41 protein-coding genes, 1 other RNA gene and 1 pseudogene (1 of these 43 running past the window's edge) are annotated in these 57,671 nt (G+C 64.2%); 23 read left to right on the forward strand and 20 right to left on the reverse strand.

The genetic code is table 11. The features are described 5' to 3' along the window. Positions 1-331: 331 nt before the first annotated feature. A complete protein-coding gene (locus AC2CGW_RS14640; protein ID WP_186666771.1) occupies positions 332-1,210 on the forward strand; it encodes a DUF2242 domain-containing protein in 879 nt (292 codons plus the stop codon). Between the two features lie 238 nt (positions 1,211-1,448). On the opposite strand, the gene AC2CGW_RS14645 is transcribed toward AC2CGW_RS14640, so the two are convergent. Together AC2CGW_RS14645 and AC2CGW_RS14650 are read right to left on the reverse strand one after the other, a co-directional pair. Then, entirely contained in the window at positions 1,449-2,489 is a 1,041-nt protein-coding gene (locus AC2CGW_RS14645) for an AraC family transcriptional regulator (RefSeq protein WP_426353088.1), read from the reverse strand. A 4-nt stretch (positions 2,490-2,493) separates the two neighbouring features. Then, the gene (locus AC2CGW_RS14650) at positions 2,494-3,612 is read right to left on the reverse strand and encodes a nitrilase-related carbon-nitrogen hydrolase (RefSeq protein ID WP_484574222.1); all 1,119 of its coding nucleotides are present in this window, start codon (positions 3,610-3,612) and stop codon (positions 2,494-2,496) included. A 186-nt stretch (positions 3,613-3,798) separates the two neighbouring features. On the opposite strand from AC2CGW_RS14650, the gene AC2CGW_RS14655 reads away from it, so the two are divergent. From AC2CGW_RS14655 to AC2CGW_RS14665, 3 genes are all read left to right on the forward strand, one after another. After that, a complete protein-coding gene (locus AC2CGW_RS14655) occupies positions 3,799-5,835 on the forward strand; it encodes an oxidoreductase (protein WP_411384085.1) in 2,037 nt (678 codons plus the stop codon). A gap of 69 nt (positions 5,836-5,904) precedes the next feature. Next, entirely contained in the window at positions 5,905-9,846 is a 3,942-nt protein-coding gene (locus tag AC2CGW_RS14660) for a dermonecrotic toxin domain-containing protein (protein ID WP_484574223.1), read from the forward strand. Positions 9,847-9,880: 34 nt separating this feature from the next. Continuing rightward, on the forward strand, positions 9,881-10,780 hold the full coding sequence (locus tag AC2CGW_RS14665; RefSeq protein WP_186667003.1) for a 1-aminocyclopropane-1-carboxylate deaminase/D-cysteine desulfhydrase: 900 nt from the start codon (positions 9,881-9,883) through the stop codon (positions 10,778-10,780). On the opposite strand, the gene AC2CGW_RS14670 is transcribed toward AC2CGW_RS14665, so the two are convergent. Together AC2CGW_RS14670 and AC2CGW_RS14675 are read right to left on the reverse strand one after the other, a co-directional pair. Then, the gene (locus AC2CGW_RS14670) at positions 10,771-11,316 is read right to left on the reverse strand and encodes a cytochrome b (protein WP_186707911.1); all 546 of its coding nucleotides are present in this window, start codon (positions 11,314-11,316) and stop codon (positions 10,771-10,773) included. The genes AC2CGW_RS14665 and AC2CGW_RS14670 overlap by 10 nt on opposite strands. A 151-nt stretch (positions 11,317-11,467) precedes the next feature. Further along, entirely contained in the window at positions 11,468-12,502 is a 1,035-nt protein-coding gene (locus AC2CGW_RS14675; protein ID WP_484574224.1) for a DUF1853 family protein, read from the reverse strand. Between AC2CGW_RS14675 and AC2CGW_RS14680 the strand changes: the two genes are divergently transcribed. The 11 genes from AC2CGW_RS14680 (at position 12,501) to AC2CGW_RS14730 (ending at position 24,477) form a co-directional block, all read left to right on the forward strand. Continuing rightward, positions 12,501-13,391, forward strand: a complete 891-nt coding sequence (locus tag AC2CGW_RS14680; protein WP_054893119.1) for an NAD(+) kinase — start codon at positions 12,501-12,503, stop codon at positions 13,389-13,391. The two genes, AC2CGW_RS14675 and AC2CGW_RS14680, sit on opposite strands and share 2 nt — an antisense overlap. Further along, on the forward strand, positions 13,391-14,362 hold the full coding sequence (locus tag AC2CGW_RS14685; protein ID WP_186666765.1) for a metallophosphoesterase: 972 nt from the start codon (positions 13,391-13,393) through the stop codon (positions 14,360-14,362). Before AC2CGW_RS14680 ends, AC2CGW_RS14685 begins: the two co-directional genes overlap by 1 nt. Continuing rightward, on the forward strand, positions 14,359-15,237 hold the full coding sequence (locus AC2CGW_RS14690; RefSeq protein WP_186707909.1) for a rhomboid family intramembrane serine protease: 879 nt from the start codon (positions 14,359-14,361) through the stop codon (positions 15,235-15,237). Before AC2CGW_RS14685 ends, AC2CGW_RS14690 begins: the two co-directional genes overlap by 4 nt. Positions 15,238-15,251: 14 nt before the next feature. Continuing rightward, the gene (locus AC2CGW_RS14695; RefSeq protein WP_065861159.1) at positions 15,252-15,512 is read left to right on the forward strand and encodes a YeaC family protein; all 261 of its coding nucleotides are present in this window, start codon (positions 15,252-15,254) and stop codon (positions 15,510-15,512) included. Further along, positions 15,509-16,339 (forward strand): DUF2797 domain-containing protein, encoded by an 831-nt coding sequence (locus tag AC2CGW_RS14700; RefSeq protein WP_186666763.1) that lies wholly within the window; start codon positions 15,509-15,511, stop codon positions 16,337-16,339. Before AC2CGW_RS14695 ends, AC2CGW_RS14700 begins: the two co-directional genes overlap by 4 nt. Before the next feature lie 13 nt (positions 16,340-16,352). After that, positions 16,353-19,013 (forward strand): aminopeptidase N, encoded by a 2,661-nt coding sequence (pepN, locus tag AC2CGW_RS14705; protein ID WP_484574225.1) that lies wholly within the window; start codon positions 16,353-16,355, stop codon positions 19,011-19,013. Positions 19,014-19,247: 234 nt separating this feature from the next. Continuing rightward, positions 19,248-20,270: a YCF48-related protein gene (locus tag AC2CGW_RS14710; protein ID WP_288375325.1), complete on the forward strand. Its 1,023-nt coding sequence runs from the start codon at positions 19,248-19,250 to the stop codon at positions 20,268-20,270. Positions 20,271-20,290: 20 nt separating this feature from the next. Then, positions 20,291-22,663: an efflux RND transporter permease subunit gene (locus AC2CGW_RS14715; protein WP_484574307.1), complete on the forward strand. Its 2,373-nt coding sequence runs from the start codon at positions 20,291-20,293 to the stop codon at positions 22,661-22,663. A 126-nt stretch (positions 22,664-22,789) separates the two neighbouring features. Further along, the gene (locus AC2CGW_RS14720; RefSeq protein ID WP_186666759.1) at positions 22,790-23,080 is read left to right on the forward strand and encodes a DUF5629 family protein; all 291 of its coding nucleotides are present in this window, start codon (positions 22,790-22,792) and stop codon (positions 23,078-23,080) included. Next, on the forward strand, positions 23,046-24,176 hold the full coding sequence (locus tag AC2CGW_RS14725) for a lactonase family protein (RefSeq protein WP_484574226.1): 1,131 nt from the start codon (positions 23,046-23,048) through the stop codon (positions 24,174-24,176). Before AC2CGW_RS14720 ends, AC2CGW_RS14725 begins: the two co-directional genes overlap by 35 nt. A 121-nt stretch (positions 24,177-24,297) precedes the next feature. Continuing rightward, a complete protein-coding gene (locus tag AC2CGW_RS14730) occupies positions 24,298-24,477 on the forward strand; it encodes a hypothetical protein (RefSeq protein WP_288375321.1) in 180 nt (59 codons plus the stop codon). Between the two features lie 126 nt (positions 24,478-24,603). Here AC2CGW_RS14730 and AC2CGW_RS14735 read toward each other — a convergent pair. The 12 genes and pseudogenes from AC2CGW_RS14735 to AC2CGW_RS14790 all read right to left on the reverse strand — a co-directional run. Next, a pseudogene (locus tag AC2CGW_RS14735) lies at positions 24,604-24,744 on the reverse strand (glutathione S-transferase family protein); the annotation flags it as partial. Between the two features lie 45 nt (positions 24,745-24,789). Then, positions 24,790-25,527, reverse strand: a complete 738-nt coding sequence (locus tag AC2CGW_RS14740; protein ID WP_186666756.1) for a ribonuclease T2 family protein — start codon at positions 25,525-25,527, stop codon at positions 24,790-24,792. 203 nt (positions 25,528-25,730) lie between these two features. Continuing rightward, the gene (locus AC2CGW_RS14745; protein ID WP_484574227.1) at positions 25,731-26,324 is read right to left on the reverse strand and encodes a glutathione S-transferase; all 594 of its coding nucleotides are present in this window, start codon (positions 26,322-26,324) and stop codon (positions 25,731-25,733) included. Further along, the gene (locus AC2CGW_RS14750) at positions 26,321-29,965 is read right to left on the reverse strand and encodes an AAA family ATPase (RefSeq protein WP_484574228.1); all 3,645 of its coding nucleotides are present in this window, start codon (positions 29,963-29,965) and stop codon (positions 26,321-26,323) included. Before AC2CGW_RS14750 ends, AC2CGW_RS14745 begins: the two co-directional genes overlap by 4 nt. Next, positions 29,962-31,197, reverse strand: a complete 1,236-nt coding sequence (locus tag AC2CGW_RS14755) for an exonuclease SbcCD subunit D C-terminal domain-containing protein (protein WP_186707896.1) — start codon at positions 31,195-31,197, stop codon at positions 29,962-29,964. The genes AC2CGW_RS14750 and AC2CGW_RS14755 overlap by 4 nt, the downstream gene beginning before the upstream one ends. 446 nt (positions 31,198-31,643) lie before the next feature. Beyond that, on the reverse strand, positions 31,644-33,269 hold the full coding sequence (locus tag AC2CGW_RS14760; RefSeq protein WP_484574229.1) for a BatD family protein: 1,626 nt from the start codon (positions 33,267-33,269) through the stop codon (positions 31,644-31,646). Beyond that, the gene (locus AC2CGW_RS14765) at positions 33,266-34,990 is read right to left on the reverse strand and encodes a VWA domain-containing protein (protein ID WP_484574230.1); all 1,725 of its coding nucleotides are present in this window, start codon (positions 34,988-34,990) and stop codon (positions 33,266-33,268) included. The genes AC2CGW_RS14760 and AC2CGW_RS14765 overlap by 4 nt, the downstream gene beginning before the upstream one ends. Next, the gene (locus tag AC2CGW_RS14770; protein ID WP_186666750.1) at positions 34,987-36,063 is read right to left on the reverse strand and encodes a vWA domain-containing protein; all 1,077 of its coding nucleotides are present in this window, start codon (positions 36,061-36,063) and stop codon (positions 34,987-34,989) included. Before AC2CGW_RS14770 ends, AC2CGW_RS14765 begins: the two co-directional genes overlap by 4 nt. Continuing rightward, positions 36,056-36,550, reverse strand: coding sequence for a DUF4381 domain-containing protein (locus AC2CGW_RS14775; protein WP_063543917.1), 495 nt, complete (start codon positions 36,548-36,550; stop codon positions 36,056-36,058). Before AC2CGW_RS14775 ends, AC2CGW_RS14770 begins: the two co-directional genes overlap by 8 nt. After that, positions 36,547-37,488 carry a DUF58 domain-containing protein gene (locus AC2CGW_RS14780; protein WP_186666749.1) on the reverse strand — a complete coding sequence of 314 codons (942 nt, stop codon included), beginning with the start codon at positions 37,486-37,488 and terminating at the stop codon, positions 36,547-36,549. Before AC2CGW_RS14780 ends, AC2CGW_RS14775 begins: the two co-directional genes overlap by 4 nt. A 5-nt stretch (positions 37,489-37,493) precedes the next feature. Then, positions 37,494-38,453, reverse strand: a complete 960-nt coding sequence (locus tag AC2CGW_RS14785; protein WP_186666748.1) for an AAA family ATPase — start codon at positions 38,451-38,453, stop codon at positions 37,494-37,496. Positions 38,454-38,612: 159 nt separating this feature from the next. Beyond that, positions 38,613-39,848, reverse strand: coding sequence for an NCS2 family permease (locus tag AC2CGW_RS14790; RefSeq protein WP_371105597.1), 1,236 nt, complete (start codon positions 39,846-39,848; stop codon positions 38,613-38,615). A gap of 467 nt (positions 39,849-40,315) precedes the next feature. Between AC2CGW_RS14790 and AC2CGW_RS14795 the strand changes: the two genes are divergently transcribed. Then, the gene (locus AC2CGW_RS14795) at positions 40,316-41,071 is read left to right on the forward strand and encodes a GntR family transcriptional regulator (protein WP_186707889.1); all 756 of its coding nucleotides are present in this window, start codon (positions 40,316-40,318) and stop codon (positions 41,069-41,071) included. A gap of 201 nt (positions 41,072-41,272) precedes the next feature. Here the strand turns inward: AC2CGW_RS14795 and guaD are convergent, their stop codons facing one another. The 4 genes from guaD to xdhA all read right to left on the reverse strand — a co-directional run bounded on the left by guaD (position 41,273) and on the right by xdhA (position 47,397). Then, the gene (gene guaD, locus AC2CGW_RS14800) at positions 41,273-42,577 is read right to left on the reverse strand and encodes a guanine deaminase (RefSeq protein ID WP_484574231.1); all 1,305 of its coding nucleotides are present in this window, start codon (positions 42,575-42,577) and stop codon (positions 41,273-41,275) included. Between the two features lie 10 nt (positions 42,578-42,587). Continuing rightward, positions 42,588-43,433 (reverse strand): xanthine dehydrogenase accessory protein XdhC, encoded by an 846-nt coding sequence (gene xdhC / locus AC2CGW_RS14805; protein ID WP_288375310.1) that lies wholly within the window; start codon positions 43,431-43,433, stop codon positions 42,588-42,590. Positions 43,434-43,550: 117 nt separating this feature from the next. Beyond that, the gene (gene xdhB / locus AC2CGW_RS14810) at positions 43,551-45,950 is read right to left on the reverse strand and encodes a xanthine dehydrogenase molybdopterin binding subunit (protein ID WP_484574232.1); all 2,400 of its coding nucleotides are present in this window, start codon (positions 45,948-45,950) and stop codon (positions 43,551-43,553) included. Then, a complete protein-coding gene (gene xdhA / locus AC2CGW_RS14815; protein WP_186711742.1) occupies positions 45,943-47,397 on the reverse strand; it encodes a xanthine dehydrogenase small subunit in 1,455 nt (484 codons plus the stop codon). Before xdhA ends, xdhB begins: the two co-directional genes overlap by 8 nt. Positions 47,398-47,665: 268 nt before the next feature. Between xdhA and AC2CGW_RS14820 the strand changes: the two genes are divergently transcribed. From AC2CGW_RS14820 to AC2CGW_RS14850, 7 genes are all read left to right on the forward strand, one after another. After that, entirely contained in the window at positions 47,666-48,325 is a 660-nt protein-coding gene (locus AC2CGW_RS14820) for a GntR family transcriptional regulator (protein ID WP_186711743.1), read from the forward strand. Positions 48,326-48,328: 3 nt separating this feature from the next. Beyond that, positions 48,329-51,817 (forward strand): chromosome segregation protein SMC, encoded by a 3,489-nt coding sequence (gene smc, locus AC2CGW_RS14825; RefSeq protein WP_426351866.1) that lies wholly within the window; start codon positions 48,329-48,331, stop codon positions 51,815-51,817. Positions 51,818-52,021: 204 nt separating this feature from the next. Further along, complete coding sequence (gene zipA, locus AC2CGW_RS14830) at positions 52,022-52,906, forward strand: cell division protein ZipA (protein WP_054893632.1); 885 nt, start codon at positions 52,022-52,024, stop codon at positions 52,904-52,906. Positions 52,907-53,153: 247 nt separating this feature from the next. After that, a complete protein-coding gene (gene ligA / locus AC2CGW_RS14835) occupies positions 53,154-55,484 on the forward strand; it encodes an NAD-dependent DNA ligase LigA (protein WP_186719788.1) in 2,331 nt (776 codons plus the stop codon). Positions 55,485-55,721: 237 nt separating this feature from the next. Beyond that, an RNA gene (gene ffs / locus AC2CGW_RS14840) (signal recognition particle sRNA small type) lies at positions 55,722-55,818 on the forward strand. 487 nt (positions 55,819-56,305) lie between these two features. Continuing rightward, a complete protein-coding gene (locus AC2CGW_RS14845) occupies positions 56,306-57,352 on the forward strand; it encodes an N-acetylmuramidase family protein (RefSeq protein WP_186709316.1) in 1,047 nt (348 codons plus the stop codon). 1 nt (position 57,353) lies between these two features. Then, positions 57,354-57,671, forward strand: partial view of an SH3 domain-containing protein gene (locus tag AC2CGW_RS14850; protein ID WP_484574233.1) — the 5' portion only. Its footprint extends 303 nt past the window's final position; 318 of the gene's 621 nt are visible here — the first part of the coding sequence; the start codon lies at positions 57,354-57,356; its stop codon lies beyond the right edge, outside the window.

Consider the following 57,671-nt stretch of genomic DNA (forward strand, 5'->3'; position numbering starts at 1 on the left):
GCGGTAGTTCAGTCGGTTAGAATACCGGCCTGTCACGCCGGGGGTCGCGGGTTCGAGTCCCGTCCGCTGCGCCATATCCGCTTCGAGGTCACTGAACACCTCGATGCACAAAGAAAGCGACCTTCGGGTCGCTTTTTTTGTTTCTGTGGCCTGGTGAATGGCTAGTGCCCGCCTTTATATCAATCGCCAGTGCTGTTAGAAATCGGCGTGGAGCTGACAGGGTCAGTTTGAACATTTACCTGATGCTGACAGACTCTTCACCGACCAGCGGTTTCAGCGACCCAGCGATGTGTTGCACAATAGGCACCATTCGTTCTTCCCGGAATTGACAATGTCCAGATCTACCGTCTCAGTAGCGCTCGGGCTGGCCCTGGTGCTGGCGGGTGTTTCCGGCTGTTCCTCGAAAAAGGCAGCGATCTACGAACACGAGAACTTCGACGACTCGGGGACGTTCTCGCGCAGTTTCCAGGTCAGCGATGCCGGATCGTGCGAAGCCGCGCGCCGGGCATTGTTGAGCCAGGGCTATATCATCACCAGCAGTGACGCGAGCCAGGTGGCCGGCAACAAGAGCTTCCAGCAGAACGCCGAGAACCACCTGCAGATCAGCTTCAACATCACCTGTGCTCCCGACAGCAGCGACGATCAGCGCTCGACGATCTTTGCCAACGCCTTGCAGGATCGCTACACCCTGAAAAAATCCAATACCTCGGCCAGCCTCGGAGTGGGCATCCTCGGCTCGGTGTCGATGCCGATCGGCTCCACCGACGACTCCATGGTCAAGGTGGCCAGCGAAACCGTGACTTCGCCGCAGTTCTACGAGCGTTATTTCTCCCTGGTCGAAAGCTACCTGCCAAAGCCGAAGAAGCAGAAGAAGGCCACCCCTCAAGTGGAGCCGCCCAAGCCTGAAAAACCGGCGCAGGAGTTGGGCTTGCCCGAGCCTGCAGCATTGGCCCCGGCCGTTCAGCCAGCGGCGGTACCGGTGTCTGGCAGCGCGCCACAGGTCGAGCCGGCAGCGCCGGTGACTCCTTCGGAGCAAGCGCCATCGCCGACCGCTGCAGCACCAGCCGCACCAGCCGCCAGCGAGGCGCCAGCGGCGCCTGTGGTCGACGATAGCCAGGGCTCGCAGCCTATCGCGCCGCCGGTCGAAGCTGCGCCGATCCAGGTGCAGCAAGCAGCACCGACCAGCGAGCCGGCCCCCTCGTCACTCTAGGTAAATGCTTCATCCGCTGTTACACAAGAGCTGCTGTTAACGACTCGAACGCCTGCTACGTTTATTCCTCATGGGGATGTCATGATTCCTTCATCCGGCCCGCATAGCTTGATGGCCAGACCCGTGAAAAAATGAATGCAAGAGGACGCAGGCCAATGGACGATTATCAGGAAGAGCTTCTCGAATTCCAGGCATATGAACTGGACACTCCGGAGCCGGCAGAAGACGCCACCGAGCTCTAGCCCACTTGCCGCTGATGGCGGCGAAACTCCCCCGGTGTCAGCCTCGTCCAGCGCTTGAATGCGCGCTGGAAGGCTTCGGCTGATGCAAACCCCAGCAGATAGGCGATCTCACCGAAGGCCAGCTCCGTGTCACGGATGTAGGTTTCGGCGAGGTCGCGTCGGGTGTCGTTGAGCAGGCCGCGAAAGCTCGAGCCTTCCTCGGCCAGCTTGCGACGCAATGTCCAGGTGGGCAGTTGCAGATGGTGTGACACCTCCTCCAGATCAGGTTCCCGTCCGCCGTTGAGCAACGGGCCGAGCAGATGAGTGATGCGCTCGCCCAGGCTGCGGACACGCGTGCGCTGTGCCAGCTCCGCTTCGCACAGCTGCAGCAGGTGCTGCCAGGTGCTAGGGCAGTGGTGTGGGTTACCCAGCGCGAGTGCGGCCTGGCCGAGGCGTAGCTGGTTGCTGGCAGCGCCGAACTGCACGGGCGTGCTGCACAACCGTTGATACAGGGCACTGTAGGCGGGTGCTTCGAACTCGATCTCCATGCGTTCTGCCAGCACCGGCGTGCCGGCCAGCCCCGACAACTGTGCCAGCCAGCCGGCCAGCAACGAGTCGACCACGAAGCGGTTGTAGGTGTTGTACGGGCTGATCGAGTAAAAGCGCAGCCAGGCTCCTTGGGCGTCTTCGATGAAGGCCGAGCTGCCACGATAGTTGGCAGCGTACAGCGGCTCGAAGCGCAGCAGAGTACGCGCAGCCTCCCGCACGTTCGGGGCCTGTGCTGCCGTCACGCCCGCCAGGCCGGCCTGGGCTAGGCGGCTCAGGCGTCCCATGCGCAGCCCCAGCGCGGGCTCGGCGCTGAGCTCGATGGCTGCGTGCCCCAGGTGCATGTAGCGGGGAATCGACAGGCGGGCACAGGCTTCATTCACGCGCGCGGCATCCAACCCATAACGTTGCAACAGCGGCGTCGGGTCATGACCCAGTTCCTGCAGGGCTTCGGTCAGCGGCTGGACGAAACCTACCGAGAGGTCACCCAGGCGCACGCGTGGCTGGCGCATGCCCTTACAGCCACAGGTTAAGCAGGCGGGCGCCCTGGCTGGGATCGCCAGCCAGTTGTGCGCCCGCCTGGTTGACAAAGCCTTGGCCGTCGCTGCCCAGCTCCCAGAACTGGCCGCGCAGGAAGACACTGATGCTTGGCAGCTTGGGGTTGGCGGCAAGGATCAGTTGACGCCAGGCCGCCTCCTCGCTGACTTCGCCTTTGCTCAACGGCAACTGGTTGGCCGCCTGTTGGTGGCGGTTGCCACGCCAGGGTGCCTGCCAACTTCCCTTGCCACTGAGAAACACCGGATTGGCGATCAGTTGCACCGACTGGCGAGCCAACAGCTCATGGTTGCGCGGATACCAGCTGTCGCTGCCCACCAGCACACCCAGGCGTCCGGCCGGGGTCTGCACGACCTGCAGCGGCTGGGCCTGGCCATCCTCGATGAAGCGACGGACCTCGCTGTCGGCGTATTGCTGCAACTGTGGCTGGCCAAGTGGTGTGCCATCGCTGGCGAACACCAGGCTGCTGTTGAACAGCGGTCCTTTGCCGACATGCAACTGACCCTTTTCGACATAGGGCGCCGGCAGCACGATGGAGCCGGCCACCAGGGTGACACCGAACTCGCGGGCCAGGCCGCCAAACAGCTGCTGGTAGTCGGCGGCCATCTGCCGCGCCTTCATGCGCAGGTGCGCGTCGGAACGGCGGTCATCGCCAGTGGCCGCTAGCATGGCCAGGCCGTAGCGCACGGGATTGCTCAGTTCCAGCCACTGCCAGGCTTCACGGAACTGGGTGACCTGGTACAGCTCCTTTTTCTCGCCGCGGGCCCAGAGCCAGGTGCCGATATGCTCGGGCAGCACCACCACCGTTCGCGGGTTGACCAAGCCTTGGGCGCGGGCCTGTTCCAGATAGGCCGAGAGCTTGCGGTGCAGGCGCTCGAGGTTCTGGTAGTCGCTGGGGTAGAGCAGCGGCTCGATGCCCAGCAGGTTGCCGTGTTCGCCGGGAACGCCCTGGTTGAGCGCCAGTTGGATGCGCAAATCGGATAGGTAATGACCTTCCGGGCGCTGCTGGGTCCAGAAGCCATAGCTGAACAGGGCGGCGATCATCACCAGCGCCAGGGCGCTTGCCAGGAGTTTGCGCATGAAACGGTACGGCATCTTTAGGCCAAGGGTGTCCTAGGGTAGTCCCGCTGTGCAGCAGGATCAATAAGTTGTCAGTTTCGATCATTGAGCCGGTTCAAACGCCTGTTTAATGTCGACGGCAGACAAACGACGGGGCCCGTGTGAGGTACCCGCATTCCGTGATCACGCCTCATCTGGAGTCCCTCCATGGCTGCCGAACGCTACCCACACCTGCTGGCCCCGCTCGACCTGGGCTTCACCACCCTGCGTAACCGCACCCTGATGGGCTCCATGCACACCGGGCTCGAAGAGCGCCCGGGGGGCTTCGAGCGGATGGCCGCCTACTTCGCCGAACGTGCCCGTGGCGGTGTCGGCCTGATGGTGACCGGCGGTATTGCACCGAACGACGAGGGTGGCGTGTACTCGGGCGCGGCCAAGCTCAGCACCGAGGAAGAAGCCGACAAGCATCGGATCGTCACCGAGGCGGTGCACGCGGCGGGAGGCAAGATCTGCCTGCAGATCCTGCATGCCGGTCGTTACGCCTACAGCCCGCGGCAGGTGGCGCCCAGTGCCATCCAGGCACCGATCAACCCGTTCAAGCCCAAGGAACTGGACGAGGCGGGTATCGAGAAGCAGATCGACGACTTCGTCAACTGTTCGGTACTGGCCCAGCGTGCCGGCTATGACGGCGTCGAGATCATGGGTTCGGAAGGCTATTTCATCAACCAGTTCCTCGCCGCGCACACCAACCACCGGACTGACCGCTGGGGCGGCAGCTACGAGAACCGCATGCGTCTTGCAGTAGAGATCGTCGGGCGCGTACGCAAAGCGGTGGGCCGCGAGTTCATCATCATCTTCCGCCTGTCGATGCTCGACCTGGTCGAAGGTGGCAGCAACTGGGCGGAGATCGTGCAGTTGGCCAAGGCCATCGAGCAGGCGGGCGCCACCCTGATCAACACCGGCATCGGCTGGCACGAGGCGCGTATCCCGACCATCGCCACCAAGGTGCCGCGCGCGGCGTTCAGCAAGGTCACCGCCAAGCTGCGCGGCGCAGTGCAGATTCCGCTGATCACCACCAACCGCATCAACACGCCCGAAGTGGCCGAAGCGGTGCTGGCCGAAGGCGATGCCGACATGGTGTCGATGGCTCGGCCTTTCCTTGCCGACCCTGACTTCGTCAACAAGGCCGCCGAGGGCCGCGCGGACGAGATCAACACCTGCATCGGCTGCAACCAGGCCTGCCTCGACCACACCTTCGGCGGCAAGTTGACCAGTTGCCTGGTCAACCCGCGTGCCTGCCACGAGACCGAGCTCAACTACCTGCCGGTACGTGCGGTGAAACGCATCGCCGTGGTCGGCGCAGGGCCTGCTGGCCTCGCCGCGGCGACGGTCGCCGCCGAGCGTGGGCACGAGGTGACCCTGTTCGATGCCAGCGCCGAGATCGGCGGGCAGTTCAACGTGGCCAAGCGCGTGCCCGGCAAGGAAGAGTTCTTCGAGACCCTGCGCTATTTCGCCAACAAAGTGAAGAGCAGCGGCGTGACGTTGCGCCTGAACACCCGTGTCGGTGTCGACGACCTGACGGCGGGCGGATTCGACGAGATCATCCTGGCGACCGGCATCACCCCGCGTACGCCGACCATCCCCGGCGTCGAGCATGCCAAGGTGCTGAGCTACCTCGACGTGCTGCTCGAGCGCAAGCCAGTAGGGGAGCGAGTTGCCGTGATCGGTGCCGGAGGTATCGGTTTCGACGTCAGTGAGTACCTGGTGCACAAGGGTGTTGCGACCAGCCAGGATCGTGCGGCGTTCTGGAAGGAGTGGGGTATCGATACCCACCTTGAAGCCCGCGGCGGTATCGCGGGGGTCAAGCCTGAGCCCCATGCCCCGGCACGCCAGGTCTATCTGCTGCAGCGCAAGAAAACCAAGGTCGGCGACGGCCTGGGCAAGACCACTGGCTGGATTCACCGCACGGGCCTGAAGAACAAGCAGGTGCAGATGCTCAACAGCGTCGATTACCTGAAGATCGATGACGCTGGTCTGCATGTGCGCATTGGCGAAGGCGAACCGCAGCTGCTGGCGGTGGACAACGTGGTGATATGCGCCGGCCAGGAGCCCCAGCGCGAGTTGTATGAGGGGCTGCTGGCGAACGGGCAATCGGTGCACCTGATCGGTGGTGCGGATGTCGCCGCCGAGCTCGATGCCAAGCGTGCGATCAACCAGGGGTCGCGCCTGGCGGCAGAACTCTAGGCAGACATAGTTAGTACCGTTTGTTCGCACGGTGGCGGCAACCTCTCGGTTTTCAGAGAGATTGCCGCCATGACCAATACCTCGCAGCCCCAGCCGCTTACCGCCGAACTGCCTGATCAACTACCTGAAATCGACACGCTGCCCACGCTTCGGGCAGCAGCCCTCGCGTTGTTCGAGGAGCACTTGCCGGGCCTGCTGGCGCGTACGCCGCACCTGTTGCAATTCACCGGCGGCGATGGCGCTGCTGAACGCTCGCTTGCCCATGCGCATGCCCTGACAACCTTGGTCGAATCCGCACGATTGGGACAGACGAAAGCCGACCTCTTCGATCCGGCGCAGGCGGTGCTTTCGTCGAGCGCCAGTTCGCTGGCCGAAGATGATCTGCTCGTTGACGTGACCCTGAAGCAGGTGCTCGACGCCTTGCAGCTTATCGACGCCAAGGCTGTGCTCAGCCGTTTCGAGGACGATGCGCAAACCTACTGGGAGGTGCCCCCGCAGTTGTCTTCGGCTCCTCGAAAATTGGCCATGGAGCAGCAGGTGCGCTCGAGCCTGGCGGACGATGTACAGCTGCTGGAGAGCGTCGGAACGCTCACTGCCGAAGCCAGGGCACTGATCGAAGATATCGTCGAACACCCTCGTTTCTCCGACCGCAGCCTGGCACGTGGCGTCTACGACCTGACAGTCCACACCGGTGGCGCGGCGAAGTCCTTCTCCCTGCCAGGTATGTTGGTTCTCACCGAAATCCCGGCCGGCTACGATCCGGCACTTTCCTATGTGACCGAGCGGCAGGCCCTGACCGGCGAAGCTGTGTTGTATTGCAGCGGATATCTTGGGTTTGTCCTTCGTCACGACAACCTCCAGGCCACCCTGGATGAGGTGCGCAAGGCGCTGTTGGAGGACCGCGCCTGGGGCCTGGCCTTGTTGATGCGCCTGACACCGCAGGCGCAACGGGACTTGCTCGAGGAGTGGGAGCGTGAAGGTGCAAGCTTCGAGGTACGAGCCGGGTTGATCGAGGGCAATCCGTTCGAGCATCTGGCCAAACAGCAACGTGACACCTGGTATGCCAGCGCGACCAGCGAACATTCTGGTGTATGGGATGACCGCAACGGTCTGGATGTGTCACGCGCACGCTCCACGCGGGTGTTGCTAGCGTTCGAAGCCGAGCGCCAATTGCTGCGGGCACAGTTGCCGGAAGGGCTGCGCAACCTCGCTCAAGCGCAGCAGAAGGTACTGGATGGTATGTTGCTCGACATTGCCCGGCAGCAGAGCCTCGCCGAAGGCTATTGGAAGGAGTTGCCCGCGTTCGAGGATTTCGCCCGTGATCGGATCCGCGCCGAGTTGCGCGAGGAAGGGCAGGATCTGGACCCCCGGGCAGTCACCGTCGAGATCGAAATCGTTGAGTACAGCCCTGAATTGCCGGAGGTGGAACTTGCACCGGGTGTCACCCCTGATCTTGCACAGTCGCAAAGCGTGCAGAGCGAGTGCTCGCTGGTCGAATACATTGCCATGCGCATGGACGCCAGGGCCGACGCCAGTTGGACGGTCGGTTTCAGTGGCGTGACGCAGGCACAGTCGCGCTATCTCTCCAGCACGCGGCTGACGGCCCTGAGCCGTCGACTGGACCTGCAGAAGCACTATCAGCAAGCAATCAACAAGGCGTTGACGACACCCGCTGCTGGCGAGACCAAGGATCTGCACCAACGGCGCCGCGATGCCGCGACAGCCCTGTTCGAGAAACGCCTGCGGCTCGATGCGTTTCTGGCCCATGCCACGGGTGATCTGGACGATTCCGGGTATCAGGCTATCCAGGATGTTCTGGATCATCCATCGCCTGGCAAGCGGCCTCTGCGCGAAGGACAACGCGCTGAGTTGCAAGTACTCAAGCTGGGTGGCAACTCTTTGCGTGACGTGCTGATCTTCCATGAAACCGGCGAGTCGTCGCTGGTTTGCTACACCCCCGGCCATCCGTCCGGCAAGCCGTTCAGGCGCCACAGCTCCCGCAGTACCCTGCGCGCCGTGATGACCCGGGAGCTCGAAGGCATCCGAGATCCGGCGCAGTGGAGCGCAAGCACCGAGTACTGGGTGTCGCGGTTCGGGCGTCATCAGCTTGGGCAGGCCTTTCCTTTGTTGCTTCGCATCGCGGATGGCAAGGCCGGCGCAGACCTGGACACGCAAACCCTCAGCCAATCGGTGGGCATGGCTGTTTTCGATTATCGGATCGCTTATCTGCTGGCCGAAGGTAACAGCCTGGCGGTATCCGATGCCGAGTTGCGACTGGAGCGTGGGCTGGACATCGCTGTCACCGTGTTCCGCGTGTTGAGTACGCTGATTCCCGCACGGGTCATGACCATGCTCGACCTCGCAGAGCTTGGTTATTACCTGTTCAACAGTTACGCGGCGCTGGCCAGTGGGGAGCGTGAGCAGGCCGGAGCCTATGCCATCGAGTTCTTGAGCAGCCTGAGCGGACTGGCCAATGCCAAGTTCTACAGGTTCAGGGCACCCGTCGCCTCGGGGGTGCCGCTGCGCCTGGCGGGAGGCAGTGGTACGCGGACGGTCGCTGCGATCAGCGAGGCGCCCAAGCCACAGGGCTCACCCTTTGCCATTTCCGAGGGGCCGCGGCAGGGGTTGCTGGTCTTCGACGGCCGGTTGAACGTGTCTTTGCAGGGCCGTTACTACCCTGTCTATGAGGTGCGTGACCCGCTGCAACGGACCTCGAGTTTCCATATCGGATCAGGCGGCGACACTCAGAGCCGCTCGCTGTTTTCCAATCCCGATCCGAGGATCGAACGTGATCCGCGCACAGGTGACTGGCTGATCGTGCGCCGTCCGGGGCTGCTGGGGGGGATGGACCAGCCACTGCCGGTTCGGACGATGCCGGTGAACGCGCTGCGTGGGGTCAGTGAAAGCGCCGATGGCAGTGGCCGGGTTTTCCGCATCATGGACGGCGCCCAGGAACTGAAGGTGATGTTCGATCTGGAGTACTGCTGTTGGTACTCGTCGTCCAAACGCTTGTACTACCGGTGGGATGAACAGACAAGCCGCTATGTGGGCGCTGCCGATCCTGGCCCGAAGGCGTCTCGAATGGTGCGCCAGCAGGCGCGTCTGGAGCTGGAGTGTCCCCAGCGGCCAGTGCTGCCGGAGCAGCCGCCGAGCAGTGGGCTGGAGCCGCTGCCCAAGGATATCCACCAGATCTGGATCGGAAGTGCAGACGCTCTGATAGAGGCGCACGACGCTACGCTCAAGGCCAACATCGAGATGGCACAACAGGGCGGTTATAAATTGCATCTGCACTTCCTGGGCCTCAGTAGGTGGGGGTTGGGCAATGTGGTGCAGTTGCGCAAGCTGCGCTCGCGCTACCCGGGGGCGACCTGCACGGCGGTGAGGCAGGAGGTGTTCTTCAAACCTTTCGAAGATAGCCCGCAGGGCGAAGTGTTCAAGTTCTTCCTCCGGCCGGAAACCCGTAACTACGCAGCGGCCTGCGACGCCTTGCGCTACAGGTTGATACACGAACTGGGTGGTGTGTACATGGACATGGACGATGTACTGCTCAGCCCGCTGCCAGGCTTCATGCTGCAGCCCGGGCAACTGGCGGTAGGCGGGGTGGTGAGCAACATGACCCTGCAGCTCTACGGCCCCAACAACAGCCATTTCGCCTCGCTCAAGGGCAACCCGTTGCTCGATGCGGTGTTGCGTGAAATGTCCAAGCGTTTCAGCGAGAGCCAGAAGCTTGGCTATCGCCCGAAGTTCTCCGACCCGGGTTTCACCGCGTACATGCGCGAGATATCCAGGGTGACCGGCCCCGATCTGCTCAATTCCGTGCGGCATCGGGCCAGTGCGATCGATAAGGCCTTGACCGAAGCGAAGATGTATATCTTCGAACTACAGGACAACGGTGTGCGTCCCGAGATTTCGGTATCAGCATGGGTGAAACGCGTCTCTGCACTGCTGACGCCGCTGGAGGACTTCATCGATACCGGCAATGCCCACAGTTGGAAGACGGGGCGCCGTTGACCTGCTAACGTGCAGGTTTTTCGGGATGCTGCAGATGTTCGATGGATTTCCCGGCTCCACCGCCGCGCCCCTGCAAAGCCTGCACCTGCCCTGGCTGGTGCAGGCTGGCGTGGCGTGCGCAGTATTGCGCCTGGACCTGATCGACCCACTGGTCAGTGGCAACAAGTGGTTCAAGCTGCAGCACCACCTGCGTGCTGCCCAGAAGGCAGGTGCACCCGGCTTGATCAGCCTGGGCGGCAACCACTCCAATCATTTGCATGCCTTGGCCGCTGCGGGCAGGCGCTTCGGCTTCGCCACCGCTGGGTTGTTGCGTGGTCAGCGGCAAGACACCCCGACCGTCCGTGACCTGGAGGCGCTGGGCATGACCTTGCACTGGTTGGGCTACGGTGGTTACCGGGCGCGAAATGAGCAGGGCTTCTGGCAACCCTGGCAGGCGCGCTATCCAGGCTGGCATTGCATCCCCGAGGGAGGGGGCGGCGTGGAGGGCGCCTTGGGGTGTGGGCAGATCGTCGAGCAGGCGCGGGCGCAACTGGCGTCTATCGGTTGGGACGATTACCACGCCTGGTGGCTGGCGGTGGGCACCGGCACCACGCTGGCAGGCCTGGTGCTGGCCGAGCAGGGCGCGCATCCGGTGCATGGCGCCCTGGCGGTGCCGCGCGACCATGGTGTGGAGCAGGGCATTGCGCAGTTGGCGGGTACAGCTGGCTATTGCCTGCACGACGCCAGCCGCGCTGGATTCGCCCGGCGCGATGAGGCGTTGCTGGCATTCATTGCAGACAGCGAGCGTTACAGCGGTCTGCCGCTCGAGGCGATCTACACGGGGAAGGCGCTGCTGGCCCTGCGTGAGCAGGTCGAGGCCGGGCGATTTTCGCCCGGCACCCGCCTGATCTTCGTTCATACCGGTGGCCTGCAGGGGCGGCGCGGTTACTTGTAGGGCAGCATGCGCAGCAGTGTGTTGTCCCGGCGTATGTAGTGGTGGTAAAGCCCGGCAATGGCATGCAGCCCGATCAGCCAGTAGCCCCAGGTGCCGATGCGTTCATGCCAGCCCTTGATGAACTTCGCTTGGTCCGGATCCTGGCCGATCAGTGCAGGCAGCTCCAGCCCAAAGAATGGTATCGGCTTGCCCGCAGCGCTGAGGATCAGCCAGCCGGCCAACGGCATGCCGATCATCAGCAGGTAAAGCAGCACGTGAACCAGATGGGAGAGGCCGGTCTGCCAGGCGGGTGGCTTGGGCACGATAGGCGGTGTCGGGCGCGCAAGGCGCATGGCCAGGCGTAGCCATACCAGCACGAACACTGTGAGCCCGAGCATGAAGTGCAGGCTCTTCATCAGGTCGCGCTCGGCACTGTCCTTGGGGAACAGCCCGCGTAGCTCGATGCAGGCATAGACGGCGGCGAGCAGCACCAGCATCAACCAGTGCAGGGTGATGGACAGGCGCGCATAGTGGGGCTCGGGAGTGGATGAAACCATGGTCGGTCCTCGTCATCAGGTTGGGTGGGCGCTCTTGCTGGCGCCTGGTGTGGACTTTAGCGCGTCGATTGGTAATTTTTCGTTGTTTCAGGTCGGTTGTTTCGATGATTTTTGGGCTCGGAACGGCATTTTCTCGAGCACTGGTCCTGGGTCATCCCGATAAGTTTGGCCAGCTGTCACGCACCAGAAACACTCGCTCCGCCTCTTGCCAGGCGCCTTCACCATCCTCCTCCAACCTCACCAGCAATTGTGCCGCGGCTCCTTCCTCCAGGCGCCACAGCCAGGCTGCAAAACCCGCCGCCCCCCAGTGATCCCCAGCCTCGACCCGTGCAGGTGCCAGCCAGGCATGGCGTTGCAGCGGTTGCCAGAGTGCCGTCGGGTGAGCGCTGGCATACTGCGCCCACTCGCGTCGATGCAGCCAGCGACCGCGCAGGTGCGCAGGGTTGGCCCCGAAGGGGGATGCGGTTTGTCCCGGCCATGGATGAAAAAGATAGCCGCCCAGCCACAGGTGCGACTGCACATCGCCCACCTGCAGTTGATTCAGGGCTTCGCGGCTTTCGGCCCGAGCCGAGATCGGCAACTGATGTGCGACCAGATGCGCCAGCTTGCTGCCAAGCCGGTCGTGGCAACCTGGACCCAGCCACTGCGCCGGGTCGCGGGCATCAGCCTGATCCGGCCCGAGGTAGAGCTTGATCGCCAGTTCCAGGTGATGGTCGCCCGTGCGATCGCGCAGCAGGATATCCAGCTCACCCAAGGTTTGCCGGCCCTGGCGGATTGCCAGGTTGGCGGCCAGCAGCTCGACGCCGGGTGCCTGCAGCAGGGCGAATTGCCAGAGGCTTTCGTAGTACAGCCCCAAGCGCCGGCTGGTGAGGCGCGCCAGCCACGCCTGCAAGGGCTGCGGATCGCGGTCGAGGGCGAGCAGCCAGTCGCGCAACTGCCCGGGATCGTCCGCCCAGCCGCTGGCCGCCAGCGGATGGCGTTGCGGGCAGGGCGGTTCGCTCAGCAGCGGCGACGACAGCAGCGTCCACGCCAGATCGCGCACGCCAGGGTGGCGTAGCTGGCGGGGCAGGGCATGGAGGTCGGTGAAGGGCGTCATCCTGCGAGCATAGCCGGTTTGCCGCTGGCCGGTCGTTTCGCCCATAATCCAGGCATTGTCACCCGCCGCAGAGCCTTGCAGGAGCCCCATGGAGCAATTTCGCAATATCGGTATCATCGGACGCCTCGGTAGCTCGCAGGTGCTCGACACCATTCGCCGACTGAAGAAGTTCCTGCTCGAGCGCCACCTGCACGTGATCCTCGAGGACACTATCGCCGAAGTGCTGCCCGGTCACGGCCTGCAGACCTCCACGCGCAAGCTGCTGGGCGAGGTCTGCGACCTGGTCATCGTCGTCGGTGGCGACGGCAGCCTGTTGGGCGCCGCCCGAGCGCTGGCCCGGCACAACATCCCGGTGCTGGGTATCAACCGCGGCAACCTGGGCTTTCTCACCGACATTCGCCCCGACGAGCTGGAAACCAAGGTCGCCGAGGTGCTCGACGGCCACTATCTGGTCGAGAACCGCTTCCTGCTACAGGCCGAGGTTCGCCGTCACAACGAAGCCATTGGCCAGGGCGACGCGCTCAACGATGTGGTGCTGCACCCGGGCAAGTCGACGCGGATGATCGAGTTCGAGATCTACATCGACGGCCAGTTCGTCTGCAGCCAGAAGGCCGACGGCCTGATCGTCGCCACGCCCACGGGCTCCACCGCCTACGCGCTGTCGGCCGGCGGCCCGATCATGCACCCCAAGCTCGATGCCATCGTCATCGTGCCGATGTACCCGCACACCCTGTCTGGCCGGCCGATCGTGGTCGATGGCAACAGCGAGCTGAAGATCGTGGTCGCCAAGGACCTGCAGATCTACCCGCAGGTCTCCTGCGACGGGCAGAACCACTTCACCTGCGCTCCAGGCGACACCATCACGGTGAGCAAGAAGCCACAGAAGCTGCGCCTGATCCATCCGCTGGATCATAACTACTACGAAGTCTGCCGCACCAAGCTTGGCTGGGGCAGTCGTCTGGGGGGCAGGGACGACTGATGCTCGATCCGGCACGCAGTTTCGACATCATCGGCGACGTTCACGGTTGTGCGTTGACCCTCGAACGCCTGCTCGACACCCTTGGCTACACGCGCACGGGTGGTGTCTGGCGCCATGCGCGGCGCCAGGCACTGTTCCTCGGCGACATCGTCGATCGAGGCCCGCGCATCCGCGAGGCGCTGCACATCGTCCATGACATGGTCGAAGCCGGCCAGGCCCACTGCATCATGGGCAATCACGAGTACAACGCCCTGGGCTGGGTCACGCCGGCGCTTCCCGGCAGCGGCAAGGCCTTCGTGCGCGAGCACACGCCGCGCCATGCCCGCCTGATCGACGAGACCCTCACCCAATTCGCCCAGCATCCCGGCGACTGGCATGATTTCATCCAGTGGTTCTACACCCTGCCGCTGTTCGTCGACGCCGGGCGTTTCCGCCTGGTGCATGCCTGCTGGGACCACCAACTGATCGCACAACTGCGCGCCCAATACCCGAACGGCCGTATCGACGAGCACTTCGTGCAGGCCTCTGCGGTCTCGGGAAGCTTTGCCTCGACCGTGTGCAACCGCCTGCTGCGCGGCACCGACATGCGCCTGCCAGACGGCCTCACGCTGACCGGCGGCGACGGCCTGACCCGCGCCTTCTTCCGCACCAAATTCTGGGAGGAAGACCCGCAAACCTATGGCGACATCGTGTTCCAGCCCGATGCGCTGCCCGAGGAAGTGGCCCGCGCGCCGCTCAGCCACAGCCAGAAGAACGCGCTGCTGCGTTATTCGGAGGATGAACCACTGCTGTTCGTCGGTCACTACTGGCGCAGCGGCCACCCCGCGCCGATCCGCGCCAACCTGGCCTGCCTGGACTACAGCGCGGTGCTCTACGGCAAGCTGGCCGCCTACCGGCTGGACGACGAAACCCGCATCGATCCGCACAAGTTCGTCTGGGTCGATGTCGACCGACCGCAGGCCAGCCAATGAACGTGATCGAAGTGATGCGTCTGCCGCTGGGTGTCGACCTCAGTGGCTTCGTCACCTTGTTGCGGCGCCTCGAGGTGCCGCACCGGGTAGTCGAGGAGGGCAGTGAGCAAGTGCTCTGGGTGCCGCCCGCCATGGCCGCGCAGGTGCTCGAGCTCTATCGCCGCTACCCTGACGGCAATGCCGATGCGGATTCGCTCGTGGGTGCGCAAACGCCCGCGAGCGAGCCGACCCGGCCCCCGCTGAAGGAGCAGTTGCGCGCCTGCAAGGTCACCGCTGCGATCCTGCTGCTGTGCATTGCCGTGGTCGGCTTGACCGGCCTTGGCGAAAACCTTTCGACCCTGAGCTGGTTCACCTTCCAGGACTACCAGGTACAGGGCGACTACCTCTACTTCGTGCCGCTGGCCCAAAGCCTGGGTGAGGGCCAGTGGTGGCGCCTGGTGTCGCCCATGCTGCTGCACTTCGGCGTCCTGCACCTGGCCATGAACGGGCTGTGGTACTGGGAGCTGGGGCGGCGCATCGAGTTGCGCCAAGGGCCTTGGGCGTTGCTGGCGCTGACCCTGGTGTTCAGCCTGGTGTCGAACCTGGCCCAGCATTTCATCGGCGGCCCAAACCTGTTCGGTGGCCTGTCCGGAGTGCTCTACGGCTTGCTCGGTTACCTCTGGCTCTACCAGTGGCTGGCGCCCAACCCCTTGTTCAGCCTGCCCCGCGGCGTGCTGGTGATGATGCTCATCTGGCTGGTGATCTGCCTGAGTGGCGTGGTCGGCCAGCTCGGCTTCGGCCAGATCGCCAATGCCGCCCATGTCGGCGGGTTGCTCATCGGATGCCTGACAGGCCTCTTGGGTGGACTGCTGGCCCGGCGTAAACTGTCGGCTTGATTTAGGAGACGCTCATGTCCACTTTCGCGCAAATGATCGAAAACATCACCCCCGAGATCTACCAGAGCCTGAAGACGGCGGTGGAACTCGGCAAATGGTCCGATGGCCGCAAGCTCACCGCCGAGCAGAAGGAGCTGTCGCTGCAGGCAGTGATCGCCTGGGAAATCCAGAACCTGCCCGAGGAAGAGCGCACCGGCTACATGGGGCCGCAGGAATGCGCCTCCAAATCCGCGCCGATCCCCAACATTCTGTTCAAGTCGGACTCGGTACATTGATCGAACTCGCTCGTGGCTCCTTGAGCAAGATGGCGGTGCGTCTCGAAGCACCGGTCGTGCAGTACAGCTTTCGCCTCGGTGAGGAGCAGGTGCCGGTCAACCCGTTGATCGGCCAGTCGCTGCGTCTGGAATATCTCGGTGCGATCCACTGCACCCATTGCGGCAAGCGCACCAAGACCAGTTTCAGCCAGGGCTACTGCTACCCCTGCATGACCAAACTGGCCCAGTGCGATGTGTGCATCATGGCCCCGGAACGTTGCCACTACGACGCCGGCACCTGCCGCGAGCCGTCGTGGGGCGAGCAGTTCTGCATGACCGACCATGTGGTGTACCTGGCCAACTCGTCGGGCATCAAGGTGGGAATCACCCGTGCCACGCAATTGCCCACCCGCTGGCTCGACCAGGGCGCCAGCCAGGCACTGCCGATCATGCGCGTGGCCACCCGCCAACAGTCGGGCCTGGTCGAAGACCTGTTGCGCAGCCAGGTACCGGATCGCACCAACTGGCGCACCCTGCTCAAGGGCGATGCCGAAGCGCTGGACCTGGTCGCGGTGCGCGAGCAGATCTTCGATGCCTGCGCCGAAGGCTTGCGCGAGCTGCAAGGCCGCTTCGGCCTGCAGGCGATCCAGCCACTGCCCGATGCCGAAGTGGTCGAGATGCGCTACCCGGTCCAGGCCTACCCGAAGAAGATCGTCAGCTTCAACCTGGACAAGGACCCGGTGGTGGAAGGCACGCTGCTGGGCATCAAGGGCCAGTACCTGATCTTCGACACCGGCGTGATCAATATTCGCAAGTACACGGCCTACCAGCTGGCCGTGCTCCAGTAAAAGGATCGTCACCATGCGTACCGAACAACCGCAAGTGATCTACCTCAAGGACTATCAGGCGCCCGAGTATCTGATCGACGAGACGCACCTGACCTTCGAGCTGTTCGAGGACCACACCCTGGTCCATGCGCAACTGGTCATGCGCCGCAACCCCGAGCGCGGTGCCGGCTTGCCGCCACTGGTGCTCGATGGCCAGCAACTGGCGCTGCAGCGCGCCGTGCTGGACGACCATGAGCTGCAGGCCGATGAGTACCAGCTCGATGACAGCAGCCTGACCCTCCACCCCAAATCTGAGCGCTTCATCCTCGACACCAGCGTGAAGATCCATCCGGAAAGCAACACCGCGCTGGAAGGCCTGTACAAGTCCGGCAAGATGTTCTGCACCCAGTGCGAAGCCGAAGGTTTCCGCAAGATCACCTACTACCTCGACCGCCCGGATGTGATGAGCACCTTCACCACCACGGTGATCGCCGAGCAGCACCGCTACCCGGTGTTGCTGTCCAACGGCAACCCGGTCGGCAGCGGCCCGGCAGAAGACGGCCGCCACTGGGCAACCTGGGAAGACCCGTTCAAGAAGCCGGCCTACCTGTTCGCGCTGGTGGCGGGCGATCTCTGGTGCGTCGAGGACAGCTTCACCCGCCAGTCGGGTCGCGATGTGACCCTGCGCATCTACGTCGAGCCCGAGAACATCGACAAGTGCGACCACGCGATGGTCAGCCTGAAGAAGTCCATGCGCTGGGACGAGGAGGTCTACGGCCGTGAATACGACCTGGACATCTTCATGATCGTCGCGGTCAACGACTTCAACATGGGCGCCATGGAAAACAAGGGCCTGAACATCTTCAACTCCAGTTGCGTGCTGGCCCGCGCCGAAACCGCCACCGATGCCGCCCACCAGCGCGTCGAAGGGGTGGTCGCCCACGAGTATTTCCACAACTGGTCGGGCAACCGCGTGACCTGCCGCGACTGGTTCCAGCTGTCGCTCAAGGAAGGCTTCACGGTGTTCCGCGACGCCGAGTTCAGCGCCGACATGAACTCGCGCACGGTCAAGCGCATCGAGGACGTCGCCTACCTGCGCACCCACCAGTTCGCCGAAGACGCCGGCCCCATGGCCCATCCGGTGCGCCCGGACAGCTTCATCGAGATCTCCAACTTCTACACCCTGACCGTGTACGAAAAGGGCGCCGAAGTGGTTGGCATGGTCCGTACCCTGCTGGGCGCCGAGGGCTTCCGCAAGGGCAGCGACCTGTACTTCGAGCGTCACGATGGCCAGGCGGTGACTACCGACGACTTCATCAAGGCCATGGAAGACGCCAACGGCGTCGACCTGACCCAGTTCAAGCGCTGGTACAGCCAGGCCGGCACGCCGCGCCTCGAGGTCAGCGAAGCCTATGATGGCGCGGCGCAGACCTACAGCCTGACCTTCCGCCAGAGCTGCCCGCAGACGCCGGACAAGCTCGACAAACTGCCGTTCGTGATCCCGGTAGCATTGGGCCTGCTCGATGCCCAGGGCAATGACCTGCCGCTGCAACTGGCCGGTGAAGCGGCTGCCAACGCCGCGACCCAACGCGTACTTTCGGTGACCGAAGCCGAGCAGACCTTCACCTTCCAGGGCATCGTCGCCAAGCCGCTGCCGTCGTTGCTGCGTGGCTTCAGTGCACCGGTCAAGCTGAGCTTCCCCTATGACCGCGACCAACTGATGTTCCTCATGCAGCACGACAGCGATGGCTTCAACCGCTGGGAAGCGGGCCAGCAGCTGGCCGTGCAGGTGCTGCAGGAGCTGATCGGCCAGCATCAGCGCGGCGAAGCGCTGAAACTCGACCCTCGGCTGACCACTGCCCTGGGTACGGTACTGGGCAACGAGTCGCTGGACCCGGCCATGGTCGCCGAAATGCTGTCGCTGCCAGGCGAGGCCTACCTCACCGAAATCAGCCAGGTGGCGGATGTCGACGCGATTCATGCGGCCCGCGAGTTCGCCCGCAAGCAGATCGCCGAGCAGCTGTTCGATGCGCTGTGGGCGCGCTACCAGGCCAACCGCGAAGTGTCGCGCAACACCGCTTATGTAGCCGCAGCCGAGCACTTCGCCCGCCGCAGCCTGCAGAACATCGCGCTGTCGTACCTGATGCTCAGCGGCAAGGCGCAGGTGCTGGAGGCTACGCTGGAGCAGTTCGAGCACGCCGACAACATGACCGAGCGCCTGACCGCGCTGGCCGTGCTGGTCAATTCGCCGTTCGAAGCCGAGCGCGCCAAGGCGCTGGAGGCCTTCGCCGAGCACTTCAAGGACAACCCCCTGGTCATGGACCAGTGGTTCAGCGTGCAGGCGGCAAGCAGCCTGCCGGGCGGGCTGGCGCGGGTCAAGGCGCTGATGCAGCACCCGGCCTTCACCCTGAAGAACCCGAACAAGGTGCGTGCGCTGGTCGGCGCCTTTGCCGGGCAGAACCTGGTCAACTTCCATGCCGCCGACGGCTCGGGTTATCGCTTCCTGGCGGACCTTGTGATCGAGCTCAACGCGCTCAATCCGCAGATCGCCTCGCGCCAACTGGCGCCGTTGACCCGCTGGCGCAAGTACGATGCCGCGCGTCAGGCACTGATGAAAGGCGAGCTCGAGCGGATCCTCGCCTCCGGGGCGCTGTCCAGCGATGTGTATGAGGTGGTGAGCAAGAGCCTGGCTTGATTCATTTTTAAACCGGGCTGGCCGATTCGCGGGCAAGCCCGCTCCCACAAGGATCAGGGAGCGGGCTTGCCCGCGATGCTTTTTGGCGGTTAACAAAACATAACGTCCCGCCCGTTGTGTTCGCGCGATCTTCCCCGATAGGATGGCCCAAAGCTATTGCAGGGCTCTGGATCAAGGGTTTTCGCAGTACCTGCAAGGCATTGACCCACTACAAGAACACAACAGGGGGCGGTCATGAGGGAATGGCTGAAGGCGGATGCCAGGCGCGGAGCCTTGGCGTTGACGGCCAGCGCGTTACTGGCGCTGGGCACATGGACAGGCACCGCACAGGCCGCGGCCGTCGCTGAATACTCGGTGGAATCGGCCAAGGCCAGCCAGAGCCTGCTGATCGACGCCGTACACGCCGGCAAACGCCTGGTGGTGGTCGGCGATCGCGGCCATATCCTGTTCTCCGACGACCAGGGCAAGACCTGGACCCAGGCCCGGGTACCCACCCGTCAACTGCTCACTGCCGTGTTCTTCCTCGACGACAAGCGTGGCTGGGCGGTCGGTCATGACGCGCAGATTCTCGCCAGCAGCGACGGCGGTGCGACCTGGAGCAAGCAGTTCGAAGACCTCTCCCGTGAAGCCCCGCTGCTCGATGTGCGTTTCATCGATGCCCAGCACGGCTTCGCCGTCGGCGCCTATGGCGCGCTGCTGGAAACCACCGACGGTGGGCAGAACTGGCAGGACGTCGCCGAGCGTCTCGACAACCCCGACCAGTTGCACCTCAATGGCATCACCCAGGTGAAGGATGCCGGCCTGTTCATCGTCGGCGAGCAGGGCAGCATGTTCCGCTCCAGCGACGACGGCCAGACCTGGTCGCATGTCGAAAGCCCCTACGAGGGCTCGCTGTTCGGCGTGACCGGCACCGGGCAAGCGCACACGCTGCTGGCCTACGGACTGCGCGGCAACCTGTTGCGCTCCACCGACTTTGGCGACACCTGGCAAGCCATCCCGCTGGAGGCAGGGCGGGGTCCGCTCGAATTCGGCCTGGCAAACGCTACGCTTCTCGAAGATGGCAGCCTCGTCGTGGTCGGCAATGGTGGCAGCGTGCTGCGCAGCCGCGACGATGGCCAGACGTTCACGGTGTACAACCGCGCCGACCGCATCGCGCTGGCCGGTGTCAGCGGCCTGGCCGATGGCGGCCTGCTGCTGGTGGGGCAGGGTGGCATACACCTGGCCACTGCTGAAGGCGCCGAGGAGGCTCGGCCATGACCCGTCCGGAGAATTTCAACATGCCCCACCACAAGGACAAGGCCACCCTGCTCGAGCGGCTGATATTCAACAACCGCCCCGTGGTCATCGCCCTGTGCGTGCTGGTGAGCATCTTCCTGTTCTGGCAGGCCACGCAGATTCGCCCCTCCACCAGCTTCGAGAAGATGATCCCGCTGCAGCATCCGTTCATCGAACAGATGATGGAGCACCGCAATGACCTGGCCAACCTCGGCAACACCGTGCGCATCTCGGTCGAGGCGGTCAATGGCGACATCTTCGACAAGGACTACATGGAGACCCTGCGCCAGATCCACGACGAGGTGTTCTACATCCCCGGCGTCGACCGTGCCGGGTTGAAGTCGCTGTGGAGCCCGAGCGTGCGCTGGAGCGAAGTGACCGAGGAAGGTTTCTCCGGCGGCGAAATCATCCCCAACACCTACAACGGCTCGCAGGACAGCCTCGACACCTTGCGTGACAACGTGCTCAAGTCTGGCCAGGTCGGGCGGCTGGTGGCCAACAACTTCAAGTCGAGCATCGTCGACATTCCGCTGCTGGAAAACTTCCCCGACCCGCAGGACCCGGGCAAGCTGACCAAGCTGGACTACCAGAAATTCTCCCACCAGCTGGAAGAGAAGATCCGCGACAAGTTCCAGGCGCAGAACCCGAACGTGAAGATCCATATCGTCGGTTTCGCCAAGAAGGTCGGTGACCTGATCGACGGCCTGGTGATGGTGGCGATGTTCTTCGGGGTGGCGCTGGTCATCACCTGGGCGTTGCTGTACTGGTTCACCTGGTGCATCCGCAGCACCATCGCCGTGCTCATCACCACCCTGGTGGCGGTGGTGTGGCAGCTTGGGCTGATGCACGCGGTCGGCTTCGGTCTCGATCCGTACTCGATGCTGGTGCCGTTCCTGATCTTCGCCATCGGCATTTCCCACGGGGTGCAGAAGATCAACGGTATCGCCTTGCAGTCCAGCGATGCCGACAACGCCCTGACCGCCGCGCGGCGCACCTTCCGCCAGCTGTTCCTGCCGGGGATGATCGCCATCCTCGCCGATGCAGTGGGCTTCATTACCCTGCTGATCATCGACATTGGCGTGATCCGTGAGCTGGCCATCGGGGCCTCGATCGGTGTGGCGGTGATCGTCTTCACCAACCTGATCCTGCTGCCGGTCGCGATCAGCTACGTCGGCATCAGCCAGAAGGCCATCGCCCGCAGCAAGAAGGATGCGGTCTGCGAGCATCCGTTCTGGCGCCTGTTGTCGAACTTCGCCAGCCCCAAGGTGGCGCCGGTGTCGATCGCACTCGCGCTGGTCGCCTTTGCCGGCGGGCTCTGGTACAGCCAGAACCTGAAGATCGGCGACCTCGACCAAGGCGCGCCGGAGCTGCGTCCGGATTCGCGCTACAACCAGGACAACAGCTTCATCATCAACAACTACTCGACCAGTTCGGATGTACTGGTGATCATGGTCAAGACCCCGGCCGAGAGTTGCTCGATCCACTCGACCATGGCGCCGATCGACGAACTGATGTGGACCATGGACAACACCCCGGGGGTGCAGTCGACCATCTCCCTGGTGACCGTGTCCAAGCAGGTGATCAAGGGCATGAACGAGGGCAGCCTGAAGTGGGAGACCCTCTCGCGCAACCCGGACATCCTCAACAACTCCATCGCCCGTGCCGATGGCCTGTACAACGCCGACTGCTCGCTGGCGCCGGTGCTGGTGTTCCTCAACGACCACAAGGCCGAGACCCTCGAGCGCGTCACCGCTGCAGCCAAGACCTTCGCCGATGCGCACAACAAGGAAGGCCTGCAGTTCCTCATGGCGGCCGGTAACGCCGGCATCGAGGCGGCCACCAACGAGGTGATCAAGTCGGCCGAGCTGACCATCCTGATCCTGGTGTACATCTGCGTGGCGGTGATGTGCATGATCACCTTCCGCTCCTTCGCCGCCACCTTGTGCATCGTCCTGCCGCTGGTCCTGACCTCGGTGCTGGGCAACGCCCTGATGGCGTTCATGGGCATTGGCGTGAAGGTTGCGACGCTGCCGGTGGTCGCCCTGGGCGTGGGCATCGGTGTGGACTACGGCATCTACATCTACAGCCGCCTGGAAAGCTTCCTGCGCGCGGGCCTGCCGCTGCAGGAAGCCTATTACGAGACCCTGCGCTCCACCGGCAAGGCGGTGCTGTTCACTGGCCTGTGCCTGGCGATCGGCGTGTGCACCTGGATCTTCTCGGCGATCAAGTTCCAGGCCGACATGGGCCTGATGCTGACCTTCATGCTGCTGTGGAACATGTTCGGCGCGCTGTGGCTGCTGCCGGCCCTGGCGCGGTTCCTGATCAAGCCCGAGAAGATGGTGGGCAAGGAGGGTGGCTCGATCTTCGCCCATTGAGGAAACCGACGCTATTGGTGCAGGAGCGGCGCAAGGCCGCTCCTGCATGGTTTCAAGGCTTCTTGCAGTGATCCGAAGAAGTGATCCGAAGATATAATGGCCACCTTCCTAGCCCAAGGTGCCCCCATGCCCCCTCTCGCGACCGCCCTGCAAACCTGCGACATGCTCCTGATCGATGGCCTGCACGCCTTCGAGTTCACCTGCGACACTTCCGGCCTCATGATTGAATGCATGGACGGCCGCCAGTTGCGCCGCTGGAGTTTCACCCCCGAGCAAATGGCTGCCGCCCGCGCAGAAGGGAACGATTGGTTGCTCCACGACGCCCAAGCAGAACACCGTCTAGTCTTGATGAGTGCGTTTCGCGCCCCGGAAGATGACGAAGATGAAGCTGACCTGGAAGCGCCTGCTGACCGCTAGTCTGATGAGCCTGTCGATCCACACCCAGGCTGCCACCTTGCTGGTCGGCAGTTACACCGAGGGTGCCAGCCAAGGCATCTACCGTTATCAGTTCGACCCGCGCAGTGGTCAGATCGCCACGCCAGCCCGGCAGGTGGTCAAGGCTGTCAGCCCTTCGTGGCTGGTGCTGTCGGCCGACCAGCGGCAACTGTTCACGGTGAACGAAACGCCCATGGGGCACCTCAGCAGCTTCGCGGTGAGTGCCAATGGCGAGATCACGCCGCTGAACCAGGTCGCCAGCCTGGGCGACGAACCGACCCACGCCAGCCTCAGTCACGACCAGCGCTACCTGTTCGTCGCCAATTACGCCGTGGCGCCCGATCCTGGCGGTAGCCTGGTGGTGGTTCCGGTGGCGCGTGACGGCAAGCTCAAGGCGGCGCTACAGCAGTTGCGCCATGCCCCGAGCAAGGTCAACCCCGAGCGCCAGGCCGGTGCTCATGTGCATTCGGTGGTCCAGTCGCCCGATGGCCGCCACCTGTATGCCAGTGACTTGGGGGCCGACAAGGTGTTCATCTACCGCTACGACGGCGCCAGTGCCGACCTGCCGTTGAGCCCGGCGATACCCGCATTCGTCAGCTTGCCGCCAGGCAGCGGGCCACGGCACCTGCTGTTCGATGCCAAGGGCCGGCATGCTTACCTCACGCTGGAAATGAGTGCCGAGGTGGTGACCTTCGATGTTCTGGACGGTGCGTTGCATGAGCGTCAGCGCCTGCCGTTGACCGACAGCAGCGATCCTGCCGCCAAGGCCGCGGGTGGCCTGCACTTGTCCGCCGACGGACGTTTCCTGTACGTCAGCAACCGCGGCAGCGCCAATCAGATCGTGGTCTACGCCGTGGGCAAGGACGACGGTCAGTTGACCTTGTTGCAGCGTCGCTCGGTGGAAGGCGATCACCCACGCGAATTCACTCTGGACCCAAGCGGCAACTTCCTGTTGGTGGCCAACCAGAAGAGCAACCAGATCGTGGTCATGCGCTGCGATCCGCGTACTGGCAAGCTTGGCGAAACGGTGCAGACACTGCTCCAGGACGCGCCTTCGGACCTGAAGTTTCTCGATTGACTATCAATCGGCGTGATAATCGCTACTGCTGCAATGAATTTCAGCCAAGCGCCTCGTCGGCGTAAGTTTGACCCAAGGCCCAAGAGGGCCACTGTCAAACACCGAAGACGAGGACACTCCGATGAACTTCAATCTCTTCCCGGTCATTGCCGCTTCCGCCATTTCCGCTTCCGTCGTGCTGCCGGTCCATGCCCAGTCGGAAAGCCGCAGCAAGGCTGCCGAAACCCACAGCTACACCGAGCAGTACCTGCGCCAGAGTGCCCACTTCCACGCAGCCCTGAGTGTCAAGCACAGCAACTGATCGACCCCTGACAGGTTCTTGTGGGAGCGGGCTTGCTGGCGAAGCAGTCACCACGGTGCCATGGCACCGACTCCGCCGGTGTTCGCGAGCAAGCCTACTCCCACAGGAACCTGGTCAATCGGTTTTTCAGCGGACCATGATCGCCTTGAACAGGTCCGATGCCAGCCATCCCTGCAACCAGCTCCGCACCCGCGGATAAGCCGCCTCGGCGAACCACTGAGGTTCGACCCCGGCGAACTGGCGCAGCAATGGCAGCAACGCGGTGTTCAGCCCAGTAATGCGTGAAAGGTGTTCGCCGTTGGCAGAGACCTTTCAGATTTCATGCGGCTTGCCGCCAGGAATATGGGTAGGTGCCTTGTCGTTGCAAGCGACACCGATTTGCAGGTTCTTTTCGCCGTTGTAGGGGTTTCCTTGGCGATCAATCAAGTAGAAGACTTCATGCAGGTATTGCTTACCCTGCTCTTGGTAGCAGCGGAATGAGGTGTTCTCTGGGAAAGCGGATTTGATCTCGGCGAAAGGCGTGTCTTTCCCGATCATTTGATTGAACTTGGATTGGTCGTACTTCACCACGGTGCGCAAATTCACGAAGTCCGCGAAATAGCTATGCAATTCCTGGCCCGAGCAACTGCCATGCTTGCTCCACTCATGGCGAAACATACCTTCTGGTCGCTGCGTGACCATGTTGGCCAGCTTGGGAATCTTCAGGACTGCTTGCATCTGCTCGTCGGAGATCGTGCATTCCTTGCCCGTACATTTGGACAGGGCCTCACAGAATTGTGGGTGGCGATTGTTCTTGGGCTCAATGCTTTTGCTGTAAGGCCAGATTCCATGGGTGAGGAAGGCCTGTGGCGCGTTCTCACAACCCGCAGCCCATTTGTCCTGGGGCTTCCTGAGTTTTTCCATTTCACAGAAAGAGGGTTGCCAAGTCACCGAATACACCAGGAAATCGGTGGGAAATTCAGAGGGTGATGGGCCGGCTTCTTCGTTGGCATCCATTGCCCAAGCGTTGGTGGCAGCGAGAAGTGCCAGGCTGGCGAGTAGTTTTTTCATCGGATCCATCCTCAGATAACACCGCATGTTGATGCGGTTTACGAGGAATCTACTGCGCTATGCGCGTTATTGACCACTGGCAAAAATGACAGGTCATGGGCATGTCAACTTGGACGGTGCCGAACTGACATGGGTTTATTCCCTATCGGTTCAGGCCGCCGGACGGCTGGAAACAAGTCCGACCTGGCACAGAAAAGGTTGTTTCACCGAGCCATGACTGCCTTGAACAGGCTTGAGTCCAGCCATCCCTGCAACCAGCTCCGCACCCGCGGATAAGCCGCCTCGGCGAACCACTGAGGTTCGACCCCGGCGAACTGGCGCAGCAGTGGCAGCAACGCGGCATCGGCCAGGCTTGGGTGGTCTGCCAGCAGGAAAGGCCTGTTCTCGAGCAGGTCTTCGAGCTCCGCCAGCCAGGCCTCGGCCTGCTGGCGGTAGTGTTCGCGTGAATGCTCCGGGTAGCGCTCGGCGTACTTGTACAGGTTGACCTGTGCCTTGAAATCCCGGTCATTGCGCGCGATCAACGCCTCGCCTCGTTCAGCCGCCGGCGGATCGGCCAGCAGCCGCCAGTCCTGCGGATCGTCATGCGCCAGTGCCCAGCGCATGATATCCAGACTTTCTTCCAGCACCCGCTCCCCGGTATCGAGCACCGGCACCGTACCCTTGGGCGACAGAGCCAGCAGCTCGGCCGGCTTGTCCTTGAGCGCCACCTCGCGAATTTCCACGTCACAACCTGCATAGCGCAGGGCCAGGCGCGCACGCATGGCCCAGGGGCAACGGCGGAACGAATAGAGAATCACCCGCAGACCTCGACATCGCTCAGGCCGTTGCCCTGGCGACGCACCTGGATCTGTACCGGAATACGCTCATGCATTTCCTGCACGTGGGAAATCACCGCGACCTTGCGACCCTGGGCCTGCAGGCCGTCGAGCGCATCCATGGCCAGTTGCAGTGACTCGGGGTCCAGGCTGCCGAAGCCTTCGTCGATGAAAAGCGATTCGATGCGCAGGGTGCTGGAGGCCATCGATGCCAGCCCCAAGGCCAGTGCCAGCGAGACCAGGAAGGTCTCGCCGCCCGACAGCGAGTGCACCGAGCGCAGTTCATCGCCCATCTCGGTATCCAGCACCAGCAGGCCGAGGGCGCTGCCGCCGCGTTTGAGGCGGTAGCGCCGGGCCAGCTGGCGCAACTGGTTGTTGGCGTGGTGCAGTAGCAGGTCGAGGTTGTAGCCTTGGGCGATCTTGCGGAACACATCGCCTGAGGCCGAGCCGATCAGGTCATTGAGCCGACCCCAGCGCTGGCGCTCGCCACGGGCCTTGTCGATGTCCTCGGCGAGGGCCTGGTGCGCCTCTTGGCGACGCTGGTCGTCGGCCTGCTGGGCACGCAGTTCGGCGCAGTGCTGTTCATGGATGGCCAGTTGCTCGCGCAGTTCGCCAAGGCTCTGCTGCAGGTCTTGGGCCGATGCCTGGACGATCGAATCGGCGCTGTGCTGTTGCAGGCGCTGTTCGCGCTCGTGCAGCAGCACCCGCGCCTGCTCGACGGCCTTGTCGGCATCTTGCAGGTGCTGGCGCAGCGCGCTGACGGCGGCCTCATCGATGGCCAGCAGGCGCTCCAGGCCGACGTCGTCCAGTTCAGGGTGTTCGGCGCGCCATTGGGCGATGTCGCCGTGCAGTTGCTGGTGTTCCTGTTCCAGTGCCTGCTGGCGATTGCCGTTGGCCTTGAGCTCACTGGCCAACTGCACGCCTTGGGTGCGCAGCGTCTGCAGGTGTTGTGCGGTATCGGCGTCGAGCGCCCGTGCCTGCTCCAGTTGCGCATCCATATGCTGTTGCCAGGCTTCGGCGCTGGGCTGTTCGCCGAGCAACTCGGCCAGCGCGGCCTGGGCCTGCTGTCGCTGGGCCTCGAGGGCGGCGAGTTGCTGGCGCAGTTGCTCCTGGGTGTCCAGCCGTGCTTGATGCTGATCGCGCAGCTTGTCCAACTGGAGTTGGCGCGCCTGCTGTTCTTCCTGTTCGTCCTTGCGCTGTTCGAGCTGCTGCAGGCGCTGGCTGATCTGCTGGTCGAGGGCGACGAAAGCGTGGGTCGGATCGTCGCTCAGGGCCTTGAGCACGTCGCCCGGCAGCACGCTGGCGAGGTCCTTCAGCCCTTGCTCCAGTTGCTGCTCGTCGTTGGCCAAGGCTTGGTGCTGTTGGTCCAGATGGCGCTGGGCCTGTTGCTGGGCTTCTTGTGCCGCCTGCAATTGCTGGGTGAGGCGTGCGGCGTCCTTCTGCAGGGCGAGCAGGGCGCTCTGGCGTTTCTCGTCCTTGCCGATTTCCTCGTCCAGGCGCCGCAGCTGGCTGTCGAGCCAGACGCTGCGTGCCTTGTCGTCCTGTGGTGCCAGGGCTGGCCACAGACTGTGGGCCTGCACCTGTGCCACCAAGGGTTGCAGCTGTTCGCCGAGCTGCTGTTGCTGCTGCTGGAAATCCTTGAGCTGGGCGTTGACCACGCCCAATTGGGTGCGCAGTTCCACCAGTTGGCCGTTGAGGGTCTCGACCTGTTTCTGCGCGGCTTCTTCTTCGGCCTGGTCATGGCGGCCAAGGCTCTGCAGCAGCGCTTCGGGCTGGTGGAACGGATGCTCGGCGCTGCCGCAGACCGGGCAGGGTTCGCCGTCGCGCAGTTGGCCGCGCAATTCTTCGACGCTGGTGTTGCGCGCCAGGCGTTGGCGATCGAGCAACTGGCGGGTGAGTGCGAGTGCCTGTTCTGCCGTTTCCAGCCTGGCCTTGGCCGATGTGCCTTCGCCGATCAGTTGCTGGCGCTGCTGCATGGCCTGTTGCTGCCGCTCACGCAGGGCGTCGAGCTGCTGGCGCAGTTCCATCTCGCGACCGTGCAGGCGTGACAGTTCCTCGACTGCGCGCTGCTGCTTGCGGTTGTCCTGCAGCATGCCGCCGAGCAGGTCGATCTGTTCGGCCAGGGCCTGGGGCTCGGCCTTGGCTTCGCGGAACAGCAACTCGAAGCTGTCGCGCTGGGTTTGCAGTTGGGTATTGGCCTGGCTGGCCTGTGCCTGCAAGCCTGGCAGTTCTTCGCGACCCTTGGCCAGGCGGCTGCCGATCAGCATCACCTGCTTGAGTTGCGGGAGGTAGGCCTGCCAGGCATTGGCCAGGCCCGCCAGGTGTTGGCTGTCGGCCAACGCGGTGTCGATCAGGGCCAGTTGTTCCAGGCTGCGCTGCTGGTTCTGTTCCAGCTGCTGCAGGTGCTGCTGGCTTTCGGCAAGGTCCTGCTCAGCCTGCTGGCAGGCCGAGTGCTGTTTCGCCAGGTCCTGGTCGAGGCGGGCGATGCCGTCCTGGGCGGCAAAGGCCTGCCGCAGGCGGGGGGCGTTCTCGCTGTGCTGCGCCTGGCTTTGTGCGAGCGCATCGCGTGCGCTGAGCTGCGCCTGCTCCAGTTCGCCGATACGGGTGTGCAGTTCGGTCTGCTGGCGTACCTGCTCGGCGATTTCGGCGGCCAGCGGCGTGAGCTGGGCGGCCAGGGTCAGCTGACGGTGGAACTGATGGCGCTGGGGGGCCAGGCGCTCCAGGCGTTGCAAATCGATACGCTGCTCGCTGAGCTGTGCGCTGGTGTGCTCGGCGGCCTTGAGCGCTTCACTGGCTTCGGCGTGTTGGGCCAGCAGGCGCTGCTGTTCGCTGAGCCAGATGCACTGTTGTTCAAGCTGCCGCTCGCGCGCCTGTTCGGCCTTGAAGTGCTGTTGCGCCTGCTCCAGGCGCTGGTCAAGTTCGGCACGGGCCTCAGCGGCCAGCGGCAGCAAGTGGCTGGCGCGCTCCTCAAGTGCCTTGAGCGCCTCGGCGGCCTCGCGCGAGCGGGTGAAGGCGCGCTGCCCCAGGCGGGTATAGATGGCCGTGTTGGTGAGCTTTTCCAGCAGTTCGCTACGTTCGCGATCGTCCGCCTTGAGGAAGGCTCCAAACTCGCTCTGGGCCAGCATCACCGCACGGGTGAACTGCTCGAAATTCAGCCCCAGGCGGGCTTCGGCCAGTTGCTTGTATTCGTTCTTGCCACTGGCCAGCAGTTGTTCGCCGTCCAGGTCGTAGAAGCTCTGGCGGCTGTGTTGCAATTTGCCGTTGGCCTTGTCACGCGCGCGGTTGGCCTCCCAGCGGGCGCGGTAGCGCTTGCCATCGATGCCGACGAAATCGACCTCGGCAAAGCCGCTGCCGGTGCCCCGGCGCAGCAGGTTGCGCGGATCGGAGGTGGGGATTTCGCCATCGGCGTCCGGCACCTTGGCTTCGCGGCCGATCTCGTTCAGACGTGGCACCGTGCCGAACAGCGCCAGGCACAGGGCGTCGAGCAGGGTGCTCTTGCCTGCGCCGGTCGGGCCGGTGATGGCGAACAACCCGGCGCTGGCCAAGGGCTCGGCAGTGAAGTCGATATCGATGGGACCGGCCAGGGAGGCAAGGTTCTTCAGGCGGATGGCCAGGATCTTCATGGCTGCTCCTCCAGTTGCACGTCCTGCAGCAGCAGGGCGAAGTCGCTCAGGGTCTGTTCATCGACGGGGCTGCCGTAGGCCTGCTCCCAGGCGCGGCCGAACAGGTCCTGCGGGGTCATCTGCGACAGCTCGACGAAGGCCTGTTCGTCCTCGTCCTGAGCATTGCGCCCGGCATATTCGGCGCTGATGCGCACCAGGCGCACCGCCTTGCCCTGCAGTGCGCTTTCTATCTGCTGGCGCAGGTCGGGCTGCGGCTCGTCCAGGCGTACCCGCACTTCCAGCCATGGCTGGCGATTGGGGTCTTCGAGAAGGTCGATCACCGGCAGGTCGGCAAGCTGCTCGAGCAGTTCGCCGAGCGGTGCCGGGCCCATGCGCTGCAGGGCCACGGCGCGCGGCACCAGGCGCGGTTCGACGCTGAGCAGCTCGGTGCCGTCCAGCTCGATCTCCAGTACCTGGTGCGGATAGTTGATCTCGGCGAACGACAGCGGGATAGGCGCGCCGCTGTAGCGGATGCGGTTCTCCCGGTTGACCTTCTGTGGCTTGTGCAGGTGGCCCAGGGCGACGTAGCTGATGGCCTTGTCGAACAACCGCGCCGGCAGGGCTTCGGCGTTGCCGATGATCAGGCTGCGCTCGGAGTCTTCGGAAATCGAGCCACCGGCCATGTGGGCGTGGCTGATGGCGATCAGCGCCTGGTCCTTCTTGCGCTTGCCAAGGGCGGCGGCGATCAGCTGCTGGTGCACCTGGGTGATGCCCTGCAGGTAGTCATCGCCCAGTTGCGGACCGGTGACTTCTGCCGGGCGCAGGAAGGGCAGGGCCAGGCACCAGGCACAGACCTTGCCGCGGGCGTTGGTCAGCGGGATCAGCAGGCGCTCGGCGTCGAGCTGGCCTTCGTCAAGCCAGTGCACCCGGCCCAGGGCGTGGGTGCGCAGGCGGCGCATCAGGGCGGCGGGCAATTCGATGCGCGAGCCGGAGTCGTGGTTGCCGGCGATCATCACGATGTCCAGCTTGGGCTGCTGTTCGTGGGCCTGGACGATGAAGTCGTAGAGGCGCTCCTGGGCTTTGACCGGTGGGTTGACCGTGTCGAAGATATCCCCGGCGATCAGCAGCGCGTCGGGTTGGCGCAGGCGTAGCTGGCCGAGCAGCCAGTCGAGGAAGCAGGCGTGTTCGAAGTCGCGTTCCTGGCCGTGGAGGCTCTGGCCCAGGTGCCAGTCGGAGGTGTGAAACAGACGCATGGAGGACCTGTTGGTGTCGAATCAAGCGACCGGTCGGGGCTGCGCTTGAGATGGGGTCTCGGAGGGCGGGTATGGTAACCCAAGTGGCTGTGCAGGTTCGCTTTGCTGTTGCTGCCGAAGTCGTCAGGCGAAGTGGTTGTGTAGAGGCTGACAGGTGCTTGTCGGAAGATTTTGGGTGCCTATGAGATCGAGCGCCGCCCGCGCGGCGCTTCGCGGGCAAGCCCGCTCCTACAGTTTGTTTCGGGCCAGTTATGCCTGTGCCATAGGCGCGCGACCGCCTGGTGTGTACGACTCGGTACCGCGCCGTGCGCCAAAGGGGGCGCGCGAAAATGCCACAGGACTCACTGGCCCGAAACAAACGTAGGAGCGGGCTTGCCCGCGAAGCGCCGCGCGGGCGGCGCTCGATCTCATAGGCCCCAAAAATCTTTCGACGAGCACCTGAAAAATCACTTGGGATAAAGCGGCGGCAAACTCCCACTATCCGCACCCACAGGCAACCCCTGCTGCACCGAAGGAATATTCCCAATCGCGCGCCACAGCTCCTCGCCCTGCCAATGCTGGCCCGACTCGCTGTAGAGCGCGCCATTGAGGCCGTCGAGGGCGTTGGACAAGGGCACGAAGCGCGCCGCCATCTCGGCCAGCGTCTCCGGTTGTTGGCGTGCCCAGGCGTCCAGCGCCTGGCGCGTGGCCTGGGGGTCGTTGGCGAGGGTCGCGCGCTTGAGGTCGTCGAGCAAGGTGCGGGGGCTTGGGCCGCTTTGTGCCGCCCGTAGCACCGCAGGCTGCGAACGGGCGCGCCACCACAGGGCAAAGCCGAGCAGCGTGGTCAGTGCCAGGACCAGCGTCGCCAGTTGCCAGGGCCACAATGGATTGGCGCCGCTGGCAACGTCACCCACCGGCGTGTCGGCACTCAGCGCGGGGTTATCGTCAACCTTGATGCTTCGGGCCGGGAGGCTGCTGTGCTCCAGATGATCTTCGAGGGTGTTCCACCAGGTGACTTCCAGCGCAGGTAGCATCAGGTTGCCACTGTGGATCGGCACCAACGCTTCGCGCTCTTCACGATTGGCGGTCATGCCGCGCTCGTTGATCTCGTTGCGCAGCAGTGGTTGGTCCGGGTAGCGGCGCAGGCCAGTGACCTCGGTGGCCGGCAACGGTGGCAACTGCGTGCTGGACAGCCCCTCGGCGCGCAGAGTGGTGCTGCGCGTCAGCGAATCGCCGATCTGCGTCGGCTGCTGGGTCGGGTCGGGGTTCCAACGCTCCTCCAGGGTGAGGCTGCGGGCCGGGAGCCAGGTCAAACCGGCAGGCCAGGCCGCAGGGATGGCCTTGACCTGCAGGGTCAGCGGCAGTGAGCTGACCTGCACCTGGCGCCCGCTGCGAGCACCTGTGGCAGGCGGCTCTGTGCTGTCGGCAGCGGTGGCGGTGAAGGTCAGGGGCGGCACTAGCAGTGTGCCGCTCTGTTGCGGGTAAAGCGCGTAGCGGGTTTCGATCACGCCATGGCGCACGCCGTTGATTTCTTTCTCGTAGGTGCGCGACTCGCCCAGCGGCTCGACCTTGGCGTTTTCGAGCCGCAGCGGGCTCAGGCTGCTGTCATCGTACAGCGACACCGAGTGGTAGATGCGCAGGGTCAGTACGGCCTGGGCCTGGACATACACTTCGGGGCTGTCGAGGGTTGCCTCGATGAACACCTGCGAGGCGCTGTCCGGGCGATTGGGGTCGGGTTGCACCACTTGCAGCTCGATGGCCTGACTGCGCGACTGCCCCAGTTGCAGCTCCGGGATCTGCAGGTTGCCGCTACGCCGGGGCAGCAGGGTGACGATCCAGCGCGTGCTGGCCCGGGTTTCGCCATCGAGGGTATGCAGGCTATTGAGCTGGCGCGTACCGCGCACTTCGAAGTCGCCCTCCAGGGCGCGCAAATCGGGCTTGCCGAACTCGGTGACATCCTGGCTTTCCAGCGTGAGTTCCAGGGTTTCGCCGGCCTCCACGCGGGTGCGATCGACGCTCGCCTGCAGCGCCGGTTGGGCCTGTGCCAGAGTGAGCCAGAGAAGGCTGAGCAAGAAGGCGCCGAGGCGACTCATCGTTGGGGTTCCTGATGCAATTGCTGTTCGTACCAGAATTTGCGTCGCAGCAGTTGCGCCGGGTTGTCGGGAATTTCCCGCAACCACTGCTCCAGGGCCTGGCGCTGTTCGGCGTCGAGGCTGGTCGAGGTGGGCCGCTGCGGCGGCTGGGTGAGGCTGTCATCATCGCCGCCCTGGTTGCCGGACGACGCCTGGTTGTTGCTGTTGCGGGTGCTGTCGCCACCATCCTGCGCTGGGCTCTGCTCGTCGTTGCCGGGCGTGCCCTGGGCGCTGCTGGAAGCCGAGCTGCTGTTGCCGTCGGTGTCGCGGCTCGGTGTCGGTTGCGCGTCGCTGTTGTCCGGCTTTCGCTCGGCGTTGGCCTCGCGTTGTTGCAGCTGTTGTTGCACCAGTGCCTGGTTGTCCAGTGCCGGTTGCAGGTCGGGCTGGCGCTCCAGGGCCTGCTCGTAGGCATCCAGGGCGGCATCCAGTTCGCCGGCACGGGCCAGGGCATTGCCTCGATTGTAGTGCGCCGCGGCGCTGTTGCCCTGGGCGAATGCCTGGGCCGCGCCAGTGTAGTCGCCTGCCTGGTACAGCGCCATGCCGCGCCACTGTGGATCCTCGAAGCGCTGGGCGGCTTCGGCGGGACGCTGGTGTTGCAGCAGGTACTGGCCTTGTTGATCGGGGCGACGCCAGAGGTCCTGGAATTCGAACGCCTGGCTTGGTTGGGGCAGGGCAAATAGCAGCGGCAGGCAGAACAGCCAGCCGCGGCGTCCGGCGCAGGCGGCCAGCAGCAACAGCGGCAGCAGCAGCCAGTAGCCCTGGTCGGCCCAACTGTCCAGTTGCAGGGTCTGGCCGTCGTTGCGCAGGGCGCGGGGGGAGTCGAACAGGCCCAGACCGCGCAGGTCGAGATCGTCGATACGGGCATGCCGGTAGCGTCCGCCCGTGCCGACGATGAAGCGCTTGAGCTCGGCGCTGTCCAGGCGTGGTACGAGGATGGCGCCCTGGTCGTCCTTGAGGTACTCGCCACTGGCCTGGCGCACGGGTGCACCTTCAGCGGTGCCGACGCCGAGCATCAATAAAGAGGGGCCCTGGCGACCCAGGGCCTGGACGATACCCTGGCGCTCCTGCTGGCTGAGCGAGCTACCGATCAGCAGCACGCGGCCTTGCCCCAGGCCGCTCTGAGCGAGCAGTGCCAGGCCCTTTTGCACCGCCAGATCGGCGCGATGGCCGGGCTGCGGCATGATCGAGGGGTCGACTGCCTCAAGCAGGTTGCGTGTGGTGCCCAGGTCATCCGACAGTGGCACCAGGGTATGCGCGCTGCCGGCATAGACGATCAACGCGGTCTGGCTTTCGCGACGGTGTTCGAGCAGATCGAGGACCTTGCGCCGAGCCTGTTCCAGACGGTTGGGCGGGCTGTCCTCGGCGAGCATCTGCGGGGTCAGTTCGAGCAGGATCACCAACGGGTCGGCCGGGCGCTGGCGGGTTTCTTCCAGGCGCTGCCAACTGGGGCCGAGCAGGGCCAGGACCACCAGCAGCCAGGCCAGGCCCAGGGCGATCCACGGCAGCTTGCTGGTGCTGCCATTGCCGCCCCCGAGCAACACTGCATGGAACTGCTGCGGCAGAATCATCTGCCAGCGGCCGGCACGTTTGCGTCGATGCCAGAGCTTGAACAGCAGCCAGCCGAGCAGGGGCACCACCAGCAGCCAGAGCGGGCGCAGCCATTGTGGCCAGAGTTCGATCATCGCCGCCTCCTCAGACGCAGGCGCTTGAGGCGCTGGCGCCATTCGGGGTGGGGTTGCAGAAAGCGTGGTCGACGCAGCAGGCGTTGCAGCAGATTGTCTGGCCACTGCACGGCGATCACCAGCAGGACGCTGAGCAGCAGCGCCAGGGCCATCGGCCAGGCATACAGCTCCCTGGCAGTGCGCGCCTGGGTCGGTTGCTGGGCTACTGGTTCGAGCTGGTCAAGGGTGTCACCGATGCTGTTCAGCTCGGCACCGTCATGGGCGCGGAAATAGGCGCCATGGGTGAGTTCGGCGATTTCCTTGAGCGAGGCTTCGTCCAGGTCCAGGCTCGGATTCAGGCCGAGCAGCCCCGGGGTGCCGCTGGCGTCGGGGTTGGCGCCGATGCCGATGGTGTAGATGCGCACGTCTTCCTGGGCCGCCAGGCGCGCGGCCGTCAGGGGGTGTATCTGCCCGCCGTTGTTGGCGCCATCGGTCACCAGTACCAGCACTCGGCTCTGTGCGGGGCGCTGACGCAGACGCTTGACCGCAAGGCCGATGGCGTCGCCGATGGCGGTGTTCTTGCCGGCGATGCCGATCTGCGCTTCGTCGAGGAAGGTACGCACGGTGCGCCGGTCGAAGGTCAGCGGGGCCTGCAGATAAGCCTCGCTGCCGAACAGGATCAGCCCGACCCGGTCGCCCTCGCGGTCCTGGAGAAAATCGCCGAGCAGCGCCTTGACCAGGTCGAGGCGACTGATTTCGTCGCCCTTCCACTGCATGTCGGGGAAGTCCATCGAGCCCGACACGTCCACCGCCACCAGCAGGTCGCGGCCGCTTGCCGCGATCGGTACCGGATCGCCCAACCACTGCGGCCGGGCGGCCGCCAATAGCAGAAGCAGCCAGATCACCACGAAGGGCGCCTGCTGGCGCCAGGTTGGCAGGTTGAGGCGGGCGCGGCGCCCGGCAAGGCCTTCGAGCTCATCGAGAAAGCCCACTTTGAGCACCGGCTCGCCACTGTCGGCGGCAGGCAGCAGCAGGCGCATCAGCCAGGGCAGCGGCAGCAGGGCGAAGATCCACGGCCAGGCCAGGTCAAACATGTTTGCGAATCCAGGTCTCGACCGCCTGGGCGAGCCCGGCGATGGCCTTGTCGTCGAGCTTGCACTCGGGCTTGTAGGCCCCTTCGACCAGTACCATCCAGCGGGTCAGGCCGGCAGCCGGGCAGCGGTTGTCGAGAAACGCCAGCCATTGACGGCCGTTGAGCGTGTGGCTGTTGGCACCAGGGTAGTGATTGCGGCACAGGCGTTTGAGCAGGGCATTGATCTGCTGCAACCAGGCCCCGGCCGGTGCGCCGTCGTAGGGGCGCGGCAGGCGGGCGAGCTCGGCCAGGGCTTCGACGCGGATCGGGTCCAGCGGCTGTTCGGCGGGTGGCGCCTGGCGTCGGCCTGGCCGCCAGCGGCGCAGGCGCCACAGCCCCCAGCCGAGCAGCGGCAGCAGGGCCAGCAGCAGCCACCAGCCCGGCGCCGGTGGCCACAGACCGATGGCCGGCGGGGCGATCAGCGGTTGCAACTGGTCGAGCGGGTTCATTGGCCGCTTCCCGGACGCTGGTTGAGGTACTCGCGCAACTGCTCGATCATTTCGCTCTGGGTGCTCAACGGCATCAGCACCACGCGCATTTTCTGCGCCAGCAGTTCCCAGCGTTCGATGCGTGCTTCGGCCTGTTGGCGATAGAGCTGGCGCAGGTTGGCGTCCAGGGTGTCGAGCTCCAGGTGCGCGCCGCGTTGGGCGAAGCGTAGCAGGCCAGCGGCGGGCAGCGCGTGGTCGAGCGGGTCGGAGACCGGCATCAGCAGCACGTCGCAGTGGCGTGAGAGCATCGCCAGGTGCTGTTCGACGGCTGGGGTGAGTGCGCGTTCGTCGCAGATGACGATGGCCAGGCTGCCGGGGCGCAGCACTTCGCGCGCGCGGCGCAGTGCCAGGCCCAGGCTGTCGGATTGGGGTAGCGCTTCGGTGTGCAGCGACTGGTTGACCTTGGCCAGGCGGTTGAGCAGTTGCAGCAGGCTCTGCTTGCTGCGTCGGGGCTTGATCTCGTGGTGTTCGTTGTCGCCGAACACCAGCCCGCCGATGCGATCGTTATGGCCCAGCGCCGCCCAGCCGAACAGCGCCGCAGCCTGGGCCGCGAGCACCGACTTGAACATCAGGCCCGAGCCGAAGAACAGGCGCTGGCTCTGCTCGACCATGATGAAGATCGGCCGTTCGCGCTCTTCATGGAAGAGCTTGGTGTGGGGCTCTTGGGTGCGTGCGGTGACACGCCAGTCGATGTTGCGCACGTCGTCGCCGGCCTGATACACGCGCACCTGGTCGAAGTCCACCCCACGTCCGCGCAGCTTGGAGTGGTGCAGGCCCACCAGCGGGCTGCGCTGGCCGGGCCGGGAGAACAGCTGGATCTCGCGCACGCGGTGGCGCATGTCGATCAGCTCGGCCAGGCCGATGCGGATGCCGGGTTCGGCGAGGTGCGTGGCGGGCATGCGGGTCAGGCGACGGCGACGACGTCGAGGATACGCTGCACCACCCGGTCCTGGTCGATGCCCGCAGCTTCGGCTTCGAACGACAGGATGACACGGTGGCGCAGCACGTCGAACAGCACGGCCTGGATATCTTCCGGGCTGACGAAGTCGCGCCCGGCCAGCCAGGCATGGGCACGTGCGCAGCGGTCCAGGGCGATCGAGCCACGGGGGCTGGCGCCGTAGGCGATCCAGTCGGCCAGTTCGCCGTCGAACTTGGCCGGGGTGCGCGTGGCCATGACCAGTTGCACCAGGTATTCCTCCACGGCATCGGCCATGTACAGGCCGAGGATTTCCTTGCGTGCGGCGAAGATCGCCTGCTGACTGACCTGGCGCTCCGGCTTGACCTCGCCGCCCAGCGCTTCGCCACGGGCCTGCTGGAGAATGCGACGTTCGACGGCCGCGTCGGGGAAGCCGATTTTCACGTGCATGAGGAAACGGTCGAGTTGCGCTTCGGGCAGCGGGTAGGTGCCTTCCTGCTCGATCGGGTTCTGCGTAGCCATGACCAGGAACAGCGGCGACAGCTCGTAGGTGCTGCGGCCCACGCTGACCTGGCGCTCGGCCATGGCCTCGAGCAGGGCCGATTGCACCTTGGCCGGGGCGCGGTTGATCTCGTCTGCCAGGACCAGGTTGTGGAAGATCGGCCCTTGCTGGAACACGAAGCTGCCGGTTTCCGGGCGATAGATCTCGGTGCCGGTGATATCGGCCGGCAGCAGGTCGGGGGTGAACTGGATACGGTGGAATTGCGCCTCTATGCCCTCGGCCAACTCCTTGATGGCCTTGGTCTTGGCCAGGCCCGGTGCGCCCTCGACCAGCATGTGCCCGTCGGCGAGCAGGACGATCAGCAGGCGGTCGACCAGCTTCTCCTGGCCAAGGATCTGGGAGGAGAGAAAGGTGCGCAGCGCGATCAGCGCTTCACGGTGTTCCATCGTCGGCGGTTCCTGGAAATGGGCCGGGCGCTTGGGGGAGGGCGGTTGCCGGGCAGGGGGGGATACTTTAATCCATCCAGGGGGGCGGCGACCAATTGGGTGTCAGAAAAAATCCTGACGGCCGGGGTGGTCCGGGCCCGTTGCGGGCCCGGCGACGTGTCAGAGGAACACGAACTTGGCGATGAAGATCACGCACAGCACCCACAGGCTTGCGGAAATTTCTTTGTACTTGCCGGTCCCGGCCTTGAGCACGACGTAACTGATGAAGCCCAGGGCGATGCCGTCGGCCACCGAAAAGGTCAGCGGCATCATGATCGCGGTGACGATCGCCGGGATGCTGTCGGTCGCCTCGTCCCAGTTGATGTGCGCCATGCTGCCCATCATCAGCATCGCCACGTAGATCAGCGCGCCGGCCGTGGCATAGGCGGGGATCATCCCGGCCAGCGGGGCGAAGAACATCGCCGCGACGAACAGCAGGCCGACCACCACCGCCGTCAGGCCGGTGCGCCCGCCCGCGGCAACCCCGGCGGCACTTTCCACGTAGCTGGTCACCGGCGGTACGCCCACTGCGGCGCCGAACACGCTGGAGGCGCTGTCGGCCTTCAGGGCGCGCGACAGGTTCTCGATACGCCCGTCCGGGGCCACCAGGTTCGCCCGCTGCGCCACGCCCATCAGGGTGCCGGCGGTGTCGAACATGTGCACGAACAGGAAGGCCAGTACCACGCTGATCATGCTGACGTTGAAGACGCCGGCCACGTCCATGGCCATCCAGGTCGGTGCCAGGCTCGGTGGCAGCGAGAACACCCCGCCATACTGCACCAGGCCCAGGCCCCAGCCGGCCAGGGTCACGGCGATGATGCTGATGAGAATGGCGCCGAACACCCGGTGGTAGCTCAGCACCGCGATCATCAGGAAGCACACGGCCGCCAGCAGCGGTCCGGGTTCATGCAGCGAGCCCAGCTTGATCAGCGTCGCCGGGCTGTCGACGATGATGCCGGCGGTCTTCAGGCCGATCAGCCCGAGGAACAGTCCGACCCCGGCACCCATGGCATGGCGCAGGCTCACCGGAATGCTGTTGAGCAGCCACTCGCGCACCCGTGACAGGGTCAGCAACATGAACAGCACGCCGGAGACGAACACGGCGCCCAGCGCCGCCTCCCAGGTGTAGCCCATGGTGCCGACCACGGTGTAGGTGAAGAAGGCGTTGAGCCCCATGCCGGGCGCCAGGCCCACTGGCCAGTTGGCGTACAGGCCCATCAGCAGACAGCCCAGGGCGGCGGCGATGCAGGTGGCGACGAAGGCGGCACCGTGATCGATGCCAGCGTCGGCCATGATGTTGGGGTTGACGAAGATGATGTAGGCCATGGTGATGAAGGTGGTCATCCCGGCGATCATTTCGGTCCTGACGGTCGTGCCGTGGTGCCGGAGTTTGAAGATCCGCTCCAGCCATCCCGGTCGGGGCGACGCAGCGAGATCCAGCGTTGGGGCTTCGGATTTGCGGCTTTCCACAGCGAGTACTCCTCAAGTCTTTCTTGTTGTTCTGGAGCCTTGGTCCTGCGCATGCACTTGGCGGCTCCGCGAGGGGGTGGCAGACGTCTGACGGTTTTGTTGACTTATGGGTCAAGAAGTTGCTCGGTGGATTATGCTTTTGTGTACAAAGAATGCAAATAATGTTTTATCTTTTGTGCGCACAATCTGCGTCAACGCAGCTATATGGGAATTGGCCACCTGCAGAAACGGCTCAGCCTGTGTACAATGCGCAGATACCTTGATCCCTTTTTTCACCCCAGGACTTGCCAGCCACCCTCTGACAGGTATTACAGTCGAGGTTCCACTGGCCGATCCCTTGTGCTCGAGTGCCCATGAACGAACAGCTGCAACCTCTGAAGAAACCTGCGCGCACAGCCAAGGCCGGCCGCAGCGGTACCCAGGACGACATCGTCTATGCGCACATTTTCGAGGCCATCCTCGAACAGCGCCTGGCGCCGGGCACCAAGTTGAGTGAGGAAGCGCTGGGCGAGATCTTCGGCGTCAGCCGCACCATCATTCGCCGCGCCTTGTCGCGTCTGGCCCATGAAAGCGTGGTGCTGCTGCGCCCCAACCGTGGCGCGGTCGTGGCCAGCCCCACCGTGGAGGAGGCGCGCCAGGTGTTCTTCTCCCGGCGCATGGTCGAGCGCGCCATCACCGAGCTTGCGGTGCAGCATGCCACCGACGAGCAACTCAACGAGCTGCGCCAGATGGTCCGCGATGAGCGCGACAGCTTCTCGCGTGGCGACCGTGGCGCTGGCATCCGCCTTTCCGGCGAGTTCCACCTCAAGCTGGCCGAGGCGGCCGGCAATGCGCCGCTGGTCAGCTTCCAGCGCAGCCTGGTGTCGCAAACGTCGTTGATCATCGCCCAGTACGAAAGCGGCAACCGCTCGCATTGCTCGTACGATGAGCACATGCAACTGATCGACGCCATCGAGGCGCGGGATGCCGAGCAGGCGGTGAGCCTGATGATGCACCACATGGATCATATCGACAGCAAGCTCAACCTCGACGAAGACAGCGCATCGGACGACCTGCATGCGGTGTTCTCGCACCTGCTGAAAAAACCCAAGGCTGCCGCCAAGGGTTGATCGTTTGCCTGAATGAATGACCGAGGGCTGCTGTGCAGCCCATCGCGGGACCAGCCCGCTCCCACAGGTATGGACTGCTGCCAAGTTGGACATGAATCCAACCTTTGCGGCAGTTCAGGTACAGCACATCCCTCGGGCCCGGTGCTTTCTCTGTAGGAGCGGGCTCGTCCCGCGATGGGCCGCGCAGCGGCCCTTTGTGCATCAGCGCCGATGTACCGAGCGCCCCGCGGCGAAGGTCTCGCGCACGGTACGGTCATCGCCCAGGGTGGTCAGCACGAACAAGGTCTCCTCGATGCTGTTGGATTGCTGGATGCGGTAGTCCAGCAGCGGCGTGGCCTTGTAGTCGAGCACCACGAAATCGGCATCGTTGCCGGTGCGCAGGCTGCCGATGCGGTCGTCCAGGCGCAGGGCGCGGGCGCCACCGAGGGTGGCCAGGTACAGCGACTTGTACGGGTGCAGGCGCGCGCCCTGCAGCTGCATCACCTTGTACGCCTCGTTCAGTGTGTGGAGCAGCGAGAAGCTGGTACCGGCACCCACGTCGGTGCCCAGCCCGACATTGACCTTGAAACGCTCGGCCTGGGGCAGGTTGAACAGGCCGCTGCCCAGGAACAGGTTGGACGTCGGGCAGAAGGCCACGGCCGAGCCGGTCTCGGCCAGGCGCTGGCATTCCTCGTCGCACAGGTGCACGCCGTGGGCGAACACCGAGCGCTCGCCCAGCAGTTCGAAGTGGTCGTAGACGTCCAGGTAGCCCTTGCGTTCGGGGAACAGCTCCTTGACCCAGTCGATCTCCTTGAGGTTCTCCGACAGGTGGGTGTGCAGGTACACGCCCGGATGTTCCTTGAGTAATTGCCCGGCCATGGCCAGCTGTTCAGGCGTGCTGGTGGGCGCGAAGCGCGGCGTCACCGCATAGTGCAGGCGAGCCTTGCCATGCCAGCGCTGGATCAGCGCCTTGCTCTCGCTGTAGCTCGATTCGGCGGTGTCGGTCAGGTAGTCGGGGGCGTTGCGGTCCATCATCACCTTGCCGGCGATCAGGCGCAGGTCCAGGCGCTCGGCCTCCTCGAACAGGGCGTTGACCGACTCCGGGTGCACGCTGCCGAACACCAGCGCGGTGGTGGTGCCGTTGCGCAGCAGTTCCTGCAGGAAGATCTTCGCCACCTTGTCGGCATGAGCCTTGTCGGCGAACTGCTTTTCGCAAGGGAAGGTGTAGGTGTTCAGCCAGTCCAGCAGTTGCTCGCCGTAGGAGCCGATCATGCCGGTCTGCGGGAAATGGATATGGGTGTCGATGAAGCCTGGGGTGATCAGGGCGTCCTGGTAGTGCACCACTTCGATATCGGCGTCGAGGGTCGGCAGCAGGTCGGTGGCGTGTCCCAGGGCGCTGATGCGGCCTTCGTCGACCACCAGCAGGCCGTCTTCGTAGTATTCGTGGGAGGCCTCCAGGCCAACCTCGGCAGGGTCGGCAATGCTGTGCAGGATGGCGGCTCGGTAGGCTTTGCGGGTTGCGGTCATAAAGCGCTCGTCAAATGGCTTGGCTGCGCCGGGAGGGCGGCAGCAACTGGGCAATGGGGCCTGCATTGGCGCCAGCGTCATGCTGGCCGAAGCAGGCGTTGTAGGTGGCGATGATTTCGCCGGCAATGGACACCGCGATCTCGATGGGCAGCTTGCCCTTGACCTCCGGCAGGCCCATGGGGCAGCGCATGCGTGCCAGCACGGCATCGTCGTAGCCGCGCTCGCGCAGGCGGTGTTCGAACTTGACCCGTTTGGTCTTCGAGCCGATCAGGCCGAACCAGGTGAAGTCGTTGCGCTTGAGGATGGCGGCGGTCAGCTCCAGGTCGAGCTGGTGATTGTGGGTCATGACGATGCAGTAGCTGCCCGGCGGCAGTTCGGCCACTTCGTCGACCGGCTCTTCGCTGACCACCTTGGTCACCCCGTGGGGGACAAGCGGTGGGAATTCCTGCTCGCGCGAATCGATCCAGCGCACCCGGCAGGGCAGCGCGGCGAGCAAGGGTACCAGAGCCCGGCCGACATGGCCCGCGCCGAACACCGCGACCTGCGCCTGCACCGGCGCCATGGGTTCGAACAACAGCACCGTGACGCCGCCGCAGCACTGGCCCAGGCTCGCGCCCAGGCTGAAGCGCTCCAGATGCGGTGTGCTGCGCTGCTCGGCGAGCATCTGCCGGGCGATGTGCAGGGCCTTGAACTCCAGGTGTCCGCCACCGATGGTGTCGAACAGGCTGCTGGCGCTGACCACCATCTTCGACCCCGCGTTGCGTGGCGTGGAGCCGCGCTCCTCGATGATGGTCACCAGGATGCAGGGTTCGCCGCGGGACTGATGGTCGGCGAGGGCATTGATCCATTGGTGCATGATGTAGCCTCTCTAAACCATGCTGAGGACCCTGTAGGAGCGGGCTTGCCCGCGAAGAGGACGGTAAGGCCATCCTCACATTCGCGGGCAAGCCCGCTCCCACGGAATTCCTCGCTGTCAGTGGGTGACGGTTTCCAGTTCTTGTTCGCGCGGCTGCTGTTGCGCCACTGCCTTGCGCATCTGCTCGCATCCCCACAGCACCCGCTCGGGTGTCGCCGGGGCGTCGATGTGCGGCTGTACGCGATAGTCGGCGAGGCTCGCCACCGCATCCTTGATCGCGCACCAGGCGGCGATGCCGAGCATGAACGGCGGCTCGCCCACGGCCTTGGAGTGGAACACCGTGTCCTCGGGGTTCTTGCGGTTCTCCACCAGTTTCACGCGCAGGTCCAGGGGCATGTCGGCCACCGCCGGAATCTTGTAGCTGGCCGGGCCGTTGGTCATCAGCTTGCCCTTGGCGTTCCACACCAGTTCCTCGGTGGTCAGCCAGCCCATGCCCTGGATGAAGCCGCCCTCCACCTGGCCGATGTCGATCGCCGGGTTCAGCGAGTCGCCCACATCGTGCAGGATGTCGGCGCGCAGCATCTTGTACTCGCCGGTCAGGGTGTCGACGATCACTTCGACGCAGGCGGCGCCAAAGGCGAAGTAGTAGAACGGTCGGCCGCGCGCCTGGCTGCGGTCGTAGAAGATCTTCGGCGTGCGGTAGAAGCCCGTGCTCGACAGCGAAACCTGGGCGAAGTAGGCCTGCTGCACCAGTTGCTCGAAGCTCAGCAACTGGTCGCGCACGCGCACGTGGCCGTTGCGGAACTCGACATCTTCCTCGGTGACCTGATAGTGCCGGGCGGCGAACTCGGTCAGGCGTTTCTTGAGGATCTCGGCCGCATTCTGCGCCGCCTTGCCGTTCAGGTCGGCGCCGCTGGACGCTGCTGTCGGCGAGGTGTTGGGCACCTTGTCGGTGTTGGTGGCGGTGATCTGGATGCGGTTGAAGTCGACCTGGAACACTTGCGCCACCACCTGGGCGACCTTGGTGTTCAGGCCCTGGCCCATCTCGGTGCCGCCGTGGTTGAGGTGGATGCTGCCGTCGGTATAGATGTGGATCAAGGCGCCTGCCTGGTTGAGGAAGGTGGCCGTGAACGAGATGCCGAACTTCACCGGGGTCAGGGCCAGGCCTTTCTTCAGTACCGGGCTGTGTTCGTTGAAGTGGCGGATCGACTTGCGTCGCTCGGCATAGTCGCTGCTGGCCTCCAGGTCGGCGGTCATTTCCTCGAGCAGGTTGTGCTCGACGGTCTGGTAGTAGTGGGTGACGTTGCGCTCGGTCTTGCCATAGTAGTTGGCCTTGCGCACCGTCAGCGGGTCGAGCGCCAGGTGGCGGGCGATGTGGTCCATCACCTGCTCGATGGCGACCATCCCCTGCGGGCCGCCGAAGCCGCGGTATGCGGTGTTCGACGCGGTATTGGTCTTGCAGCGGTGGCCGTTCACCGTGGCATCGCCCAGGTAGTAGGCGTTGTCGGAGTGGAACATGGCGCGGTCGACGATCGAGCCGGACAGGTCCGGCGAGTAACCGCAATTGCCGGCCAGGTCGAACTCGATGCCGTGCAGGCGGCCTGTGTCGTCGAAGCCGACGTCGTACTCGACATAGAACGGGTGGCGCTTGCCGGTCATGGTCATGTCCTCGACCCGTGGCAGGCGCATCTTGGTCGGCTGCCCGGTGAGGCGCGCGATCACGGCGCACAGGCATGCCGGGCTGGCCGCCTGGGTTTCCTTGCCACCAAAACCGCCGCCCATGCGGCGCATGTCCAGCACCACCTTGTTCATCGGTACGTCGAGCACTTCGGCGACCAGCTTCTGCACCTCGGTGGGGTTTTGCGTCGAGCAGTAGACGATCATGCCGCCGTCTTCGGTGGGCATCACCGAGGAAATCTGGGTTTCCAGGTAGAAGTGCTCTTGGCCGCCGATGTGCAGGGTGCCCTGCAGGCGATGCGGGGCACTGGCCAGGGCCTTGGCCGAGTCACCGCGCTGGTGGGTATGGCTGTCGAGCACGAAATGCTTCTTGCGCAAGGCTTCGACCACATCGAGCACCGGTTCCAGGTCCTCGTATTCGACGATGGCCGCCATGGCGGCGCGACGTGCGGTGTCCAGGTCACGGGCAGCGACGGCGAGCACCGGCTGGCCGAAGAACTCGACCTTGTCGATGGCCAGCAGCGGATCGCCCGCGACCACCGGGCCGATATCCTTGAGCCCTGGAATGTCCTCGTGAGTGATGGCGATGCGCACGCCTTCGAACTGGTAGCAGGGGGTCGTGTCGATGCGCAGGATGCGCGCGTGCGCACGGTCGGCGGTGCGCGCATAGACGTGCAACTGGTTGGGGAATTCCAGGCGGTCGTCGATGTACACCGCCTCGCCCGACACGTGCTTGTCGGCGCTGTCGTGCTTGACGCTGCGCCCGACCCCGGTGGTCAGGTCCTGGCTGAACAGTTCGGCCATCTCGGCCTGGCTCTTGACGGCGTGATGGTTAGACATAAGCGGTCACCCGGGTCTCGATGTATGGCGATTGCTGTTCGATGAAGTACTTGCGCAGCAGGTTCTGCGCGGTCAGCAGGCGGTATTCCTTGCTGGCGCGAAAATCCGTCAGCGGGCTGAAGTCTTCGGCCAGTGCCTGGCAGGCGCGCTCGATGCTCGACTGGTTCCAGGGCTTGCCAAGAAGCGCCGCCTCGCAGGCACGGGCACGCTTGGGAATCGCTGCCATGCCGCCGAAGGCGATGCGCACGCCACCGACCACGCCGTTCTCGATGTTCAGGTTGAACGCTGCGCAGACCGCAGAAATGTCATCGTCCAGGCGCTTGGACACCTTATAGGCGCGGAACGTCCACTCGTTGCTGGCGCGCGGCACCAGGATCTTCTCGATGAACTCGCTGTCCTGGCGGGCCGTGATGCGGTAGTCGATGAAATAATCTTCCAGCGCCAGGGTGCGCTGGCGATCGCCCTGGCGCAGGACGATCTGTGCGTTCAGGGCGATCAGCAGGGGCGGCGAATCGCCGATCGGCGAGGCGTTGCCGATGTTGCCGCCCAGGGTGCCCTGGTTGCGGATCTGCAGCGAGGCGAAGCGGTGCAGCAGGGCACCGAAGTCGGGATATTCCTCGTTCAGCGCGCCATAGCAGTCGGTGAGCGGGGTGGCGGCGCCGATTTCCAGGTGGCTGCTGGTCTTGTCGATGCGCTTGAGCTCGGCGACATGGCCGACATAGATCATCACGGGCAGGGTCTTGTGGAACTGGGTGACTTCCAGTGCCAGGTCGGTGCCGCCAGCGAGCAGGCGTGCTTCGGGGTGCGAACTGTACAGGTCGGCCAGGTCGGCGACGGTCAGCGGGACCAGGCAGCGCTTGTCACCACTGTTGAGCTCGCCGGTCTGCTGCGGGGCGATGGCCTTGAGGCGGGCGATGGTCTGCGCCTGCTGCGCGTCGAACTGGTCCTGGCAGGGGCGGGCGCAACTCTGCTCGGCGGCATCGAGGATCGGCCGGTAGCCGGTGCAGCGGCACAGGTTGCCGGCCAGGGCTTCCTGGGCCTGGTGCAGGTCGTGGCCGCTGCTGTTCTTCTGCAGGGCGAACAGCGACATGACGAAGCCTGGGGTGCAGAAGCCGCATTGCGAGCCGTGGCAGTCGGCCATGGCCTTTTGCACGCTGTGCAGCTCGCCCTGGTGCTTGAGGCCCTCGACGCTGATCAGTTGCTTGCCGTGCAAGGAGGAAACGAACGTCAGGCAAGAGTTGAGGCTGCGATAACGCAGGGCCGGCTGGCCCAGGTCATCCTGGGTCAGTTCGCCCACGACCACGGTGCAGGCGCCGCAGTCGCCGCTGGCGCAGCCTTCCTTGGTGCCGGGTTTGCCCAGGTGCTCGCGCAGGTACTGCAGCACCGTCATGTTCGGGTCCAGGGCGTGCTCGTTGCGCAGCTCCTGGTTGACGAGAAACTGGATCACGGGGAAGGCCTCGTAATGGTTTTATTGTTGTTGGGCGGACTCTAAGCAAGGGCTGACCTTGAGGTCAATATTTTTCTGACTCAAAGGTCAAGATTTTACCCGCGCCGGGTTCTGGCCACCCAACCCTGCCTTTTTACAAGCATAGATCGCGCCGGGCACTGCGACTGACCGACAGGTCGCACAAAGCCTCGTGTGCCGCTGCGCGCAAGCCCGGCGAGTGCGCTACAATCGCGCCTTTGTGCCCTGTTTTCGATTCCGAAGGAAAATCATGACGTTCAAGGCGCCGGACAGCCTCTCCGAGCAAATTGCCCACTACCTGGCCGAGCGGATCATCCGCGGCGAGCTCGCACCCGGCGAGCGCATCCAGGAGCAGAAGGTCACCCAGGCCCTGAATGTCAGTCGCGGCTCGGTACGCGAGGCGCTGCTGATACTTGAACGTCGTCATCTGGTGGCGATCCTGCCGCGCCGTGGTGCCCATGTCACCGAACTCGACGAGCACAGTGTGCGCAGCTTGTGCAGCCTCATGGGCGAGCTGTACATCCTGCTGGGCAACGCCGTCGCCCAGCAGTGGCGCAGCGAGACCGACCTGCTGCCGTTCCTGGAGATCCAGCAGCGCCTGCACGAGGCCCGCAGTAACCTGGACATCAAGGCGTTCGTCGCCGAAAGTTTCGCCGTCATGCGCGCCGCCTTCCCCTTCGCAGCCAACCCTTACCTGCAGGAGACCGTGGAGAACCTGCAGCCGGCCATGAGCCGCGCCTACTACCTGGCACTGGATCAGCGCCAGGCCAGCATGGACGATTACCTCGACCTGTTCGCCCGCCTGCTGGAGGCGGTGCTGCTGCGCGACCTGCCGCGTATCCGCGAGGTGCTGATCGCCTATTGTCAACGCAGCTGCGAGCTGGTGTTGGCCGCGCTGGTGCGGGCCTGACCGATGCGCCTCAAGTGCATTCGCCTGGCCGGGTTCAAGTCGTTCGTCGACCCCACCACGGTCAATTTCCCCAGCAACATGGCGGCGGTGGTCGGGCCCAACGGCTGCGGCAAATCCAACATCATCGATGCCGTACGCTGGGTGATGGGCGAAAGCTCGGCGAAGAACCTGCGTGGCGAGTCGATGACCGACGTCATCTTCAACGGCTCCTCCGGGCGCAAGCCGGTGAGCCAGGCGAGCATCGAGCTGGTGTTCGACAACAGCGACAGCACCCTGGTCGGTGAATACGCCGCCTATGCCGAGATCTCCATCCGTCGCAAGGTGACCCGCGACGCGCAGAACACCTACTACCTCAACGGCACCAAGTGCCGCCGCCGTGATATCACCGATATCTTCCTGGGCACCGGCCTTGGCCCGCGCAGTTACTCGATCATCGAACAGGGCATGATCTCCAAGCTGATCGAGGCCAAGCCCGAGGAGCTGCGCAACTTCATCGAGGAAGCGGCGGGCATCTCCAAGTACAAGGAGCGGCGCCGCGAGACCGAGAACCGCATCCGCCGCACCCAGGAGAACCTGGCGCGCCTGACCGACCTGCGCGAAGAGCTGGAGCGCCAGCTCGAACGCCTGCATCGCCAGGCCCAGGCCGCCGAGAAATACCGCGAATACAAGGCCCAGGAGCGCCAACTCAAGGCGCGCTTGTCGGCACTGCGCTGGCGCGCACTGGATGAGCGCGTGCGTCAGCGCGAAAGCATCATCGGTGACCAGGAGGTGGCCTTCGAGGCGCTGGTGGCCGAGCAGCGCAACGCCGATGCCAGCATCGAACGCCTGCGCGACGGGCACCATGAGCTGTCCGAACGCTTCAACCAGGTGCAGGGGCGCTTCTATTCCGTAGCGGGCGATATCGCCCGGGTCGAGCAGAGCATCCAGCACGGCCAGCAGCGTCTGCGCCAGTTGCAGGATGATCTCAAGGAAGCCGAGCGCACGCGCCTGGAAACAGAGTCGCACCTGGGCCACGACCGCACCTTGCTGGCGACCCTGGCCGAGGATCTGGCGATGCTCGAGCCCGAGCAGGAAATGACCCTCGCCGCTGCCGAAGAGTCCGCTGCGACGCTTGAAGAGGCTGAGCTGGGCATGCATGGCTGGCAGGCCCAGTGGGATGATTTCAACACCCGCTCCGCCGAGCCGCGGCGTCAGGCCGAGGTCCAGCAGGCACGCCTGCAGCAACTGGAGGGCAGCCTGGAGCGTCTGGCCGAGCGCCAGCGCAAGCTGAGTGAAGAGAACCAGCAACTGGGCGCCGATCCCCAGGACGCCGCCATGCTCGAACTGTCGGAGCGGGTGGCGGGCAGCGAGTTGCAGCTCGAAGCGTTGCAGTTGCAGGAACAGCAGGTGGTCGAGCGGCTTGAGGCGGTGCGCGAGCAACTGCAGCAGGCGACCCAGGCCCAGCAGCAACAGCAGGGTGAATTGCAGCGCCTGGGCGGGCGTCTGGCATCACTGGAGGCCCTGCAGCAAGCGGCTCTCGAACCCGGCAGTGGCGCGGCTGAATGGCTGCAGGGGCAGGGCTTGGGCAGCCGTCCGCGCCTGGCTGAAGGGCTGCGTGTGGAGCCCGGCTGGGAGCTGGCGGTGGAGACCGTACTGGGTGCCGACCTGCAGGCGGTGCTGGTGGACGATTTTGCTGCACTTGATTTTGCCGCCCTGGAGCAGGGCGACCTGCGCCTGCTGCAGGCGAGCGGCGAGGGTGCGCGCCTGCCCGGCAGCCTGCTGGACAAGGTCGACGGACGCATCGATCTGGCACCCTGGCTCGGCCAGGTCAAGCCGGTCGAATCCCTGGAGCAGGCCCTGGCCCTGCGCGCCACGCTTGGAGAGGGACACAGCCTGGTCAGCCGCGATGGCTACTGGGTCGGTCGGCATTTCCTGCGAGTCAGCCGTGGTGGCGAGTCCCAGGGCGGTGTTTTGGCGCGCGGGCAGGAGATCGAGCGCCTCGGCCACGAGCAACTCGAGCACGAGGCATTGCTCGAACAGCTCACGCAGCAACTGGAAAGCCTTCGCGAGCAACAGCTCGACCAGGAAGAACAGCGCGAGCAACTGCGTCGCCGCAGCCAGGACGAAAGTCGCCAGCTTGGCGAACTGAAGGCGAGCCTGTCTGCCGGGCGTGCTCGTGCCGAGCAGTTGGAGTTGCGCCGTCGTCGCCTGCAGGAAGAACTGGCCGAACTCCAGGAGCAACGCGCCCTGGAGCATGAGCAACTGGGCGAAGCACGCCTGGTGCTGCAGGAAGCCCTGGACCTCATGGCCCAGGACACCGAGCAGCGCGAACAGTTGATGGCCCGTCGCGACACCCTGCGCGAAACCCTCGACCGCGTCCGCCAGGAGGCCCGTCAGCACAAGGACCACGCCCACCAGTTGGCAGTGCGCCTGGGTTCCCTGCGTGCCCAGCACGACTCCACGCGCCAGGCCCTGGAGCGTCTTGAGCAGCAGGCCGCGCGTCTGAGCGAGCGCCAGGAGCAGTTGAGCCTCAACCTCGAAGAGGGCGAGGCGCCGCTGGAAGAGTTGCGTCTGAAGCTCGAAGAGCTGCTCGAGCGGCGCATGAGTGTCGACGAGGAAATGCGCCAGGCGCGCCTGCACATGGACGAGGCCGATCGCGAGCTGCGCGACGTCGAAAAGCGCCGTGCCCAGGCTGAACAGCAGGCCCAGTTGTTGCGCGGGCAACTGGAGCAGTCACGCCTGGAGTCCCAGGGCCTGGATGTGCGGCGCAAGACCCTGCAAGAGCAACTGCTTGCCGACGGTTACGACCTGCAGGGTGTGCTCGCCACGCTCGAGCCCGAGGCCAGCGAGCAGGGGACCGAGCAGGAGTTGGAGCAGACCGAAGCGCGGATCCAGCGCCTGGGCGCGATCAACCTGGCGGCAATCGAGGAGTACGAGCAGCAGTCCGAGCGCAAGCGCTATCTCGATGCCCAGAACGCTGACCTGGTCGAGGCGCTGGAGACGCTCGAGAACGTCATCCGCAAGATCGACAAGGAAACCCGAAACCGTTTCAAGGATACCTTTGATCAGATAAACGCCGGATTGCAGGCACTTTTCCCAAAAGTTTTCGGTGGCGGCAGCGCTTATCTGGAACTGACGGGCGAAGATCTACTCGATACAGGGGTGACGATCATGGCGCGCCCGCCGGGCAAGAAGAACAGCACCATCCATTTGCTGTCCGGCGGCGAGAAGGCACTGACCGCATTGGCGCTGGTGTTCGCCATCTTCAAGCTGAACCCGGCACCGTTCTGCATGCTCGACGAAGTCGATGCGCCGCTGGACGATGCCAACGTCGGGCGTTACGCCCGGTTGGTGAAGGAAATGAGCGAGACCGTGCAGTTCATCTACATTACGCATAACAAGATTGCCATGGAAATGGCCGATCAATTGATGGGGGTCACCATGCATGAGCCCGGTTGTTCACGTCTTGTTGCAGTTGATGTGGAGGAGGCCATGGCCATGGTTGACGCCTGATGCGCGAAGATTGGGCGATATCTGTAGGCAAATGCGCCTTGCATGTGCGACAGACGGTGTAAAGTTGTCTTTGGTCGTGCTAGCTTAATGTCACTCGTTTTTTGCGTGGGTAAAACGCCTGTCAGAACATAGAGTTGGCGCCACGTGTTAAAGGGCTTTGAAGCCTTTGTTTTCAAGCATATTTTTATAGAGGCACGGGATTACATGGAAATCGGTCTGCGCGAGTGGCTGATCGTCATCGGCATCATTGTCATCGCCGGTATTCTTTTCGACGGCTGGCGCCGCATGCGCGGCGGCAAGGGCAAGTTGAAGTTCCGCCTGGATCGTAGCTATTCCAACCTCCCGGACGACGAGGGCAGTGCCGAGGTGCTTGGCCCTGCGCGCGTCCTGGACACGCACAAAGAGCCGGAGCTGGACGAAACCGACCTGCCGTCGATGAGCGCTCCGGCCCGGGAACGCGAGCGCGAGCCAAAGCCGGCCAAGGCGCCCAAGCGTGGCAAGCGTGCTGCTGCCGAGTCGCAGCAGGGCGACCTGAACCTGGTCGCTGAACCGCGCGAGCCGGACCTGTTCGCCGACAGCGATGACGACTTCAGTGCCGACAACAACCGCAACAGCGGTTTCGCCACGAGCAACAACGCCGCCAAGGAGTTGCCTCCGGTCGAAGAGGTGCTGGTGATCAGCGTCATCTCCCGTGACGAAGGTGGCTTCAAGGGCCCGGCGTTGCTGCAGAACATCCTGGAAAGCGGCCTGCGTTTTGGCGAGATGGACATTTTCCACCGCCACGAAAGCATGGCCGGTCACGGCGAGGTGCTGTTCTCCATGGCCAACGCGGTCAAGCCAGGCATATTCGACCTGGATGACATCGATCATTTCAGCACCCGTGCGGTCAGCTTCTTCCTTGGCCTGCCCGGCCCGCGTCATCCGAAGCAGGCCTTCGACGTGATGGTTGCCGCCGCGCGCAAGCTGGCCCATGAGCTCGACGGTGAGCTCAAGGATGACCAGCGCAGCGTACTGACCGCGCAGACCATCGAGCACTACCGCCAGCGTATCGTCGAGTTCGAGCGCCGTGCGCTGACCCAGAAGCGCTGATAGATCCAGACTCAAGAGCAGCCCATGGGGATTGCTGGTCGGTTCGGCAGATGTCGTTGCCTGTGCCGGCCCCATTGCCGGACAAGCCGGACGCCGCACCGCCGCTCCCACATATACACGATTGTCTGTGGGAGCGGCGGTGCGGCGTCCGGCTTGTCCGGTGATGAGGTCAGTACATGCTGAACAGCATCCCGATCCGCGCCGGCATCACCCAGGCTGCTCTTTTGCTTTGCAAGAGACCTGAAAGATGAACGCCGAAAACCGAATCCACGAACTGCGCGCCGAACTCGACCAGCACAACTATCGCTACTACGTGCTGGACGAGCCCAGTGTGCCCGACGCCGAATACGACCGGCTGTTCAACGAACTCAAGGCCCTGGAAGCCGAGAACCCACACCTGATCACCCCCGACTCGCCCACTCAGCGTGTCGGCGGTGCAGCCCTGGCCGCCTTTACCCAGGTGCGCCACGAGATCCCCATGCTCAGCCTGGGCAACGCCTTCGAAGAGGCTGACTTGCGCGAATTCGGACGGCGTGTGGTCGAAGGGCTCGACCAGGCCGAGGCGGTCGACTACAGCTGCGAGCCCAAGCTCGATGGCCTGGCGGTGAGCCTGTTGTACCGCAACGGCCAGCTGGTGCAAGGCGCCACCCGTGGCGACGGCACGACCGGCGAAGACATCAGCACCAACGTGCGCACCATCCGCAACGTCCCGTTGAAGCTGCATGGCAGCGGCTGGCCCGAAGTGCTCGAAGTGCGTGGCGAGGTGTACATGAGCAAGGCGGGCTTCGAACGCCTCAATGCCGCTCAGGCCGAAGTCGGCGGCAAGACCTTTGCCAACCCGCGCAACGCTGCCGCTGGCAGCCTGCGTCAACTGGACTCGAAGATCACCGCCAGCCGCCCGCTGGAATTCTGCTGCTACGGTATCGGCCAGACTTCAGCGAGCGTCGGCGACAGCCATATCGGCATCCTCGAGCAGCTCAAGGTCTGGGGCATGCCGATCAGCCCTGAGCTCAAGCACGCCGCCGGCATCGAAGAATGCCTGGCCTACTACCAGGACATCGGCGCCCGCCGCAACGCGCTGCCCTACGAGATCGACGGCGTGGTGTTCAAGGTCAACAGCCTGGCGGCCCAGCGCGAACTGGGTTTCCGTGCGCGTGAGCCGCGCTGGGCCATCGCCCATAAATTCCCGGCCATGGAAGAACTCACCGAGGTGCTGGACGTCGAGTTCCAGGTCGGCCGTACCGGCGCGGTCACTCCGGTCGCCCGTCTCAAGCCGGTCAAGGTGGCCGGGGTGACCGTGTCCAACGCCACCCTGCACAACATGGACGAGATCGCCCGCCTGGGCCTGCGCATCGGCGACACGGTGATCATCCGCCGTGCCGGTGATGTGATCCCGCAGGTGATGCAGGTAGTGCTCGAGCGTCGCCCCGATGACGCCCGCCCGGTCGAAGTGCCGAGCGCCTGCCCGGTGTGCGGCTCGCAGGTCGAGCGCACCCAGTTGGTCAAGCGCAGCAAGGGCAAGGAAACCACCAGCGAAGGGGCGGTGTATCGCTGCGTCGGCCGCCTGGCCTGTGGCGCCCAGCTCAAGCAGGCGATCATTCACTATGTGTCGCGCCGGGCGATGGATATCGACGGCCTTGGCGAGAAGAGCGTCGAGCAGTTGGTCGACGAGGGGCTGATCGGTTCGCCGGCAGACCTGTACAAGCTCCAGTTCGAGCAGATCGTCGACCTGGAGGGCTTCGCCGAGGTCTCCAGCCGCAAGCTGCTCGAAGCCATCGAGGCGAGCAAGCGCCCGCCGCTCGCGCGCTTCATCTTCGCCCTGGGCATCCCGGATGTGGGCGAGGAGACCGCCAAGGTCCTGGCTCGCTCCCTGGGTAGCCTGGAGCGGGTGCAGGTGGCACTGCCGCAGGTGCTGACCTACCTGCCGGACATCGGCCTTGAAGTCGCCTACGAGATCCACAATTTCTTCGAGGATGCGCACAACCGCCAGGTCATCCAGCAACTGCTCGACAGCGGCATGCAGTTGCAGGACCAAGGCGAGTTGGCGGCGGAGTTCGCCGCCAGCACCACCCTCGCCGGGATGATCGCCAAGCTCGACATCCCCTCGGTCGGCCCGACCGGCGCCGAGAAGCTGGTGGACAAGCTCGGCACCCTCGACAAGATCATCGCCGCCGACGGCATCGACCTGCGCCAGGCCCTGAACACCAAGCAGGCCGATGCCGTGCGCGAGTTCTTCAAGGTCGAGGCCAACCAGCAACTCGCCCGCGCCATCGAAGCCCAGCTCGAAGCGTTCGGCATGCACTGGCACAGCGAGAAGAAAACCACCGAGGGCCTGCCCCTGGCCGGTCAGACCTGGGTGCTGACCGGCACCCTGGAGCGCATGAGCCGCGACATCGCCAAGGACAAGCTGGAAAGCCTCGGCGCCAAGGTGGCGGGCTCCGTGTCCGGCAAGACCCACTGCGTGGTGGCAGGTCCGGGGGCGGGGTCGAAGCTGGCCAAGGCCAGTGAGCTGGGGGTCAAGGTGCTGGACGAAGAGGCCTTCGTCGCCTTCCTGGCGGGGCAGGGCATCACGGTCTGATGTTGCCTGCCCTGGCCTCATCGCGGGACGAGCCCGCTCCCACAGGTGCGCCTATACATTTATCCTGTGGGAGCGGGCTCGTCCCGCGATGAGGCCGGCACAAATTCCCGAGAACCTCATCCCTGGCGGACAAGTCCTTGAGAAATGATGGTTTTTTTGCCGTCAAAGGTTGTAACTTCCCCCCGTAACGGTACAATGGCGCGGCTCGTCACCTGATGAGCTGCGTTATGGTGGCCCCACCGGTCCCCCCGCATTGATTACCCGTTAACCTGGTCAGGCCCGGAAGGGAGCAGCCACAGCGGGAACATCGAGTGCCGGGGTGTGGCTGGTGGGGCCGCCTCCATTTCTCTCGAAGTCCTGCTCTCGAACGGCTTTCGCTTTTCACCGCCTGGTGATCCAAAGCGTTACGCACCGTACGCCTAGCCCTCCCTGCTTTTGCTTACCCCGCCACTTGGTCCCATTGTCAACGTTTACGCGTGAACTGCTGTTCCGTAACCGTCGAGCCCCATTGGCTGCCTTGCTCTTCATGAGTCAGTTCGAAGCCCAGCGATTCGTAGAGATGCCGGGCGGGGTCGATCATTGTTGAGGTCTCGCCAGGAATGGTTGCGTAGTACAACCATCTTTGGTTGCATCATGCAACCATCCGTTGACCCATGGGCGGTTTCGCTGTGGGTGAAGACTGCTTCACAGCCTTGAGGTCCGGTTCTGGACAACTGAAAACACCCTTGTTAGTTTGCGTCCGCCATATATTTCAAAATATGACAGTGACACTTGAGTGATATTGATCTGATATCAATTTATGACGAGCAAGGACGCATTGAATGAAAAGCCTGCAAGGTTTGCCCAGTCTTATCAGCGCTTCGGTAGGCACGCCCGGTAAAGCCCGAAACTTGCCCGCCGATGTTCAATGTATCCAGTACCTGTTCAATCTACTCATTCCGCGGCTCGGTTTTCCGTTGCCCGAGAATGGTCGTTGCGACGGGCAGTTGGTACAGCGCATCAGTCAGTACCAGTTTCGTCATCTCAAGTACGCGCACCCAGACGGGGTCGTCGATCCGAATGGGCGCACCTTCAACAGCCTGGTCGAGGAGGCTGTTCGAGTACCGGTCAAGTTGATTCCCGCGCTGCGCCTGCCAACCTTCATCAATGTCTTCGCCAATAATGTCGACGCCCAGGTGCAGGCCACGGTCAATCATTACCTGGACCGGATGCGCGCGGTAATCGAAGCCGAGCGGCGCAATCGGCAGATGGTGCTGCAGGTCACGTGCGATGGCGGCATGACGCTCAGCGACAGCGACTTCCAGAACGCCGCGACTCAATTGGGCAACGGGATTTCAGCCAACCTGATCAAGGCATTCGCCACGGTGGAGTCGGGTGGTCGTTCGGGTTTTGGGCCGGCCAAGCTGCCGGTGATCGCCTTCGAGGGGCATCACTTCCAGCGCTATACCAAGCACAAGTACGACCAGACTCATCCGCTGCTCTCGTACAAGTACAAGAAGAAAGCCGGCCCGCAGTGGCAAGCCAATAACAAAGACCAGACCAAGGCCTGGGAAACCATGGCCACGGCGTTTGGGCTGGATCAGGAGGCGGCATTGAAGTCGGCGTCCTGGGGTATGTTCCAGATCATGGGTTTCAACTTCGCCGATTGCGGACATGCCAATGTGTTCGAATTCGTCGCGGCCATGAAACTCAATGCCGGGCAGCAACTCAAAGCCTTCCTCGGTTTCTGCAGCAAGAACCCGTCGTTTATCAAGGCGGCGAAGAACAAGGATTACGCCGGCATGGCCGCCAGTTACAACGGCAAGGATTACGGCGACTATGACGTGCGTATCAAGAAGGCCTACGAAGCACTTGAAGGGAAGAAGTGACATGGCAAAGAGTTTCTCTCGCCGACTGACTGTTCTGGCCGCCGCACTGCTGGGATTGTCCGGGTCTGTTCATGCAAGCGCCGCCGTACTGAAGCCTGGGCAATACGATGCGCTGATGCTGGCGGTCACGCCGGATCGCCAGGTGGAGGGCTACTATTCCGAGACCCTTGGCGAAGGTGTGACCCGGCATTGCACCTTCTACCTCAAGGGGCAGATCAGCGGCGATGGGGCGGTTGCGCTGGCCACCTGGGAAGATCAGACCTTCCCCGGCAGCCTGGCGGCCACGGGCGATGGCGTCACCCTCACCGTGGCACGCGGC

The organism is Pseudomonas sp. SYWMCR5, assembly GCF_057197165.1.

Excerpts from the sequence above, each read along its gene's own strand:
- AC2CGW_RS14640 (WP_186666771.1), top strand. The coding sequence starts at position 332 with ATGTCCAGATCTACCGTCTCAGTAGCGCTCGGGCTGGCCCTGGTGCTG.
- AC2CGW_RS14645 (WP_426353088.1), bottom strand. The coding sequence starts at position 2,489 with ATGCGCCAGCCACGCGTGCGCCTGGGTGACCTCTCGGTAGGTTTCGTC.
- AC2CGW_RS14650 (WP_484574222.1), bottom strand. The coding sequence starts at position 3,612 with ATGCGCAAACTCCTGGCAAGCGCCCTGGCGCTGGTGATGATCGCCGCC.
- AC2CGW_RS14655 (WP_411384085.1), top strand. The coding sequence starts at position 3,799 with ATGGCTGCCGAACGCTACCCACACCTGCTGGCCCCGCTCGACCTGGGC.
- AC2CGW_RS14660 (WP_484574223.1), top strand. The coding sequence starts at position 5,905 with ATGACCAATACCTCGCAGCCCCAGCCGCTTACCGCCGAACTGCCTGAT.
- AC2CGW_RS14665 (WP_186667003.1), top strand. The coding sequence starts at position 9,881 with ATGTTCGATGGATTTCCCGGCTCCACCGCCGCGCCCCTGCAAAGCCTG.
- AC2CGW_RS14670 (WP_186707911.1), bottom strand. The coding sequence starts at position 11,316 with ATGGTTTCATCCACTCCCGAGCCCCACTATGCGCGCCTGTCCATCACC.
- AC2CGW_RS14680 (WP_054893119.1), top strand. The coding sequence starts at position 12,501 with ATGGAGCAATTTCGCAATATCGGTATCATCGGACGCCTCGGTAGCTCG.
- AC2CGW_RS14675 (WP_484574224.1), bottom strand. The coding sequence starts at position 12,502 with ATGGGGCTCCTGCAAGGCTCTGCGGCGGGTGACAATGCCTGGATTATG.
- AC2CGW_RS14685 (WP_186666765.1), top strand. The coding sequence starts at position 13,391 with ATGCTCGATCCGGCACGCAGTTTCGACATCATCGGCGACGTTCACGGT.
- AC2CGW_RS14690 (WP_186707909.1), top strand. The coding sequence starts at position 14,359 with ATGAACGTGATCGAAGTGATGCGTCTGCCGCTGGGTGTCGACCTCAGT.
- AC2CGW_RS14695 (WP_065861159.1), top strand. The coding sequence starts at position 15,252 with ATGTCCACTTTCGCGCAAATGATCGAAAACATCACCCCCGAGATCTAC.
- pepN (WP_484574225.1), top strand. The coding sequence starts at position 16,353 with ATGCGTACCGAACAACCGCAAGTGATCTACCTCAAGGACTATCAGGCG.
- AC2CGW_RS14710 (WP_288375325.1), top strand. The coding sequence starts at position 19,248 with ATGAGGGAATGGCTGAAGGCGGATGCCAGGCGCGGAGCCTTGGCGTTG.
- AC2CGW_RS14715 (WP_484574307.1), top strand. The coding sequence starts at position 20,291 with ATGCCCCACCACAAGGACAAGGCCACCCTGCTCGAGCGGCTGATATTC.
- AC2CGW_RS14720 (WP_186666759.1), top strand. The coding sequence starts at position 22,790 with ATGCCCCCTCTCGCGACCGCCCTGCAAACCTGCGACATGCTCCTGATC.
- AC2CGW_RS14725 (WP_484574226.1), top strand. The coding sequence starts at position 23,046 with ATGAAGCTGACCTGGAAGCGCCTGCTGACCGCTAGTCTGATGAGCCTG.
- AC2CGW_RS14730 (WP_288375321.1), top strand. The coding sequence starts at position 24,298 with ATGAACTTCAATCTCTTCCCGGTCATTGCCGCTTCCGCCATTTCCGCT.
- AC2CGW_RS14740 (WP_186666756.1), bottom strand. The coding sequence starts at position 25,527 with ATGAAAAAACTACTCGCCAGCCTGGCACTTCTCGCTGCCACCAACGCT.
- AC2CGW_RS14750 (WP_484574228.1), bottom strand. The coding sequence starts at position 29,965 with ATGAAGATCCTGGCCATCCGCCTGAAGAACCTTGCCTCCCTGGCCGGT.
- AC2CGW_RS14755 (WP_186707896.1), bottom strand. The coding sequence starts at position 31,197 with ATGCGTCTGTTTCACACCTCCGACTGGCACCTGGGCCAGAGCCTCCAC.
- AC2CGW_RS14760 (WP_484574229.1), bottom strand. The coding sequence starts at position 33,269 with ATGAGTCGCCTCGGCGCCTTCTTGCTCAGCCTTCTCTGGCTCACTCTG.
- AC2CGW_RS14765 (WP_484574230.1), bottom strand. The coding sequence starts at position 34,990 with ATGATCGAACTCTGGCCACAATGGCTGCGCCCGCTCTGGCTGCTGGTG.
- AC2CGW_RS14770 (WP_186666750.1), bottom strand. The coding sequence starts at position 36,063 with ATGTTTGACCTGGCCTGGCCGTGGATCTTCGCCCTGCTGCCGCTGCCC.
- AC2CGW_RS14775 (WP_063543917.1), bottom strand. The coding sequence starts at position 36,550 with ATGAACCCGCTCGACCAGTTGCAACCGCTGATCGCCCCGCCGGCCATC.
- AC2CGW_RS14780 (WP_186666749.1), bottom strand. The coding sequence starts at position 37,488 with ATGCCCGCCACGCACCTCGCCGAACCCGGCATCCGCATCGGCCTGGCC.
- AC2CGW_RS14785 (WP_186666748.1), bottom strand. The coding sequence starts at position 38,453 with ATGGAACACCGTGAAGCGCTGATCGCGCTGCGCACCTTTCTCTCCTCC.
- AC2CGW_RS14790 (WP_371105597.1), bottom strand. The coding sequence starts at position 39,848 with ATGATCGCCGGGATGACCACCTTCATCACCATGGCCTACATCATCTTC.
- AC2CGW_RS14795 (WP_186707889.1), top strand. The coding sequence starts at position 40,316 with ATGAACGAACAGCTGCAACCTCTGAAGAAACCTGCGCGCACAGCCAAG.
- guaD (WP_484574231.1), bottom strand. The coding sequence starts at position 42,577 with ATGACCGCAACCCGCAAAGCCTACCGAGCCGCCATCCTGCACAGCATT.
- xdhC (WP_288375310.1), bottom strand. The coding sequence starts at position 43,433 with ATGCACCAATGGATCAATGCCCTCGCCGACCATCAGTCCCGCGGCGAA.
- xdhB (WP_484574232.1), bottom strand. The coding sequence starts at position 45,950 with ATGTCTAACCATCACGCCGTCAAGAGCCAGGCCGAGATGGCCGAACTG.
- AC2CGW_RS14820 (WP_186711743.1), top strand. The coding sequence starts at position 47,666 with ATGACGTTCAAGGCGCCGGACAGCCTCTCCGAGCAAATTGCCCACTAC.
- smc (WP_426351866.1), top strand. The coding sequence starts at position 48,329 with ATGCGCCTCAAGTGCATTCGCCTGGCCGGGTTCAAGTCGTTCGTCGAC.
- zipA (WP_054893632.1), top strand. The coding sequence starts at position 52,022 with ATGGAAATCGGTCTGCGCGAGTGGCTGATCGTCATCGGCATCATTGTC.
- ligA (WP_186719788.1), top strand. The coding sequence starts at position 53,154 with ATGAACGCCGAAAACCGAATCCACGAACTGCGCGCCGAACTCGACCAG.
- AC2CGW_RS14845 (WP_186709316.1), top strand. The coding sequence starts at position 56,306 with ATGAAAAGCCTGCAAGGTTTGCCCAGTCTTATCAGCGCTTCGGTAGGC.